We start from the raw sequence: 57,671 nt of genomic DNA, 5'->3' as shown, positions 1-57,671 counted from the left end.
GGTGGGTCTTGCCGATCTTCTCGCCAACGGTGACCACAATACGTCGCCAGCCAACCATGGTCCCCAGCCCCAGCGCGATGGCTACAGCCACCTTCACCCACAGCGGAATATAGCGGGTAGCGTCGTCCAGCTGGACTTTGAAAAGCTGGACATGGCTGCGGGTGTCGGCATCGAATGCCACCAAGTGGTTTTTCTCCATGAGGCGGATGGCTTCACTGGTCAGGTACATGTCGTTACGCACGTTGGCCATGGCCTCAGCCGGTACGCGCTTGAGCGAGCCATAGCCTTTGACCTCTTCGCCGATCATCCCGGTCAGCGCCGCCAGTGCTGGTACCAGGTGCGGGCTGGCCTTGGGTTCGGCAATGAACAGGGTCAGTACCTGGCGCGGGTCAGCCGGGGCCGCTTGCGGGGCGCTGCGTACCAGTGCCTGGCGGGTTACCTCGGCGACAGCGGAAAATTGCAGAGCCTGCTCGTTGGGCATGGTCTTGTTCAGCGCGTAAGCCATCGGCAGGGTGCCGACCAGAATCAGCATGATCAGCCCCATGCCTTTCTGGCCGTCGTTGGAGCCGTGGGCAAACGATACCCCGGTGCAGGTCAGAATCAGTATGCTGCGGATCCACCACGGTGGTGGTGTCTGGCCTTCCGGTGCCTGGTACAGGGCCTTGCGTTTGACCAGCGCGCGCAGGGCCAGCAGCAACAGGGCTGCGCAAGCAAAACCGATCAGCGGTGAGAACAGCAGGGCATAACCCACCTTGCTGGCCTGGGCCCAGTCCACGCCGCTGGTGCCGTCACGCCCATGCATCAGTGCATTGGCCACGCCCACGCCGATGATCGAGCCAATCAGGGTGTGCGAGGATGAAGCCGGCAGGCCCAGCCACCAGGTGCCAAGGTTCCAGATGATCGCCGCCAGCAGCAGGGCGAAGACCATGGCGAAGCCGGCCGAAGAGCCGACCTGCAGAATCAGTTCTACCGGTAGCAGGGCGATGATGCCGAATGCCACCGCTCCACTGGAGAAAAGCACGCCCAGGAAGTTGCACAGTCCAGACCACACCACAGCGACCGGCGCCGGCAACGAATGGGTGTATATCACCGTGGCTACCGCGTTGGCGGTGTCGTGAAAGCCGTTGACGAACTCGAAGCCCAGGGCAATCAGCAGCGCCAGGCCCAGCAGAAGGAACGGTGTGGCCGTGGTGATTACCGTACCGCTGGCGGTTACATCCTGCTGAAGGCTCCAGGCGGTGTAAGCGATACCAGCCAGCAGCAAGCTGAAGAACAGCACCAGGCTGGCACGCCCCGGCTTGTTGGCGAATTGCGGGCGCGCGTCGCGTTGGACCAGTTGTGGGGTGCTGGCCACTGACGGGGTTGCCATGGGGGCTCCGGTTGGCGTTGGGCGAAAATGCCGAAGGCCTTGAGCATAGAAACAATTCGTAACCCGGCCGTGACCTCGATCAATGAATTATCTAGGCTCAAGACGGACGGTAATGGCAGGAGACGCCCATGATCCGCTGCAAGCGTGTCTATGATGCGGTTGAGGATGAAGATGGCCAGCGTGTACTGGTCGACCGCCTGTGGCCGCGCAACAAACGCAAGGAAGACCTCCATGGGCAGTGGTTGCGCGAAGTGGCACCTTCGAATGAATTGCGTAAGGCATTCCACCAGGGTGAAGTGGATTTCGCCGTTTTTACCCAGCGTTACCAGCAGGAACTGGCGGCCCACCCCGAGCACTGGTATCCGCTGCTGGACATGGCCAGGAAGGGGACGCTGACATTGCTGTATGCCGGCAAGGACAGCGAGCACAACAATGCACGGGTGCTGGCCGACTGGTTGGAAAACGAACTGGACCGGTGTGGCCCTGGCAGTTCGCCGGTGTGTTATGCCCAATGAGTGCGATGCGATGCCCTTACAGTTGATTCCCGCCAAAGACATTCACTGTACCTTCGCCCGCGACCTCACGCGCCGCGCCATGTTGCCCTACTACCGCGAATACGACCTGCTGTGGATCGAAGAAGCCTTCGACGCAGCCTGGGGCTGGCGCGAGCAGTGGCTGGTGATCGAAGGTGACACCCTGTTGGGTTTTTGCAGCCTCAGCCAGGACCGCCAGGCACTATTCATCCGCGAGTTGCACCTGTTGCCTGAACACCGTGGGCGGGGCGTCGGTAGCTGGGTGCTGGAAGAACTGGCGCTGTGGGCCAGGCAGCGGCGCCTCCCACTGTTGCGGCTGATGGTGTTCCGCAGCAACCCGGCCCGCTTATTGTACCAGCGTCACGGCTTCGTCGAGATGGGTGAGGACGATTGCTTTGTGCGGATGCAGCGAGATATCAACGTAGTAGCTAAATGATGGCTTGTCGCAGCCACAGAGCATGGGCATAGTGGATCCACACATTTACGGCTGCCTGCAGGCGGGTAGACCGTGTTTGAGGATACAAGGGAAAAGGAGAAGCCCCTATGAACGGAATCGGTCCGCGACTGCGGGAAGAGCGTGAGCGGCTGGGTATGACCCAGCGTGTATTTGGCGATATCGGTGGGGTCGAGCCCAACGCTCAGGGCAAGTACGAAAGCGGTGAACGCACGCCGCGGGTCGATTACCTGGCGGCATTGGCGGCCAGGGGCGTGGATGCGCTGTACGTACTCAGCGGCCTGCGCACTCCGGCAGCGCTCGAAGGTTTGAGCGCGGATGAGTCCGGTTTGCTGGAGGCTTTTCGGGAGTTACCGTTGGACGATCAGGCGGCGCTCTTGCACCTTTTGGGGCGATTGGCCAACGACGCCAAGCCCCGGCAAATCGTGAGGCCTCTCACCGTCGAACGTCAGTCGTTTCTGAAGGAAGCAATGCGTTAGGCCCACCGTGAAAAATTTTGTTAAGGTGGCGGGATCCAATCGCCCTGCTGACGAGGTGTGTGCTTGATTAGGGTCTTAGTGGTCGATGATCACGATCTGGTACGAACCGGTATTACACGGATGTTGGCCGACATCGACGGCCTGCAGGTGGTGGGTGAGGGAGACTCGGGCGAGTCGGCACTGAAACTGGCCCGGGAGCTGAAGCCGGACGTTGTGCTGATGGATGTGAAAATGCCCGGCATCGGCGGCTTGGAGGCCACCCGCAAACTGCTGCGCAGCCATCCTGACATCAAGGTAGTGGCGGTGACTGTGTGCGAGGAAGACCCGTTCCCCACACGCTTGTTGCAGGCCGGCGCTGCCGGCTACCTGACCAAGGGTGCGGGCCTTGACGAAATGGTTCAGGCCATTCGTCTGGCCTTTGCCGGCCAGCGCTATATCAGCCCGCAGATCGCCCAGCAGCTGGCGCTGAAACCGTTCCAGCCGCAGGGCTCTCCGTTCGACGCGTTGTCCGAACGGGAAATCCAGATTGCCCTGATGATCGTCGGCTGCCAGAAAGTGCAGATCATCTCCGACAAGTTGTGCCTCTCGCCCAAGACCGTCAATACTTACCGTTATCGGATCTTTGAAAAACTCTCGGTCACCAGCGACGTCGAATTGACCTTGCTGGCCGTTCGCCACGGTATGGTTGACGCAAGCCTGTAAAACCTCATGTCCCAAGTCTTTGATGCCAGCGCATTCCTGGCGACCTGCAGCGGTCGCCCGGGCGTTTACCGGATGTTCGACGGCGAAGCCCGGCTGCTTTACGTGGGCAAGGCCAAGAACCTGAAGAAGCGCCTGGCCAGCTATTTCCGCAAGACTGGCCTTGCGCCCAAGACCGCCGCGCTGGTTGCGCGCATCGCCCAGGTTGAAACCACCATCACCGCCAACGAAACCGAGGCGTTGCTGCTGGAGCAGAACCTGATCAAGGAATGGCGGCCACCGTACAACATCCTGCTGCGCGACGATAAGTCCTACCCCTACGTGTTTCTGTCCGATGGCGAGTTTCCGCGCCTGGGCATTCACCGGGGGGCGAAAAAGGCCAAGGGCCGTTATTTTGGCCCGTACCCCAGCGCCGGGGCCATTCGCGAAAGCCTCAGCCTGCTGCAAAAGGCTTTTTCAGTGCGTCAGTGCGAAGATAGCTACTACGCCAACCGCACCCGACCCTGCCTGCAATACCAGATAAAACGTTGCAAAGGGCCCTGCACCGACCTGGTGACTGCCGAGGAATACGCAGAGGACGTGCGCCATTCGGTGATGTTTCTGGAAGGGCGTAGCCAGCAACTGGGCAATGAGTTGAACGCCGAGATGGAGAAGGCCGCCATGGCCCTCGATTTCGAAAAAGCCGCCGAGCTGCGCGACCAGATCGCCCTGTTGCGCCGTGTGCAGGACCAGCAGTACATCGAGGGCGGCAGCGGCGATGTCGACGTCATCGCCGCCTTCGTCAATCCGGGTGGCGCCTGTGTGCACCTGATCAGCGTGCGCGGCGGGCGAGTACTGGGCAGCAAGAACTTCTTCCCGCAAGTGGGCATCGAGGAGGAGGTGGCCGAGGTCATGGCCGCATTCCTTTCCCAGTACTACTTGGGCAACGCAGAGCGCGAGCTGCCCGGCGAGTTGATCGTCAATGTTGTGCACGAAGACTTCAACGCCATCACCGAAGCACTGCACACGCTGCGTGGCCGCGAACTGACCATCAGCCACCGGGTGCGTGGTACCCGCGCCCGCTGGCAACAACTGGCAGTGACCAATGCCGAGCAGGCGCTGAATGCCCGCCTGGCCAACCGCCAGCACATGGCTGCGCGCTTCGAGGCCCTGGCCGAAGTGCTGGGCCTGGATGAAGTGCCGCAACGCCTGGAATGCTACGACATCAGCCACTCCAGTGGTGAAGCTACCGTGGCCAGTTGCGTGGTGTTCGGTCCTGAAGGGCCGATCAAGTCCGACTACCGCCGCTTCAACATCGAAGGCGTCACCGCAGGTGACGATTACGCGGCCATGCATCAGGCCCTGACCCGCCGCTATGGGCGCATCAAGGACGGTGAGGGCAAGTTGCCCGACGTGCTGCTGGTGGACGGTGGCAAGGGCCAGCTGAACATGGCCCGCGATGTGATGCAGGAGCTGGGCTTCACCGACCTGACCCTGCTCGGTGTGGCCAAGGGCGTCACACGCAAGGCGGGTTTCGAAACCCTGTACCTGAACGATGTGCATCACGAATTCACCCTCAAGGGCGATTCATCGGCCTTGCACCTGATCCAGCAGATCCGCGACGAAGCCCACCGCTTCGCTATCACCGGCCACCGTGCCCGCCGTGGCAAGGCCCGTCGAGTCTCCAGCCTTGAAGATGTGGCTGGGGTAGGGCCCAAGCGCCGCCGCGATCTGCTGAAACATTTTGGCGGCTTACAGGAGCTCAATCGCGCCAGTATCGATGAAATCGCCAAAGCCCCCGGCATCAGTAAAAAGCTTGCCGAATCAATTTATGCCAGCCTGCATAGCGAGTAGAATGCCGGGCTCAACTTGCGGCCAGTCGTACCGATGAATATTCCAAACCTGCTCACCGTTCTACGCGTCCTGCTCATTCCGTGCTTCATTCTGCTCTTCTATATGCCCTATGAGTGGAGCTACATGGCCGCCAGCAGCGTATTCGCGGTTGCCGCCGCCACCGATTGGCTGGACGGCTACCTGGCGCGTCGACTGCAGCAGAGCACGCCGTTCGGGGCCTTCCTCGACCCGGTGGCTGACAAGCTGATGGTGGCAGTGGCCCTGGTGCTGCTGGTGCAGACCCACGCCAACTTCTGGCTGACCCTGCCGGCGGCGGTCATCATCGGTCGCGAGATCGTGGTGTCTGCGCTGCGCGAGTGGATGGCTGAGCTAGGGGCGCGAGCACATGTGGCGGTGTCCAACCTCGGTAAGTGGAAGACTGCGGCGCAGATGCTGGCGCTGGTGATCCTGCTGGGCAACCCGCCAGCGGTAACGTTCTGGGTGATCCTGGGCTACGGGCTGCTGCTGGTGGCAGCGGGGCTGACGCTGTGGTCAATGGTGCATTACCTGTTGGCCGCCTGGCCGCACCTGCGCGAAGGCTCGGAAAAAAAATAAAAGTTTTTTGAATCAAGGGGTTGACGCTGTTTTAGAAATCGCTAGAATGGCACCCATCACGACGCGGGAATAGCTCAGTTGGTAGAGCACGACCTTGCCAAGGTCGGGGTCGCGAGTTCGAGTCTCGTTTCCCGCTCCAAATTCGATTCTCAGTGCGTCGCTGGGATCAAAAAAAAGAGGCCTTCAAGGCCTCTTTTTTTTTATGCCTGAATTTTATATCTCGGCTATTTGCCCCGGTTTCGACCAAACGGTCGCTGGGGGCGTACCGAAATTGCAGGGTTTTCTGGGCAGGGTCGACGTAGCGCGTCAGTTGACCAGCGACATCAATTTCATAGCGGTCAATGCGACCGTCTGGACGTTCGCTTTCGACCAGATAACCACGTGCGTCGTAGCGGAAGTGGGTGTGTTCACCCCGGGCATTGATGCTTTCGCGCAAGCGGCCATGGGCGTCATAGTGATACAGCGTCTGGGCATTGCTGCAGTCGCGGTAGCTGAGCAACTGACCGCACGTGTTCCAGCTCAGGTACTTGCTCTTTTCGAGGGCATCGGTGACCTGGGTAACACGGCCTTCCGGGTCGTATTGGTGCTGTGTCTCGCGCCCCAGCGGGTTCTGCTGCCAGAGCAGATTGCCGTGGCTGTCGTAGCCGTATTGCCGAGTCCGTCCGGCTGTATCGGTGACCTGGACGGGCAGTGCCCAATGTCGCAAGTATTTGATGTGTTCGCTGCGGCCGAGGGGATCGCGGGTTTCGATCAAGCGGCCGATATCGTCGTAGCTGTAGCGCCATTCACCTCCTTGCGGGTCGATGCGCTTGATCAGCTGTCCCGCGATACATTACGCGGCTCTGGATAGTCCCTCTGATAAACCTCCTTGCTAATCCGCCTCCCCAGCGGATCATAGGCAAACACCACCCGCTCACGCTCGCCACTGCGGTACTGCTCCACGCAAACCAGCCGCTGTTCGGCGTCATACTCGAAATACTGCACCCAATTGCTACCGATCCGCTTCTCGCACAGCCGCCCAAAGGCTTTCAACCCAATTACTCAACAACCGTTCAAAGGTTTTCGGTTGCCCCGAGGGTTGTTGCAACAGCCAGCGAGGGTGGCGTTGGTCGAACAGGCGGATGTGCCTGTCATGTAAGCAGGAGGTGGTGCAAAACGAAGCGCGAGTCCAGGCGCGGCATTACTGTACCCAGGCTATCGAGCAACTGAAGTCGGGCATGCGCTCGGGCAGGGACTTACAGGCATGTTGAAGCGCTGATCAAGCCCAGAACCCAACCAGCACCAACGCCGCCACACCCAGCCCGACCGCAACAGAGCAGCCACCCAGCGACAGCGCCGCCCGGCCTTGCCGATACCAGCCGTCATGGCCCAATTGCCGTGCCGGCGCCAGCAGGCTGCGCCACCGTAGTTCCGTATCGTGAAACGCCTGCAAGTTCGCCGTATCGGCATCCAGCCAGCGGCGGAAGTCGATACGCTCGCACACCGTCACCTGTGGGCTCTGCAGGCGCACATACCATTGCCCGGCCACGCTCGCCAGCACATCCCGGCGCGAGCGGCCGGCTTGCAGCGCCTGGCCCATGTTGCGCTCGATACTCGCCAGTGGCAGGTCAAGGCGCACAGCAATGCTGGCGAAGTCCAGCTGATCGAGGCGGTTAAGCAGGAATACTTGCTGTACGCGCCGTGGTAGCCGCTTCAGTGCATGCAGCAGGGCATCGTCGGCATCATGCTCGGTAGCAGGAGTGGGGTGCTCAAGGGGCAGCAGCAGACGGGTCATGGACAGCTCCTTGCTCTATAAAGGGGAGGAGGGGGCATCTTCCGTGATGCGTGATCAGCGTAGATTAAACGAGATTGATTCTCAAGTGCTGATTCCGCAAAGTTTTGTAACGAGCGTTCACGCCCTGAAACACCTTTGCTATCATGCGCGCCATCACGATCTTCATTAGCCTGAAGAGCCAAAAAAAAGACCCGGCAAAAAGCCGGGTCAAAAACCGTGATTAGCCTGATGAGGAGATAATCTGAGAGCGACCTAAGCTTTCAGGTTATCCAGCGGATCTCGCGATCAGCTGAGTGCAATAATAATCGTTATCATTTGGCAGTCAAATGAATTTTCGCTAATCCGGTAAAAAAGTTTTACCGGCGCGCTTCCTTGTCCCGGCAATCGGGGCTTTTGCCGTTACCTGGCTATCACGTTCTCTCCCTTCTTTTTTGTCTATAAACCCGCTCACTCGGTGCGTTTGTGCTCCAGCAGTGCGCGAGCCATGTCCATCATGTGCATCAAAGCGAACGTCAGTTCGCGTTGGCTGCCGTGCTGGTGGGTGGCGGTTTCCTGGGCGGTGGCCGCAGCGCAGCGCAGCAGGGCGATGGCGTGTTCCTGGGCCTGGTCGCTGGTTACGCCCTCGTGCAGGGTCCAGATTTTGTTGTCCAGGGTAGGCCGTGGCGGGTTGGGGTTGAGGTAGTAGTCGAGCGCGCGGCGAGCGGCTTCGCTGTCGAGATCTGTTTCGTCGTTTTTCGATGGTTTCATCCTGATACCTGCTGGAGCCAGTAAGGAAGGGGTCAGGTCGATGGTAATACCTACAGTATTTTTATTCTTCCCGATAAATAATACTGAATGTTTATTGAGCGCTTGAAGGCAGTCCGTATCGTGCCAGCGATGAATATGGATAAATGGATTGCCCTCGTCCGTGACCGGATGGAGGAGCTAGGGCTCACTCAAGAGCAGCTTGCCGAGCGCGTTGGTGTGTCTCAAGGCAGTGTCGGTCATTGGGTGAACAAGCGGCGTCAGCCGAAAATCGAATCGATGAACCGCACGTTCGTCGAGATTGGCATGCCTCATTACAGCGTCAGCCTGCAGCTGCGTATCCAGGGGCAGGTTGGCGAGGAGCGCAGTGTTTACGAGATAGCAGACGATGATGAGCTCGACCTCATGCGATACATCGTTTGCTTCCGTTACCCGGTGCTGGGTTGGAGTGAGTTAGATGCTGCAACGGCTGTAGAGTCTCCTGTTTTCGAGCAGACTGACTACCTGGCACAGGGCAAGGCGTTCTGGTTAACCGTGGAAAACGACGCCATGAGCGCTGTCAGTGGCCGCAGTGTGCCGCAGGGCATGCGGATGCTGGTGGACCCAGGTGTAGAGGCTGAGGCGGGGCGCTTGGTTATCGCTCGTCAGCCGGGCAAACCGGCGATTTTCCGCGAGCTGGCCGAGGAAGGTGGGCAGCGTTATCTGAAGGCATTGAACAGTAACTACCCGGCGCTGTTGTGCGAAGAGGGTTGCGAATTTCTTGGGGTGGTCGTGCGGGTGCATGGGGCCTTTTGAAAGGGTTTGAGTAGCGGCGGCAACGGTGAACGGCGGGGGAAGTTGGCCAGCAGGGCCGGCCCTTTCGCGGGTGAACCCGATCCTACGGCGGCCTGTGCCCAATCACCAATGTGTGTCCACCCCCGATAGGAGCGGGTTTACCCGCGAATACGGTAGCGGCGGCAACGGTGAACGGCGGGTGGAAGTTGGCCAGCAGGGCCGGCCCTTTCGCGGGTGAACCCGCTCCTACACGCGGCCTGCGCCCAATCACCTATGTGTGTCCACCCCCGATCGGGCGTAGGAGCGGGTTTACCCGCGAATACGGTAGCGGCGGCAGCGTTGAACGGCGGGTGGAGATTGGCCAGCAGGCCCGGCCCTTTCTTGAGTAAACCCGCTCCTACGGGCTGTTCCAGGGGCGGCCTTGTGTCGCTTTAGAGCCGCAAGGCCGCCCTCGGGCACCGTTATTCCACCAGTTCGACCAGCACAGTCCCTTCGCTGACCATATCCCCCTCCAGGCAGAACAGCGCCTTCACCGTGCCGGCATGCGGCGCACGAATGCTGTGCTCCATCTTCATGGCCTCCAGTACCACCAGCGCAGTACCGGCTTCCACCACCTGGCCAGGTTCGACCAGCACCCGTACGATACTGCCGTTCATCGGCGCACCCAGCCCACCCTGGTGGCTGTGGCTGGCTTCAGCCTCGGCAATCGGATCGAAGGCTTCGATGGCATGCATTTCGCCATCCCAGTGCAGGTACAGCGTGCCACCCCGACGGATTGCCAGATGCTGGCGACGCACGCCGTTCTGGTCATGCACCAACTGCTCACCTTGTAGCTGCCAGGTGGAAGCAGCGCTGCGTTCCAGGGCCACTGCCTGGTCTTGGCCAGCGCTCACCAGATGCAAGCTGCTGCGTGCCGGCAAGCCCAAGCGCAGGCCGTTACGCCCGCCCCAAGGCGAATGGCGGTCGTCATCGCGCTGATGTGCCCCCTGGCCCTGAAGCCACGCCTCTGCCGCCGCTTCCCAGAAGGCTGCCGGCAATGCTTGCGGCGCAGGCAGCAGAACCGCCTGATGACGCGGAATGAATCCGGTATCCAGCTCCGCCGCAGCAAATGCCGGGTGGGCGAGAATGCGCCGCAGGAAGGCAATGTTGGTCTTCAGCCCGCCAATGGCGAACTCATCGAGCATGGCCAGCAAGCGCAAGCGCGCCTGTTCTCGGTCTTCGCCCCAGGCGATCAGCTTGCCCAGCATCGGGTCGTAGAACGGCGACACCACATCGCCTTCGCTAACCCCGCTGTCCACCCGGCGGCCCTCGCCGGGCGCCGATTCACGGTACAGCGCCAATTTGCCGGTCGCGGGTAAGAAATCGTTGGCCGGGTCTTCGGCATACAGGCGTACCTCGATGGCATGGCCGATCAGCGGCACCTGTTCCTGTGTGATCGGCAAGGCTTCGCCGCAGGCCACGCGAATTTGCCAGGCAACGAGGTCCAGGCCGGTAATGGCCTCGGTGACCGGGTGTTCCACCTGTAGACGAGTGTTCATCTCCATGAAGAAGAACTCGCCGCGGGCATCGAGCAGAAACTCTACTGTGCCGGCACCCACATAGCCGATGGCTTTCGCCGCGCGCACAGCGGCCTCGCCCATGGCCTGGCGCAGTGCTGACGAGAGGCCGGGGGCCGGGGCTTCTTCGACCACCTTCTGGTGGCGGCGCTGGATCGAGCAGTCGCGCTCGTTGAGGTACAGGCAGTTGCCGTGCTGGTCGGCGAACACCTGAATCTCCACGTGGCGTGGTTTGAGCACGTACTTTTCCACCAGCATGCGCGCATCGCCGAACGACGACTGTGCCTCACGCTGGGCCGAGGCCAGGGCGTCGGCCAGTTGGCTTTCTTCCTCGACCACTTTCATGCCCTTGCCACCGCCACCGGCGCTGGCCTTGAGCAGCACCGGGTAGCCGATGCGTTCGGCCGCGGCGCGGAAGGTGTCCAGGTCCTGGGCCTCGCCGTGGTAGCCCGGCACCAACGGCACGCCGGCCGCTTCCATCAGCGCCTTGGCTGCCGACTTGCTGCCCATGGCGTCGATGGCGCTGGCCGGTGGGCCGAGGAATATCAGCCCGGCCTGCTCGATGGCGCGGGCGAAACCTGCGTTCTCGGACAGAAAGCCATAACCTGGATGGATGGCCTGGGCGCCGCTGGCCTTGGCTGCGGCCAGCAGCTTGTCGACCAGCAGGTAGCTTTCGGCAGCCTTGGTGCCGCCCAGGTCGACGCGGATGTCGGCTTCGCGGCTATGACGGGCGTCACAGTCGGTGGCGCTGTGCACGGCAACGGTGGTCAGGCCCATGGCCTTGGCGGTGCGCATCACCCGGCAGGCGATTTCGCCGCGGTTGGCGACCAGCAGGGTGGTCAAAGCGGGGCGGCTCATGGGCGCGGCTCCTTCTTGTCAACGGTTTGCCAGGCAGGGCGGCGTTTTTCCAGGAAGGCGCGCAGGCCCTCCTGGCCTTCGGCGCTGACGCGGATGCGGGCGATGGCGTTTTCGCAGTAACGGCGCAGGGCCGGGCTGAGTTCGCCGTCATCCACTTCGCGCAGCAGGTCCTTGCTGGCGCGCAACGCTTGCGGGCTGTTCTGCAGCAGGTTGCTTACCCAGGCTTCGACCTGGTCGTCCAGTTCGCTGGCTGGGTACACCTCCGCCAACAGGCCCAGTTCGCGGGCGCGCACGCCAGTGAAGCGTTCGGCGGTGAGGGCGTAGCGGCGCGCGGCTCGCTCGCCAATGGCCTTGACCACGAACGGGCTGATCACCGCCGGGGCCAGGCCGATGCGCACTTCCGACAGACACAGCTGCGCGTCTTCGGCGCCAATGGCCATGTCGCAGCAGCTGATCAGGCCCAGCGCGCCGCCGAAGGCTGCGCCTTGCACCACGGCCAGGGTCGGGGCCTTGAGGCGGTGCAGGGCGTACATCAGCTCACCCAGTTCGTGGGCGTCATCCAGGTTGGTGTTGAAGTCCAGTTGCGCCGACTGCTGCATCCAGGCCAGGTCGGCACCGGCGCTGAAGTGCCGGCCACGGCCGCGCAGCAGCACAAAACGCAGGCTGATGTCTTCGGCCAACTGGTCGATGGCCACGATCAGCTCGCGGATCATCTGCGCGTTGAAGGCGTTGTTCTTGTCCTCGCGGCTTAGCCACAGGGTGGCGAAGCCGCGTGGGTCGCGGATCACTTCGAGGGTGCTGAAATCGCTCATGGGTCACATCCGGAAAATGCCGAAGCGGCTCTGTTCGATCGGCGCGTTCAGCGCGGCAGACAGCGCCAGGCCGAGGACGTCGCGGGTCTGTGCCGGGTCGATGACACCGTCGTCCCACAGCCGGGCGCTGGAATAATAGGGGTGGCCCTGATGCTCGTATTGGTCGAGGATCGGTTGTTTGAGCCTGGCCTCATCCTCGGCACTGAAGGGCTGGCCGCTGCGCTCGTTTTGCTCACGCTTGACCTGGGCCAGCACGCCGGCGGCCTGTTCGGCGCCCATTACGCCAATCCGCGCGTTGGGCCACATCCACAGGAAGCGCGGGTCGTAGGCGCGGCCGCACATGCCGTAGTTGCCGGCACCAAAGCTGCCGCCGATGATCACCGTGAACTTCGGCACCTGGGCGCAGGCCACGGCGGTGACCAGCTTGGCGCCGTGCTTGGCGATGCCGCCTTCTTCGTACTTCTTGCCGACCATGAAACCGGTGATGTTCTGCAGGAACAGCAGCGGGATGCCGCGCTGGCAGGCCAGTTCGATGAAATGCGCACCTTTTTGCGCGGCTTCGGCGAACAGGATGCCGTTGTTGGCCAGGATGGCCACCGGGTAGCCGTGCAAATGGGCGAAGCCGCACACCAGGGTGGTGCCGAACAGCGCCTTGAATTCATCGAACACCGAGCCATCGACCAGGCGGGCGATCACTTCGCGCACATCGAACGGCTGCTTGGCATCCGCCGGTACCACGCCGTACAGCTCGTCGGCGGCATACAGCGGCGCCACTGGGGCCAACCGCTGCAGCTTGCCGAGCTTGTGCCAGTTGAGGTTGGCCACACTGCGTCGCGCGATGGCCAGGGCGTGTTCGTCGTTGTCGGCATAATGGTCGGCGACGCCACTGGTGCGGCAGTGCACATCGGCGCCGCCGAGGTCTTCGGCGCTGACCACTTCACCGGTGGCGGCTTTTACCAGCGGCGGCCCGGCGAGGAAGATGGTCGCCTGCTGGCGGACCATGATCGCTTCGTCGGCCATGGCCGGCACGTACGCGCCGCCAGCGGTGCACGAGCCCATCACCACGGCGATCTGCGGGATGCCTTGTGCGCTCATGTTGGCCTGGTTGAAGAAGATGCGCCCGAAGTGCTCGCGGTCGGGGAACACTTCGTCCTGGCGTGGCAAGTTGGCGCCGCCGGAGTCCACCAGATAGATGCACGGCAGGCGGTTCTGCTGGGCGATGGTTTGTGCACGCAGGTGCTTCTTCACCGTCAGCGGGTAGTACGAACCGCCTTTTACCGTGGCGTCGTTGGCCACGATCATGCATTCGACGCCCTCGACTCGGCCGATGCCGGCAATCACGCCCGCAGCCGGCACGTCCTCGCCATACACCTCATGGGCGGCCAACTGGCCGATCTCGAGGAACGGCGAGCCTGGGTCCAGCAGGCGGTCGATACGCTCGCGTGGCAGCAGTTTGCCACGTGAGGTATGCCGTTCCTGGGCCTTGGGCCCGCCGCCCTGGGCAACCTGGGCGAGCAGGCCGCGCAGGGCCTGGACCTGTTCGAGCATGGCCGCGCTGTTGATGGCAAATTCTGCCGAACGCGGGTTGATCTGGGTGTGCAAGGTAGCCATGTGCGCCCGTCCCTTATGTTCAGCGGGTTTCGTTGAACAGTTCGCGGCCGATCAGCATCCGGCGGATTTCGCTGGTGCCGGCACCGATTTCGTACAGCTTGGCGTCGCGCAACAGGCGGCCAGCCGGGAATTCGTTGATATAGCCGTTGCCGCCAAGAATCTGGATCGCCTCCAGGGCCATTTGCGTGGCACGCTCGGCGGTGTACAGGATCACGCCGGCAGCGTCCTTGCGGGTGGTCTCGCCGCGGTCGCACGCCTGGGCCACGGCATACAGGTAGGCGCGGCTGGCATTGAGCTGGGTGTACATGTCGGCAATCTTGCCCTGGATCAGCTGGAACTCGCCGATGCTCTGGCCGAATTGCTTGCGGTCATGGATATACGGCACCACCAGGTCCATGCAGCTTTGCATGATGCCGGTCGGGCCGCCGGACAGCACCACACGTTCGTAGTCCAGGCCGCTCATAAGGACGCGCACGCCGCCGTTGAGCTGGCCCAGAATGTTCTCTGCCGGCACTTCCACGCCATCGAAGAACAGCTCGCAGGTGTTGGACCCGCGCATGCCCAGCTTGTCGAACTTGTTGCTGCGGCTGAAGCCTTTCCAGTCTCGCTCGACGATGAACGCGGTGATGCCGTGCGCACCCTTGTCCAGGTCGGTCTTGGCGTAAATCACGTAGGTGTTGGCGTCGGGACCGTTGGTGATCCAGGTCTTGCTGCCGTTGAGCACGTAGTGATCGCCGCGTTTTTCTGCGCGCAGCTTCATCGACACCACGTCGGAGCCGGCATTGGGCTCGCTCATGGCCAAGGCGCCGATGTGTTCGCCGCTGATCAGTTTGGGCAGGTACTTGAGCTTCTGCTCGTGGGTGCCGTTGCGGTTGATCTGGTTGACGCACAGGTTGGAGTGGGCGCCGTAGGACAGCGCCACCGACGCTGAGCCACGGCTGATTTCTTCCATCGACACCACGTGGGCCAGGTAGCCCAGGCCAGCGCCGCCGTACTCTTCTGGTACGGTGATGCCCAGCAGGCCCATGTCACCGAACTTGCGCCACATGTCGGCGGGGAACAGGTTGTCGTGATCGATCTGTGCGGCGCGCGGGGCCAGTTCGGCGGCGACGAAAGTGCGGACCTGGTCACGGAGCATGTCGATGGTTTCGCCCAGGGCGAAGTTCAGGGAGGGGTAATGCATGCTGGGGCACCTTCTTGTTCTTGAAATTGGGTTACACCATAGCTTGGGATCCAGCCCCGCCCCCTGTGGGAGCGGGCATGCCCGCGAATACGTCAGCAGGGTCACCGTCATTACCTGATCGGTCGCATTCGCGGGCAAGCCCGCTCCCACAGGGGGCGGCGTGGCGCCTCAAGTGGGTGTCGTTCATCACCTTTACGTTAACGTAAACCTGCAAGTAGGCACTGTCAATCCACTCGTCACCTTTACGTAAACGTAAATCTGCGCCAGAGTATTCCCGCTTGCTTCAGCCGTGCCCAAAACAACCACAAGAAGGGACACCCATGAGTCAACCAAGCTATACCCGCGGTCGCCAGGACCGACCCTTGCTGACCCAGACCATCGGCCAGGCCTTCGATGCCACCGTAGCCCGCTGTTCCGACAGCGAGGCCTTGGTGTCCCGCCACCAGGGCCTGCGTTACAGCTGGCGGCAGTTGGCCGAACAGGTCGAAATACACGCCCGCGCCCTGATTGCTCTGGGCGTGAACACCGGTGATCGTGTTGGCATCTGGTCGCCCAACTGCGCCCAGTGGTGCATCTTGCAGCTGGCCAGTGCCAAGGTCGGCGCCATCCTGGTCAACATCAACCCGGCCTACCGTGTGGGTGAGCTGGAATATGTGTTGCGCCAGTCTGGCTGCCGCTGGCTGGTCTGCGCTGAAGCCTTCAAGACGTCTGATTACCACGCCATGCTGCAGGAGCTGGTGCCTGAACTGGCCAGCACCCGGCCTGGTGAGCTGGCCAGTGAATGCCTGCCCGAGTTGCGTGGCGTCATCAGCCTGGCCGCCAACCCGCCTGCCGGCTTCCTGCCCTGGCACGCATTGGCCGAGCGGGCAGGGCAAACGTCTGTCGAGGCTTGCACAGCCCGTCAGCAAAGCCTGCAATTCGACCAGCCGGTAAACATCCAGTACACCTCCGGCACCACCGGTGCGCCCAAAGGTGCCACGCTCAGTCACTACAACATCCTCAACAACGGTTTCATGGTGGGTGAAAGCCTTGGCCTGACGGCCCGCGACCGTATGGTGATCCCGGTGCCGCTATACCATTGCTTCGGCATGGTCATGGCCAACCTCGGCTGCATCACCCACGGCAGTACTATGATCTACCCCAGCGACGCTTTTGACGCCGAACTGACCTTGCGCGCCGTGGCCGAAGAGCGCGCCACCATCCTCTATGGTGTGCCGACCATGTTCATCGCCATGCTCGACCACCCGTCGCGTGCTCACATGGACCTGTCGACCCTGCGCAGCGGCATCATGGCCGGCGCCACCTGCCCGATCGAGGTGATGCGCCGGGTCATCGACCAGATGCACATGGCAGAAGTGCAGATCGCCTACGGCATGACCGAAACCAGCCCGGTGTCGCTGCAGACCGGCCCGGACGACGATCTGGAACTGCGCGTGACCACCGTCGGCCGCACCCAGCCGCAGCTGGAGAACAAACTGCTGGACGCCGATGGCTGCATCGTCTCGCGCGGAGAGATTGGCGAACTGTGCACCCGCGGTTACAGCGTGATGCTTGGCTACTGGGACAACCCCCAGGCCACGGCGGATGCCATCGACCCGGCCGGCTGGATGCATTCGGGTGACCTGGCGGTGATGGACGAGCAGGGCTATGTGCGCATCGTCGGGCGCAACAAGGACATGATCATTCGCGGCGGCGAGAACATTTACCCGCGTGAGCTGGAAGAGTTTTTCTACACCCACCCGGCGGTGGCCGATGCGCAGGTGATTGGCATTCCGTGCAGCCGCTATGGCGAAGAGATCGTCGCCTGGATCAAGCTGCACCCTGGGCATAGCGCCACGGCCGAGGAGCTGCAGGGCTGGTGCAAGGCACGCATCGCACACTTCAAAGTGCCGCGGTATATCCGTTTTGTCGACGAGTACCCGATGACGGTGACAGGGAAGGTGCAAAAGTTCCGCATGCGTGAGATCAGTGTGGCGGAGATTGCGGCTGCATCTGCGGGTTGATGTGCGGGCGCGGCCGGCCTCTTCGCGGGTAAACCCGCTCCTACCAGGGACAGCGCCGCATTCAAGGCCGGCACGGTCGCTGGTAGGAGCGGGTTTACCCGCGAAGAGGCCGGCCCGATCAATGCAAGATCTTCACCTTGCCAAGCACCCGGTTATCCTCAACCTTTCAATGGAGCAGAGGAGATCAGCTGTTCATGCCGGTGCCGTGGTCTACCCTTAAGCCTTCACCGGTGGCTCCTGGCTCGGCGGGTCGCCCACTGTCGGCGGCACGGTCGGCTTGATCGGCAGCTCGTCCGGCTCTTCTTCCGGTACGGGTGGCGGCAAGCTCGGGTCGTCGATATTGGGATCGGGTGTCTCCGGTGGAATGGGAATGTTCATGGCCTGACCTCGCGTGGGTGGGTGAAGAGGTGCTGTAGGCTCTGACCGCTGGCAGCTGCCGTTCGCTCAATTATTTTGAACCCCCCGCCTGTGCCCGGCTCTGAACCCTTACCGCCACCAGCCTGAGGGAGCAAGGTCGATGTCACGAAACGAGCCCTTTGAAAGCGTGCCCATGGCGAACGATCACCCGGACCAGGCCATCAGCCTGTCCCAGGCGCTGCTGGCGCCGCGTATCGTGATCGAAGACACCCAACCCGTGCTCGACGCCGGCAGCTTCGCCGCCAAGGCCGTCAGCGGCCAGCCAGTGGCTGTCAGCACCAAGGCCTACAGCGACGGCCACGACCGCCTGGCGGTGATGCTCAACTGGCGCCAGGCGCACAGCAGGCGCTGGCATTGCGTGCCGATGCAGTCGGCGGGCAACGACCTGTGGCAGGCCGAATTCACCCCCACCGAGCTGGGCCCGCACCGGTTCAGTATCGAGGCCTGGATCGACCCGTTTGCCACCTATTGCCACGACCTGGAGAAGAAGTACCACGCCGGCGTCGAGGTAAAACTGGAATTGGAAGAAGGCCGTTTGATGCTCGGCACAGGCATCGAGCTGTGCAGCGGTGCCCTGCGCGAGGCGCTAGAGGCCTTGCAGCAGCGCCTGCCCACGCTCAGCACCGATGACCAGGTGGCCTTGTTTCTCGACCCGACCACCGCCCGCCTGATGGGCGAGGCCGAACACCGCAGCTACCTGACCCGCAGCCCTGATTTCCCCCTTGATGTCGACCGCCCGGCCGCATTGTTCGCCAGCTGGTACGAGCTGTTCCCGCGCTCGGTTACCGACGACCCGCAGCGTCACGGCACCTTCAACGACGTGCACGAACGGCTGCCGATGATCCGCGACATGGGCTTCGACGTACTGTACTTCCCGCCCATCCACCCCATCGGCATGCAACATCGCAAGGGCCGCAACAACGCCCTCAAGGCCGAGCCGGGCGACCCGGGCAGCCCTTATGCCATTGGCAGCCCGGAAGGCGGCCACGAGGCGATTCACCCGCAACTGGGCAGCCGCGATGACTTTCGCCGTCTGGTGGCGGCGGCGGCGGAACACGGCCTGGAAATCGCCCTCGATTTCGCCATCCAGTGCTCCCAGGACCACCCTTGGCTCAAGGAGCACCCGGGCTGGTTCAGCTGGCGTCCGGATGGCACCATCCGCTACGCCGAAAACCCGCCGAAAAAGTACCAGGACATCGTCAACGTCGATTTCTATGCGCCAGAGGCCGTGCCCTCGCTGTGGCTGGCCCTGCGCGATGTGGTGGTCGGCTGGGTCGAGGAGGGCGTGAAGACCTTCCGCGTCGACAACCCGCACACCAAGCCGCTGCCGTTCTGGCAATGGCTGATCGGCAATGTGCGCAGTCAGCACCCCGACGTCATCTTCCTCGCCGAAGCCTTTACCAAGCCGGCGATGATGGCGCGCCTGGGCAAGGTCGGCTACGCACAGAGCTATACCTATTTCACCTGGCGCAACCACAAGCAGGAGCTGCGCGAATATTTCGAGCAGCTCAACCAGCCGCCTTGGAGCCAGTGCTACCGGCCCAACTTCTTCGTCAATACACCGGATATCAACCCGTTTTTCCTGCACACCTCAGGCCGCGCAGGTTTCCTTATCCGTGCCGCGCTGGCGACCATGGGCTCAGGCTTGTGGGGCATGTATTCGGGCTTCGAACTGTGCGAGGGCACGCCGTTGCCGGGCAAGGAGGAATATCTGGATTCGGAGAAGTACGAAATCCGCCCACGTGATTTCACCCAGCCCGGCAACATCATTGCCGAGATCGCCCAGCTCAACCGCATCCGCCGGCAGAACCGTGCCTTGCAAACCCACCTGGGTGTGGCCTTCTTCAATTGCTGGAACGACAACATTCTGTATTTCGCCAAGCGTACGCCTGAGCGTGACAACTACATCCTGGTGGCCATCAGCCTCGACCCGCACAACGCCCAGGAGGCGCATTTCGAGTTGCCACTGTGGGAGCTGGGGCTGGACGACAACGCCGAAACCCAGGGTGAAGACCTGATGAACGGCCACCGCTGGTCGTGGTACGGCAAGACCCAATGGATGCGCATAGAGCCCTGGCACCTGCCGTTCGGCATCTGGCGCATCGAGAAAGCCGGGTAAAACCGGTCTGTAGCCTTTTCCCCTGTGGGAGCGGGCACGCCCGCGAACACCGGCAGAGCCGGTGCCAAGCACCGCGGTGGCTGATTCGCGGGCACGCCCGCTCCCACAGCGATGGTGCAAGAAGGGGCAAACATGCAATTGAAAGGAGTCGCACATGGCCAAGCGTTCCCGCCCGGCAGCCTTCATCGACGACCCGCTGTGGTACAAGGACGCCGTCATCTACCAGCTGCACATCAAGTCGTTCTTCGACTCGAACAACGACGGCATCGGCGACTTCGCCGGCCTGATCAGCAAGCTCGACTACATCGCCGAACTGGGCGTCAACACCCTGTGGCTGCTGCCGTTCTATCCCTCGCCACGCCGTGACGACGGCTACGACATCGCCGAATACAAGGGCGTGCACCCCGACTACGGCAGCATGGCCGACGCCCGCCGTTTCATCGCCGAGGCCCACAAGCGCGGCCTGCGGGTGATCACCGAGCTGGTCATCAACCACACCAGCGACCAGCACCCGTGGTTCCAGCGCGCCCGCCACGCCAAGCGCGGCAGCAAGGCGCGTGAGTTCTACGTGTGGTCGGACGATGACCAGAAGTATGACGGTACGCGCATCATCTTCCTCGACACCGAAAAGTCCAACTGGACCTGGGACCCGGTCGCCGGCCAGTACTTCTGGCACCGGTTCTATTCCCACCAGCCGGACCTCAATTTCGACAACCCGCAGGTGCTCAAGGCGGTGATCGGCGTCATGCGCTTCTGGCTCGACCTGGGTGTAGATGGCCTGCGGCTGGACGCGATCCCTTACCTGATCGAACGCGACGGCACCAACAACGAAAACCTCGCCGAAACCCACGACGTGCTCAAGGCGATCCGCGCCGAGATCGACGCCAACTACCCCGATCGCATGCTGCTGGCCGAAGCCAACCAGTGGCCTGAAGACACGCGTCCGTACTTCGGCGAAGGCGACGGCGACGAATGCCATATGGCCTTCCACTTTCCGTTGATGCCGCGCATGTACATGGCCCTGGCCATGGAAGACCGCTTCCCGATCACCGACATCCTGCGCCAGACCCCGGAAATTCCGGCCAACTGCCAGTGGGCGATCTTCCTGCGCAACCATGATGAACTGACCCTGGAAATGGTCACCGACCGCGAGCGCGACTACCTGTGGAACTACTATGCCGAAGACCGCCGCGCGCGCATCAACCTGGGCATTCGCCGGCGCCTGGCGCCCCTGCTGCAGCGTGACCGGCGGCGCATAGAGCTGCTGACCAGCCTGCTATTGTCGATGCCCGGCACGCCAACCCTGTATTACGGCGACGAACTGGGTATGGGCGACAATATCTATCTGGGGGACCGCGATGGCGTTCGCACACCCATGCAGTGGTCGCCAGACCGCAACGGCGGTTTTTCCCGCGCTGACCCGCAGCGCCTGGTGCTGCCGCCGATCATGGACCCGCTCTACGGTTACCAGACCGTCAACGTCGAGGCGCAAAGCCACGACCCGCATTCGCTGCTGAACTGGACCCGGCGCATGCTGGCGGTGCGCAAGCAGCAGAAGGCCTTTGGCCGCGGCAGCCTGCGCACCCTTACGCCCAGCAACCGGCGCATCCTTGCCTATATCCGCGAGTACACCGATGCCGACGGCAATACCGAGGTCATCCTCTGCGTGGCCAACGTGTCCCGCGCCGCTCAGGCTGCCGAACTCGAATTGTCACAATACGCCGACAAAGTACCGGTGGAGATGCTTGGCGGCAGCGCGTTCCCGCCAATCGGCCAACTGCCGTTTCTGCTGACATTGCCACCTTATGCCTTCTACTGGTTCCTGCTGGCCAGCCGCGATCGCATGCCCAGCTGGCACATCCAGCCCACCGAGGGGTTACCCGAATTGACCACATTGGTACTGCGCAAGCGCATGGAAGAGCTGCTGCAAGCCCCGGCAAGCGATACGCTGCAAAGCACCATCCTGCCGCAGTACCTGCCCAAACGCCGTTGGTTCGCCGGCAAGGAAGGGCCGATCGATGCCGTGCGCCTGTGTTACGGCGTGCGTTTCGGTACCGCCACCACGCCGGTGTTGCTCAGCGAAATCGAAGTCCTCAGCGACGGCACGGCCACCCGCTACCAGTTGCCGTTCGGCCTGCTGCGTGAGGAACAGATCCATACCGCGCTGCCGCAGCAGCTGGCGTTGTCGCGGGTGCGCCGTGCCCATCAGGTTGGCTTGATCACAGACGCCTTCGTCCTCGAACCGTTCATTCACGCGGTGATGCAAGCCTGCCAGGATGGCCTGCGCGTGCCGTGTGGCGACGGTGAGGGTGAATTGCGCTTCGAATGCACAGAGCCGCTGGCCGGCCTGGCGCTCGACGACGAGAGCGAAGTGCGCTACCTCAGTGCCGAGCAGTCCAACAGCTCGGTGGTCATCGGCGACCGCGTGGTGCTCAAGCTGATCCGCCGGGTCAACCCGGGTATCCATCCAGAGCTGGAAATGAGCGCTTACCTGACCGCCGCCGGCTTTGCCAATATCTCGCCGCTGCTGGCCTGGGTCAGCCGGGTGGACGAGCAACACGTGCCGCACCTGCTGATGATTGCCCAGGGTTACCTGAGTAATCAGGGCGATGCCTGGGGCTGGACCCAGAACACCCTGGAACGGGCCATCCGCGACCAGATGGAGCCCGTTCGCAACGACGGCGAAGCGCACACTGACGCATTGGCCGAACTCAGCGGCTTTGCGGCCTTGCTTGGCCAGCGCCTGGGAGAGATGCACCTGCTGCTGGCTGCACCCACCGAAGACCCGGCCTTCCAGCCGCGCCCCAGCGATGCACAGGACAGCGAGCGCTGGCGTGCACAGATCAGCACCGAACTGATCCACGCCCTCGACCTGCTGGCCCAGCACCGCGACACGCTGGACAGCGATAGCCAGGCCTTGGTCGACGACCTGCAGCAACAGCGTGACGGCCTGGCGCAGCACATCGACAAGCTGACCGAGCAGGCTCAGGGTGGCCTGCTGATGCGTGTGCACGGCGACCTGCACCTGGGTCAGGTGTTGGTGGTGCAGGGTGATGCCTACCTCATCGATTTTGAAGGCGAACCCGCCCGGCCACTTGAAGAGCGCCGGGCAAAACACAGCCCCTACAAGGATGTCAGCGGCGTGCTGCGATCCTTCGACTATGCTGCTGCGATGATCTTGCGCAGCGCGTCTGCGGTGGACCTTTCCGAGCCGGCGCGGCAAGCCCGGCAGCGGGTTGCCCGGCAGTACCTGCACCAGTCCCGGCATGCCTTTGTCGAAGCCTATGGCCTGGCCACCGCCGCCATGCCGCACGCCTGGCAGCACGCCGAGGGCGAGCGCGCGGCACTGGAGCTGTTCTGCCTGGAAAAAGCCGCCTACGAGATCACATACGAAGCCGAAAACCGTCCGAGCTGGCTGGCCGTGCCTTTGCATGGTCTGCATGGACTGATCAGTACCTGGGGAGAGTCAGAATGAACGTTACAACGCGTGAAAACGGTGGCCTTCGGCAACGGGACCTCGACGCCCTGGCCCGCGCCGAGCACGCCGATCCCTTTGCGGTACTCGGCCCCCACGGCGATGGCGCAGGTGGGCAGGTGGTCCGCGCCTTTTTGCCCAATGCCCTGAAAGTGCGCGTCCAGGCCCGGGATGACGGGCGGGTACTTGCCGAAATGGAGCAGGGCAGCCTGCCCGGGTTGTTCAGCGCGCACCTCGATGAGGCACAGCCCTACCAGCTTCATATCGTCTGGGCCGGTGGCGAACAGGTTACCGAAGACCCCTACAGCTTCGGCCCGCAATTGGGTGACATGGACCTTCACCTGTTCGCGGAAGGCAATCACCGCGATTTGTCCGGGCGCTTCGGTGCCCAGCCGACCCAGGTCGATGGCATCGACGGCGTGTGTTTCTCGGTCTGGGCGCCGAATGCCCGGCGGGTGTCGGTGGTGGGTGATTTCAACAACTGGGATGGCCGCCGTCACCCCATGCGCCTGCGCCACGGCGCCGGGGTCTGGGAGCTGTTCATTCCGCGTCTGGGCGTGGGCGAAACCTACAAGTTCGAAGTGCTCGGCAAGGACGGCATACTGCCGTTGAAGGCCGACCCGCTGGCCCGTGCCACCGAGCTGCCACCGAGCACGGCGTCCAAGGTTGCCGGTGAACTCAGCCACGCCTGGCAGGACCATGACTGGATGGCGCAGCGCGCCCAGCGCCATGCCTACAACGCACCATTGTCGATCTACGAGCTGCACCCAGGGTCATGGCGCTGCGAGCTGGACGAAGCGGGGGAAATCGGCCGTTTCTACAATTGGCGCGAACTGGCCGAGCGGCTGGTGCCCTACGTGCAGGAACTGGGCTTTACCCACATCGAACTGCTGCCGATCATGGAACACCCGTTCGGCGGCTCCTGGGGCTATCAGCCACTGTCGATGTTCGCGCCCACCTCGCGCTACGGCAGTGCCGAAGATTTCGCCGCGTTCATCGACGCCTGCCACCAGGGAGGCATTGGTGTGCTGCTGGACTGGGTGCCAGCGCATTTCCCCACCGACGAACACGGCCTGGCTCGCTTTGACGGCACGGCCCTGTACGAATACGACAACCCACTGGAAGGCTACCACCAGGACTGGAACACGCTGATCTACAACCTCGGCCGCAACGAAGTACGCGGCTTCATGATGGCCTCGGCGCTGCACTGGCTCAAGCACTTCCATATCGACGGCCTGCGCGTCGATGCGGTGGCCTCGATGCTGTACCGCGACTACTCGCGCAAGGCGGGCGAATGGGTACCCAACCGCCACGGCGGGCGCGAGAACCTGGAAGCCATCGACTTCATCCGCCACCTCAACGGCGTGGCTGCCCACGAAGCCCCGGGCGCGCTGATCATCGCCGAAGAGTCCACCGCCTGGCCCGGGGTCAGCCAGCCTACCCAACAGGGCGGCCTGGGTTTTGCCTACAAGTGGAACATGGGCTGGATGCACGACACCCTGCACTATATCCAGAACGACCCGGTGCACCGCACCTACCACCACAACGAGATGAGCTTCGGGCTGATCTATGCCTATTCCGAGCACTTCATCCTGCCCATCTCCCATGATGAAGTGGTACACGGCAAGCACTCGCTGATCGACAAGATGCCCGGCGACCGCTGGCAGAAGTTCGCCAACCTGCGCGCCTACCTCACCTTCATGTGGGCGCACCCGGGCAAGAAGCTGCTGTTCATGGGCTGCGAGTTCGGCCAGTGGCGTGAGTGGAACCACGACAGCGAACTGGACTGGTACCTGCTGCAGTATCCTGAGCACCAGGGTGTGCAGCGCCTGGTGGGCGACCTCAACCGCCTGTACCGCGAAGAGCCGGCGCTGCACGAGCAGGATTGCCAGCCGCAGGGCTTCCAGTGGCTGATCGGTGACGACGCGCAGAACAGCGTGTACGCCTGGCTGCGCTGGAGCAGCAGCGGCGAGCCGGTGCTGGTGGTGGCCAACTTCACCCCGGTACCCCGTGAGGGTTACCGCATTGGCGTGCCGTTCGGCGAGCGTTGGCAAGAGCTGCTGAACAGCGATGCCGAGCTGTATGCCGGGTCGAACGTGGGCAATTTGGGGGCAGTGGCCAGTGAGGCAGTGGCCAGCCATGGGCAGCCATTGTCGTTGGCCTTGAACCTGCCGCCGCTGGGGGTGTTGATCATGAAGCCCGCCTGACCGGTTGACCGCACTGGCCCTTTCGCCTGGAGCGGGTTTGCCCGCGAATCCGGTAGCGGCGGCAACCGTGAATGGGCTTTGGAAATTGGCCGGCAGGCCCGGCCCTTTCGCGGGTGAACCCGCTCCTACAACGGCCTGTGCCGAGCCACCGATGCGTGTGCACCCCCGATCAGTGTGTAGGAGCGGGTTACCCGCGAAGGGGCCGGCCTACCACCGCATCCGCACCCCAAGGCTGCCGATCAGCCCGTTCAGGTCATTGTCGTCCACATCATTGCTGTAATCGGCGCTGACGAACAAAGCCACCGAAGGCGTCACCCGCGCCACCAGGCCCAAGCCCAACTCCACCGTGGTCGAATAGCGCGAGCTGGAAATCTTGTCGACCTGGTCCAGCTTCACCTCATCGGCATTGCTGAAGTCATACCACACGTTGGTGCGCACATAGGGTTCGATGGGCATGCCGCGCACTTCGTAGCGCCCGGACAACTTGGCACCGACCCGGCCGCTCCAGCTCGGCTGGCTATCGAAGGCTTGCAAGGTCTCCTCCTGCACCTGGCTGCCAGGGAAGAATTGCTGGTTGATCAACTGTGCCTGGGGCTCGATAACCCAGTTGCCCCCCAGGCGGATCGGGTAACCGCCCTCAACCGAGAAGGTCATTGCGTGGCCACTGTCGTCCAGGCGCTGGCCGTTTTCGCCACGGCCCATCACGTCGATCCGCGATCCCATCGCCACGGCATCCAGGTGCCAACCCTGTTCATGGGTCATGCTCCAGTACACCCCCAGGCTTTCCCCGCTCAGGTTCACCGCTTTGCGCTGTTTGTCGCCCAGCAAAGGACGCGTGCCCTTGAAGCTGCTTTGCAGGTTGTTGTGCCCCACGAAAATCCCCGCGCGGTGCACATTGCCCGCTGCCGTTTCACGCACGAACAGGTCCGGGCCGATCATCAGTTGCTGGCTGGGCGCCTCCAGTTGTGCCGGGGGCAGCGCGCGGTTGCGGGCACTGGTGGGGAAGAACTGCGCCCACTGACTGGCAACCAGGTCGGGTGCCGCCTGCCGGTGGCGTTCGCTCATCTGCTGCGAAAACGTATTGAGGGTACCGAGGCTCAACCCACCGGCACTGAGCGGGTCGAGCGACAGTTGCGCCGCCACGGGCTGCTGCAGAAAGCCGGGGGAGGTGGGGTCACCCTGCAGTTCGTACGCGATCGTTTCCACCGGGGTTGCCAGAAGCAGCGACGTGGAAACCGCGTAGAAAATGCTGTCGAAGCGCAAGGGGTTCGAGGTGCTTTTCATGGCGGATCTCCTTTGTTTTTGTGGTGCAGCCCGAGAACCTGGCCTGTTGTCACGAGCTGTACGGCAAAAACAGTGGGCGACCCAAACCAGCACGCCGGTAATCGCAAGCGCGCACGAAGGCGCGAGCTAGAGGCCCGGCTCAAGATTTTTACAGCTTGGTATTGTTCAGCTAAGGAGAGGTCACCGCTTGCGTCAAGAAAGCGTGAATCATCTGTTCAATGTGCGTTGTGACGCTTAACTCATTGTTTTTTTGAGTAAAGTTTCCGGGTATAGCGGGGTTCGCTATTTGCCGTGCCGTGGCTATGAAGAATGATTGCTAAAGCCGCACTTCTACCGCCAGTGGCAGGTGATCTGACAGGTGCGACCAAGGTTTGTGCCCCAGAATCCGTGGCCCATGGCTTTCGGCGTTACGCAGGTAAATGCGGTCCAGGCGCAGCAATGGCAGGCGGGCAGGGTAGGTGCGGGCGAGGTGGCCATGGTGGCGCTCGAAGGCTTCGTGCAAGTCACGTTGCAGGCCAAGGGTGCGGTTGCCGTGGCTTTTCCAGTCGTTGAAGTCGCCGGCGATGATCACCGGGGCGTTGCCGGGCAGGGAGTCCAGCAGTTTACGCAGCAACTGCAGTTGCTTCTGCCGGTGGCTTTCCAGCAACGACAGGTGCACGCAGACCGCATGCACCTGGCCTTGCCCCGGCACCTCCAGCACACAGTGCAGCAGGCCGCGGCGTTCGGGGCCGGTGATCGACACGTCAAGGTTGCGGTGCTCGATGATCGGGTATTTGGACAGCAACGCATTGCCGTGGTGGCCGTCAGGGTAGACCGCGTTGCGACCATAGGCGAAGTCGCTCCACATGCTGTCGGCGAGGAATTCGTACTGCGAGGTCTGCGGCCAGCCGGGGTAGCGCGCCGCGTGGCGATCGTGGCTGCCGAGCACTTCCTGAAGGAAGACAATGTCGGCCTGTGTGCTGCGCACGGCCTCGCGCAGCTCCGGCAAGATAAAGCGCCGGTTGAAGGCGGTGAAGCCCTTGTGGGTGTTCACCGTCAGTACCCGCAGGCGTTTCACGGCCGGGGCCTGGCTGACGCTGGCGAAACCATTACTGCCGGCTTCGAGGTTCACAATTCCTCCTGAAGTTAACCCTGCCTCACTGTCGCCGCCAGACCCTGTGGAGGCCAATACACCGTTCCCACCGGGTTTGGCGTGGCGATTACAACGTAGGACCTGCCAGGGCTATCACTGTTCACTCCTCGTCGTACTGCAACACCATCAGCAGCATCGACCGACCCTTCACCTCGAAGGTACTGTCGAACTGCAAATGCTGCCCCTTGCGCAACTCTGGCCGGTCGGTATCGACCAGGCAGCTCCAGTAATCGCCTTCAGGCACGGCCGGCAGCTTGAATGGCACGATGTCATGGTGGGCATTGACGATCAGCAGCACGGTGGCCTCGGCACCTGGCCGGGCGATACCGCTGACCTGCGCTCGGCCATCTATCAACATGCCCAGGCAGCGCCCGTGCGGGTCTTCCCATTGCTCAACGCTCATCTCGCTGCCATCGGGTGCCAGCCAAGTCACGTCCTTGACCCCAATTGCCTCATTGTAGTCACCCACCAGAAAGCGTGAGCGGCGCAGCACCGGGTAGGCCAGGCGCAGACGCGTCAGGCGCTTGACGAAGGCCAGCAGCTCTTCGCCTTCCTGGTCCAGGTCCCAGTTCACCCAGCCGATCTCGCTGTCCTGGCAGTAGGCGTTGTTGTTGCCGTGCTGGGTGCGGCTGAACTCGTCGCCGGCAACGATCATTGGCGTGCCCTGCGCCAACAGCAGGGTGGCAAAGTAGTTGCGCATCTGGCGCATGCGCAGGGCATTGATCCCCGGGTCGTCGGTCGGCCCTTCGACGCCGCAGTTCCAGGACAGGTTGTTGTCGGTGCCGTCCTGGTTGTTTTCGTCGTTGTCTTCATTGTGCTTGTGGTTGTAGGACACCAGATCGCGCAGGGTGAAACCATCGTGGGCGGTGATGAAGTTGACCGAGGAATAGGGGCGGCGCCCGCGGTTGTTGAACATGTCGCCCGAGGCGGTCAAGCGCGCGGCAAAATCGGCCAGCTGGCCTTCGTCGCCTTTCCAGAAAGCGCGTGCGGTATCGCGGAAGCGGTCGTTCCATTCCGCCCAGCCCGGGGCAAAGTTGCCCACCTGGTAGCCGCCGGGGCCGCAATCCCACGGTTCGGCAATCAGCTTGACCTGGCTCAGCATCGGGTCCTGGCGGCAGGCGACCAGGAAGCCATGACGCTCGCTGTAGCCATCGTGGTAACGGCCAAGGATGGTCGCCAGGTCGAAGCGAAAGCCGTCCACGTGCATTTCGCCGGCCCAGTAGCGAAGCGAATCGGTGACCAACTGCAGCACGCAGGGGTGGCTCAGGTCCAGGGTGTTGCCGGTGCCCGAGTCGTTGATGTAGTAGCGCTTGTCGTCCGGCATCAGGCGATAATACGAGGCGTTGTCGATGCCGCGCATCGACAGGGTCGGGCCGCGTTCGTTGCCTTCGGCGGTGTGGTTGTAGACCACGTCCAGGATCACCTCCAGCCCGGCGTCGTGCAGGTGCGCGACCATCTCCTTGAACTCGGCGATCTTGCCGCTGGCCAGGTAGCGCGGGTGCGGGGCGAAAAAGGCGATGCTGTTGTAGCCCCAGTAGTTGTTCAGGCCCTTGTCCAGCAGGTGCTGGTCGTTGACGAAGGCGTGAATCGGCAGCAGCTCGATGCTCGACACGCCAAGGTCCTTGATGTGCTTGAGCAGCTCGTCGTTGGCCAAGCCGGCGAAGGTGCCACGCAGTTCTTCAGGCACTGCCGGGTGGCGCATGCTGATGCCGCGGGCATGCGCTTCATAGATGATCGTGCGCTCCCATGGGATCTGCACGCGCTGGTCGCGGCCCCAGGTGAACGCCGGGTCGATGACCTTGCATTTGGGCACGAAAGGCGCGCTGTCGCGCTCGTCGAACGACAGGTCGTCGTCGGGGTGCCCGATGGTGTAGCCGAACAGTGCCTCGGACCATTTCAGGCTGCCGACCAGTTGTTTGGCATACGGGTCGATCAGCAGTTTGTTGGGGTTGAAGCGGTGGCCGTTTTCCGGCTCGTAGGGGCCGTATACCCGGTAGCCATAGACCAGGCCGGGGTGAGCGTCGGGGAGGTAGCCGTGGTAGATCTCATCAGTGTACTCGGGGAGTTCGATGCGCTCGATTTCCTGCTCGCCTGTGGAGTCGAACAGGCACAGCTCGACCTTGGTGGCGTTGGCCGAGAACAGGGCGAAGTTGACCCCTAGGCCATCCCAGGTGGCGCCGAGGGGGAAGGGCAGGCCTTCGCGGATGCGCGATGGTGCGACCGAGCGGGTTTTCTTCGGGGTGCGGGGGCTCATGACGATCCTCGAGTGGCCGTGATGGAAGGGGAATTGTGCTGGCCTGCATTGGCCTCCTCGCGGGTAAACCCGCTCCTACATGCACCTGTGATGAACCTGTAGGAGCGGGTTTACCCGCGAAGAGGCCAGGATAGGCTTAACCGGCAGCAGGCTTTTTCGCCGCCCGGGGCTTTTTCGCCGCAGCAGGTTTGACCCCCGGCAGGGCCGCCGCCTTGGGTTCTGCAGGCGCCTTTGGCTTGGCTGCTGCTTTCTTGCGCGGGGCTGCCTTGGGCGCCAGCGCTTCGGCCTCGGCCAGCTTGCGGGCCATTTCCCAGTGGCGTTCTTCCTCCCCTACAGGCTTACCTTCGGATTCCCAGATCTGGTAGGCAAATTCGCGAATACGCTTTTCATCGACACTCATCATGACGCTCCTGATGCTCAAGATTGTTGTATCAACACGTTGACCGGAAACTCCGCCAGCACGGCGCTCAACAGCAACTCCTTTGAAGAGCTGACCGCCGCACTGGAGAAAAGTCCCGTCGAGTTGGCAGGTGACAAGGCAAACGGCAGTACCAGCCGGGTGTCGTCCCAGTTCTGCGCTGGAATCAACGGTGTAGTGGCCCCTCCGAGCAGGCTGCTGGCCAGGCGCGGGGCGACGACGATGGCGTGCTCGCCTTCCCCTTGGCGAGCAAAGGCAATGACCTTGTCAGCATGGCGGCCCTGTGCGGTCAGTGGCAGGTAGGCACCGCGGCGGAACAGCTCGGCGTGGGCCTGGCGGCAGTCCAGCAGCCGCGCGATCAAGGCCTGTTTGACGCGGCCGTCGCGCCAGTGGGCCAACAGTTCGGCGGCCGGCGTGGCGTCGTCCAGCGTGCGACGCCTCAAAGCGTAGTCCACGGCGCGGCGGTTGTCCGGGTCGACCAGGCTGAAGTCCCAGTATTCGTTACCCTGGTACAGGTCGGGCACACCGGGTGTGGTCATGCGCAACAGGGCCTGGACCAAGCCGTTGAGAGCGCCGGGGCAGGCCAGCAGCTGCGCCGCGTCGGCCAGCGACTTGCGCAGTTGCTGGTTCTCGCTGTCCAGCAGCAGGCCGTGGAGGTAATGAGCGCAGGCGCCTTCATAGGCCTCGTTCGGCGCGCTCCAGCTACTGCGCAGCTTGGCCTCGCGCAGGGCCTTCTGCTGCCACTGGCGAACACGCTCGGCGTAGTGACGCAGGGCATTGTCGTCGTGCAGGTCGAGGTCCAAGGGCCAACTGCCGAGCAGGGTTTGTAGCAGCATCAACTCGTCGCCGGGGCTGGGTGCCAGCCCGTCGTCCAACTGCGCGCGCAGGGGGGCGGCCAGCTCCCGCCAATGCTCCACCCGGCTGGCCAGCCACGTGCCGCGCTCGCTGAGTACGGCCAGGCGTGCACGCGTGTCCTCGCCACGCTTGTGGTCGTGGGTGGCGGTGGTCAGCAGGTTGTCGGGGAAATCGCGCAGGCGCCGCTGGGCCTCGTTGTGGAAATGCATGGGCGGGGCACTGAAGCGCTCTGCCTCGAAGCCCACGTCGTTACGCGACAGCAGCCTGGCGCTGCGGTAGAAGGCGGTGTCTTCCACGGCTTTGGCGGCGCTGGGCGCAGTCAACTGCTGGAAGCGCACGCAGGCGTGGCGCAGTTGCTTGCGGGCACGCCCCGGTGGCAGGTGCCGCCAGGCTTGCCCGCCCAGCCACCGCTCAAGTTGGTCCAGTAGCGGCCAGTCAGCTTCGGCAAGGTCTTGGCGGGCGTTGGTCAGCGCCTGCTGGAAGAACCCTTCGTCCTGCGCCGGGCGCCCGCAGGCATTGAAGTAGGTGCGGTACACCGGGTAATGCGCTACCAATGCCTGCAAGGCCCGGCGAATCGCGCCCAGGGTCAGGTCACGGGTCATCAGGTCGTTGCGCGCCACCTGCAACAGTGCCTGGGCCACCGATTCGCAGTCACCGGCCAGGCTGGCGTTAAGCACCAGGTGGCGGGCCTGGCGCACTTCTTCGGGGAAGTCCGGGCGCTCGCTGACGTTGCTCCACAGCTCGCTCAGCGGCGCTTGGCCGGCCGGATCATGCTGCAGCAGCGACACCTGGTTCATGAACTCGTAGCCGGTGGTGCCGTCGGTAAGCCAGTCGCGGTGCAGGTGCTCGTCGGCACCCAGGATCTTTTCCACGTACAGGGGGAAGTGCTCCAGCCCTGCATTCAGCGGCCGCCGCGCCAGCAGGCCATCAACCCGCCGGCGCAGTTTGCGGCAGTAGCCACGCGGGTCGGCAAGGCCGTCGATATGGTCGATGCGCAGGCCGTCCACCAAGCCGCGTTCGATCAGTTCGAACAGCTTGGCATGGGTGGCTTCGAACACCACGGCGCGCTCCACGCGCAGGCCGCCCAGCTCGTTGATGTCGAAGAAGCGTCGCCAGTTGATGTCGTCGGCAGCGGTGCGCCAGCTGGCCAGGCGGTAGGTCTGGCGCTCCAGCAGCAGGTGCAGGCGCCTGAAACCGGCCTCGCTGCGGCTGTCGAAGGCCACCAGGGCCGATTCGAGGTCGGCACCTTCGCGCACCAGGCGTGCCAGTTCGGCTTGGAGCGGCAGGCTATCGGCCAGCGGGGTGGACGAGTCGCCCAATGCCGTGAAGCGCTCGGCCAGCAAATTGAGCGCAGGCTCTGGGCTGAGCGCGAGAATCCAGCCGTAATCGACCGGGCAGATCGGGAAACGATGCGCGTAATGGGCCACTTGCAGCAGCCCCTGCTGTTTGTCGAACTGCAGCGGTATCTCGCCATTTTTGAGCGCCACGCCGTAGTCGCTGCCGAGGAACGGCAACAGCAGTTGCCCGGCCAGCAGTGGGTCGCTGGAGTGCCACTGGATGTCGAAGAACTCTGCATACGGGCTGCGCCGCCCCCAGGCCAGCAGGCTTTGCCACCAGGGGTTGTCGGCACCGCCCACGGCCATGTGGTTGGACACCGTGTCGAGGATCAGCCCCATGCCATGCTGGCGCAGGGCGGCGACCAGGCGCTCCAGCGCGGCCTCGCCACCCAGTTCCGGGTTGACGCAGGTAGGGTCGACCACGTCGTAGCCATGGCGCGAGCCAGCGCGGGCTTTGAGGATGGGCGAGGCATACAGGTGGCTGATGCCCAGTTGGGCGAAATACGGCACCAGCGGCACGGCGTGATCGAGGGTGAAGTCGCTGTGAAATTGCAGGCGCAGGGTCGCGGTCAGTGGCTTCATCGGTCACGCTCCCACGCCTGTTCGCGGGCCTGGGCCAGCAGCTCCAGGCGCCGTGCGGCGTCCTCGTCGTCGAGCAGTTCGCGAACCGGGCGGGCAAAGCGCCGCCGCCAGTTGGGATGGCCGTTGGTGGTGCCCGGCAGGTTGGGTTGCTCGTCGCAGCCCAGCAGGTCTTCCAACGGCACCAGCACCAGCGGTGCACGGGTATGGCCAACGAAGCGGATGGCCGCATCGATCAGCGCGTCGTTGTCCTTCAGTTCGCCGTAGTTGGCCTCCAGCATGCGGCGCAGGCCGTCGCGTTCTTTCTGACGCTCGTGTCGCCAGTGCAACTCGGTAGCGGCGTCGATCAGTTGCAAACGGTGTCTCCAGTCGATGTCGCGGTTTGCCAGCCAGCCGGCCAGTGGCGCCAGGTCGTGGGTGCCGGTCGTGGCTAGGGCATTGTCGGGCCAGTCGAGAATCGGCTTGAACTGGCCCGGCTGGGTCTGCTCGAACGGCAGCACGCGCATGCCCAGCACTGCCTTCTCGGCCAGCTTTTCGCGCAGGCTGTCGGGCACGGTGCCCAGGTCTTCGCCGAGGATGATCGCCTGGTGACGCACCGACTCCAGCGCCAGCAGGCGCAACAGGTCGTCTAGCGGGTAGTCGAGGTAGGCGCCTTCGCTGGGGTTGGCCCCCTGCGGGATCAGCCATAGCCGGCGCAGGCCCATCACATGGTCGATGCGCAGGCCGCCAGCGTGGGCAAGGTTGGCCCGCAGCATCTCGATGAAGGCGCGATAGCCATTGCGCTTGAGGCCCTCGGGCGAGAAGGCGCAAATGCCCCAGTCCTGCCCGGTGTGGTTGAGGATGTCGGGCGGCGCACCCACGCTCAGGCCGGCCAGCAGTTCGTCCTGGCGGCTCCACGCCTGGCTGCCGGCACCGTCGGCGCCTACCGCCAGGTCGGCGATCAAACCCACGGCCATGCCGTTGCTGCGGGCCGCTTCCTGGGCACGTTGCAGGCCACGTTCGGTCAACCACTGGCAGAAGGCGTGGAACTCGACCTTGGCCGGGTAGGCGTTGGCCAAAGCCTCCACTTCCGGGTGGTAGGGGTCGTGCCAGGCTTTGGGCCAGTTGCGCCAGTCGGCACCGAGGCCGTGCTCCACCGCCTGGGCCTGCAGCACCTCGAAGCGGCAGTGGTGCTCCAGCGTCTGGCCGCCGGCTTCGCGGAAGCTGTCAAAATCCGTGCGTAGCGGGTGGTCGCCTTGGCTGAAACCCTGGTAAAGCGCTTCAAGCAAACGCAGCCGGGCGCTGGCGGCGCGTGGCCAGTCGACCAGAGGGCGTTGTTCCAGCTCTTCGAGTTGTTGCTCCAGCCCGCACGCTTCGATGGCCATACGCACCTCCCGTTCACCCAGTAGCGCCGCGGGGCTGGTGTACAGGGTGTTGAGCAGCAGGCGACTGGAAGGTGAGTAGGGGCTGTAGTGTTCCTGGTCCATGGCCGAGAGGGCGTGAATCGGGCTGATAGCCAAGGCATCGGCGCCGCGCTCGGCGGCCGAGCGGGCCAACTGCTCCAGCGCCAGGCAGTCGCCGAAGCCACCGTCGCCGGGGCGGCGCAGGCTGTACAGCTGCACTGCCAGGCCCCAGCAGCGTGGTGGCGGCTGTTGCACCGTGTCTTCCAGGCTGTGGCAACGTGTTGGCGCCACCGCTACGGTGAAGCGGCGGCTGTCGATTTCCACCTGGTGATAGCCGATAGGCAGCTCGCCGGGCAGGCGCGCCTGGTCATCGAGGCTGAGGGTGACCGAGGTGTGATCTTCCAGGGTGCAGTGGGCCACGCTGGCGGCACTGAAGTAGCGCGCCAGCGCTAGCGGCTGGCCTAGGTCGGCGGTCAGCAAGGGCGGCAGGTGTTCGCTGTCTTCGGCGGTTTCCACCGCACGCAGGCTGGCGGCAACGGCCGCGTCATCGCCGGCCGGATGGCCAAGGCCTTCGAGGATGTTGCGCAGCACTTCGTCGCTGACACGCTGGGGCCTGGCATTGGCGTCAATCCAGTCGCGGTTCAGCCCGACGCTGGTTGCCAGACGATGCAGGGCAGTTTCGCTCATGGGCGCTCCTGGGCAGGGGGAAGCAGGCTGACCACGCAGCTGTACGCAGCCAGGTGGGTATCCGGGTGGCGGGTGTCGCTGCTGTCGAACAGCCGTGTGGATGGCGCGGGCAGTTCGACCGCCTGCGGGGTGTCGGCCAGGTTCAGGTCGATGCGCAGCGTGTTGCCATTGCCTAGCCGCCAGCGCGCGGTCAGCGCTTTGTCAGCGTGCACCTCGGCGCCGAGGGCACGGCTGCCGGGCAAGTGCGGGATGACATGGCGGCGGCGCAGGTCGAGCAGTTGCTGGTAAAGGCCATGCCAGCCGGCGATCACCGCCTTGTTCTGCGGGCGTGAAGAGGCGAACGTCTGTTCGGCGTTGGGGTCGGGAATGTGCTCACGCTGCTTGGGGTCGGCGAACGCGCTGAAGTGGGCGAATTCGCCACGACGGCCTTCGCGTACCGCGTCGGCCAGCGCGTCATGGAAGTCGGTAAAAAACAGGAACGGCTGGCAACTGCCGGCTTCGTCGCCCATGAACAGCAGCGGGATCATCGGTGCCAGCAGCAACAGGCCGGTGGCTGCACGCAAGGCTGGCGCGGGGCACAGGCGGGTCAGGCGCTCACCCAGCGCACGGTTGCCGATCTGGTCGTGGTTCTGCAGGAACAACACGAAGGCGCTGGGCGGTAAATGCCCGCTGGGTTCACCGCGTGGTTTGCCATGCCGGTTGGCCTGGCCCTGGAACACGAAACCTTCGCCAAGGCACCGTGCCAGTTGGTCGATGGGGCGATGCTGGTAGTCGGCATAGTAGCCTTCGGTTTCACCGGTCAGCAGCACATGCAGGGCATTGTGGCCGTCATCGTTCCACTGGGCGTCGTAACCCTGTTCCAGCAGCTCCGCCTGGTTGTGCTCGTTCTCCAGCACCAACCACACGTGCCGGCCTGGTTCTATGGCGGCGCGCACCCGTTGGGCCAGCTCGATCAGAAAATCGGGCTGGTCGATGGCATGCACGGCATCCAGGCGCAGGCCGTCGCAGCGGTAGTCGCACAGCCACATCAGGGCGTTCTGGATAAAGTACTCGCGCACCTGCGGGCGGCGAAAGTCGATGGCCGCGCCCCAGGGGGTCTGCCGGTCTTCACGGAAGAACGGGCTGGCGTACTGGTGCAGGTAATTGCCGTCGGGGCCGAAGTGGTTGTACACCACATCGACCAGCACCATCAGCCTGTAGCCGTGGGCCTGGTCGACCAGTGCGCACAGCTGCTCGGGGCTGCCGTAGGTATTCTGTGGGGCGTATGGCAGCACACCGTCGTAGCCCCAGTTGCGTTCGCCAGGGAACTGCCCCAGCGGCATCAATTCGACCGCGCTGATGCCCAGTTCGGCCAGGCGCGGCAATTGCCTGGCAACCCCGGCGTAACCCTCGAGCAGGCCGACATGTACCTCCTGGATCACGGCCTCATGCCAAGGCCGGCCTTGCCACGGGTGTTGCCAGGCGTAACCGGCCACATCCACGACCTGGCTCGGCCCGTGTACGCCGTCGGGTTGGTAGCGCGAGGCCGGGTCGGCCACCTGCAGCTCACCGTCGATACGGTAGTGGTAACGGTCACCGGCCTGGCATGGCGCCACGCCGCTGTACCAGCCCTCGTCATCCGGCAGCAGTTCGATGGCCGGCTGCCGCTCCAGTTCCACGCTCACGCTGCGCGCATCCGGCGCCCAGAGGGCGAAGCGCGCCGACGTGGCGTCCAGCAAGTGTGCGCCATGTCTGTGCATCTTCCGACCCCCGCTCAGTAGTGGCTCAGCTGTGCCTGCTTGACCAGGTCCTCGTACAGGCGGGCGTAGGGTTCAACCGCCTGGCACCAGTTGAACGGTTGGGTCATCGACAGGCAGCGCATGGCGTTCAGCAGGTCCTTCTTGCCGTATACATAGAAGGCGCGGCTGAGTGCCTCGCGGTAGCTCTCGACGGTAGATTCGTTGAACAGGAAGCCTGTCACGCCGCACTCGATGGTGTCGGCCAGGCCACCGGTATTGCGTGCCACCGGCAGCGAGCCGAAGCGCTGCGCGTACATCTGGCTGAGGCCGCACGGCTCATAGCGCGATGGCATCAGCAGGAAATCGCTGCCGGCGAACATGCGCCGGGCATCGGTTTCATTGAAGCCGATACGCACACCGATGCGGCCCGGGTGACGCAGTGCCAGCTCGCGCATGGCCTGTTCCTCTTCCGGTTCGCCGCGGCCGATGATCGCGATCTGCCCGCCTTGCTCGACGATGTAGTCGGCCACGCCCAAGGTCAGGTCCAGGCCCTTTTGATAGACCAGCCGCGACACAACGGCGAATAGCGGGCCTTCGGAATCTTCCAGGCCGAACAGTTCGCGCACCTCCTGGGCGTTACGCGCTTTGCCCTCCCAGTCGTTGATGCTGAAGTTGTGCTGCAGGTGCTTGTCGGTGGCCGAGTCCCAGCTTTCGTCGATGCCGTTGGGGATGCCACCAAGCAGGCCTTGCTGGGCCTTGCTGGCGAGGAACCCGTCCAGGCCGCAGCCGAATTCCGGGGTGGTGATTTCCCGGGCATAGGTGGCGCTGACTGTGGTGATGTGGCTGGAGTAGGCCAGGCCGGCCTTGAGGAACGACAGCTTGCCGTAGAACTCCATGCCTTCCTGCTGCATGGCATGTTCGGGTATCGCCAGCTCCGGGCTGCAACCGCGGCTGTACACACCTTGGTAAGCCAGGTTGTGGATGGTGAACAGCGTGGGCGTATTCAGGCCGCGCCAGTGCATGTAGGCGGGGGCAAGGCCGGCGGGCCAGTCATGTGCGTGCACCACTTCCGGCGTCCAGTGGATCTTGCCTTCGCCGGCAGCGATTTCGGCGGCAGCCAGGCCCAGGCGGGCAAAGCGGATGTGGTTGTCGGGCCAGTCGCGGCCATTGTTGGCACCATAGGGTGTGCCGTCGCGCTGGTACAGTTCGGGGCAGATCAACACATAGATGACCAGGCCATCGGCCATGTCCATGCGGCCGATCTTGCATGGCGGCAGGGCCGCATGGCCGCCCAGCTCACCCACGATATGTATCGGGTTGTCGCTTTCCATTACCTGGCGGTAGCCGGGGATAAGTACCCGCACATCGTGCAGGTGCGCCAGGGCACGGGGCAGGGCAGCGGACACGTCACCCAGGCCGCCGGTTTTCACCAGGTCGGCGATTTCCGAAGTCACGAACAGAATCTTGCGCATGTTCGGGTTGTGCTGGCGCTGGGCGCCCGGTGCCTTGCCTGTCGTGGCGAAATCCGGGGTGAGCGGCTCGCGGTTATCCGGTTTGAAAGCGTCTACGTGAGGCTCGACAGCGGCACTGATCATACTTCTCTCCGTCCCTATGCTTGGTCGGGTGCTGGCACCCGTGGCGATGTTTCGTGCTGGTTCTCTCTAGTTTGAATCTGCTTAGTGCGTTCCATGCCCCAGGGTCGTGCGCGCAGGCACTACGCGATCAGCATTCCGGCCGAAGGCGCTTGGACTGGTTGGGGGGTGTGGGCCGGGGATCGGGAATAGCCCAATGCGCCTGGCCTACTTATATTCATGACCTGCCGGGTTTCCTGAAAGTTCGACTTTTTTGGGGTCACTCTTCCGTTGAGCAAATGGCGGGCCGAAAACCGAGTGTAGGAGAGAAAGTGATAAAAAGGTGACCCACTGGTCACTATTGTTATGTGCGGAATAGACGCAAACGTTGGCGTTTGTGGCGGGGTGGGAAAAGGGGTGGGCGAGCGTGGGGCAAAGGGCTTTCGAGCTGCGCCAAATTGTGGCTCGCTACGTACAACGCACCTTTTTGGGGCGTAAGGGTGAGGGCAGCTTTATGCTGCGAAGCGGTTGGATGGGCGGAAAATGCTGCTTTCAATACAGGCGCTTTCTGGGCACTAGCCTGCTCCGGTTGCCCGGCAGGGTTCCAAGAGGGCGACTGGATTGAGGAGCAGACGGGTGGGAGCCATGCAGCTCCCACAGGCGGCAAGGGGATCGATCAGAGGCTGACAGCTTTATCGCCAGCGCGCTGTTGCGCCAGCAGCAGGTTCAACTGGGCGACCTGCTCGCGGAGCTGGTCACGTTCGTCCTTCAGTTTACGCAACTCATCACGGCGCACGGAGACATAGAGGGTCTGGGGTGGAGTTGCTGGCATCAATGTACCCATGAGCACACCTCGCGGTTTTGGCTGGTGACAAGTCAAAGCGTAGACGCTTCACGCGGGGCGCATTTTGAATTCTTTCGCAGGCCTTGGGAACTTTTTTGTATATCGTGGTCTTGCCGTTCGTCGCTGAACCCTCGGGCGGCATGCTGGACTAATCTGAAAAGCTGGACTACGTCGTCATCCATTTCGAAAGGGAGTATTGGCTCATGCAACTGGGAATCGTCGGGCTGGGCCGTATGGGCGGCAATATCGCAAGGCGCCTGATGCGCGCCGGCCATCGCACCGTGGTGCACGACCGCAACCGTGAAGCCATCACCGGCCTGGAGGGCGAGGGCGCCCAGGGCGCGCACGACCTCGGTGCACTGGTGCAAAAGCTGAAAGCACCGCGCGCGGTATGGGTGATGCTGCCGGCTGGCGACCCCACCGAGCAGACCATCGCCCAACTGGCCGAATTGCTGGAGCCGGGCGATGCGATCATCGACGGCGGCAACACCTTCTACAAGGACGACATGCGCCGCGCTGCAGAGCTGGCCAAGCGCGGCCTGCATTATCTGGACGTCGGAACTTCCGGCGGTGTATGGGGCCTCGACCGCGGCTACTGCATGATGATCGGCGGCGAAAAGGACGTGTTCGAGCGCCTGGAGCCGCTGTTCAAGGCGCTGGCGCCGGGCGTGGGCGATATCCCGCGTACCCATGGCCGCAGCGGCGAGCACCAGCGTGCCGAACACGGCTACATCCACGCTGGCCCACCCGGCGCCGGGCACTACGTGAAAATGGTGCATAACGGCATCGAGTACGGCCTGATGCAGGCCTATGCCGAAGGCTTCGACCTGCTGCGCAGCAAAGGTGGCAACGAGCTGCCGGAAGACCAGCGCTTCGACCTGAACGTGGCCGAAATTGCCGAGGTGTGGCGTCGCGGCAGCGTGGTGACCTCGTGGCTGCTCGACCTCACTGCCGATGCGCTGGTGGCCGACCCGCAGCTGTCGCAATTCAGTGGCTCGGTGTCCGACAGTGGCGAAGGCCGCTGGACCATCGACGCCGCCGTCGAGCAGGCGGTGCCGGTGCCGGTGTTGTCCAGCGCACTGTTCGCGCGCTTCCGTTCGCGCCAGCAACAGGGCACCTACGGTGACAAGATCCTCTCGGCCATGCGCCTGGGCTTCGGTGGCCACATCGAGAAGAAAGGCGAATGACTACACAGACCACCGCGTCCGCCCCCCCTTGTACGCTGTTCCTGTTCGGCGCCAATGGCGACCTGGTCAAGCGCCTGCTGATGCCCGCGCTGTACAACCTCAGCCGTGACGGTTTGCTGGACCGTAACCTGCGCATCGTCGGTGTTGACCATAACCCGGCCAGCGCCGAAGAATTCGCCGCGCGCCTGCACGCGTTCATGGTCGAGCGCGACAAAGGAAGCGAGGGCAGCGCCAAGTGCCTGGACGAGAAGCTATGGGCCCGCCTGGCCAAGCGCCTGGATTATCAGACGGGCGACTTTCTCGATCCGGCCACCTACCAGGCCCTGGCCAGGCGCATCGACAAGACCAGCCACGGCAATGCCATTTTCTATCTGGCCACGTCGCCGCGCTTCTTCCCCGAGGTGGCGCAGCGCCTGGGGCAGGCCGGCCTGCTGGACGAGTCTGCCGGCGGTTTTCGCCGGGTGGTGGTTGAAAAACCGTTCGGCACTGACCTGGCCAGCGCCGAGGCGCTCAACGCCTGCCTGCTGAAGGTGATGGGCGAGCGGCAGATCTACCGCATCGACCATTACCTGGGCAAAGAGACGGTGCAGAATATTCTGGTCAGCCGCTTTTCCAACGGCCTGTTCGAATCGTTCTGGAACAATCACTACATCGATCACGTGCAGATCACCGCAGCGGAAACCGTCGGTGTCGAGACCCGTGGTGCCTTCTATGACAGCACCGGCGCCCTGCGCGACATGGTGCCCAACCACCTGTTCCAGCTGCTGGCGATGGTGGCCATGGAGCCGCCGGCCGCGTTCGGCGCCGATGCGGTGCGCGGTGAAAAGGCCAAGGTGGTCGGCGCTATCCGCCCATGGTCGGCAAAAATGGCCCTGAAAAACTCCGTGCGAGGCCAGTACAGTGCCGGCAAGCAGGGGCGCAAGCCGTTGCCAGGCTACCGCCAGGAGGCCAACGTCGCGCCGGATAGCCAGACCGAGACCTACGTGGCGCTGAAGGTGATGATCGACAACTGGCGCTGGGCCGGCGTGCCGTTCTACCTGCGCACCGGCAAGCGCATGAGTGTGCGTGACACCGAGATTGCCATCTGCTTCAAGCCCGCGCCGTATGCGCAGTTTCGCGAGTCGGAGCTGGAGCGGCCCAAGCCCAACTACCTGAAAATCCAGATCCAGCCCAATGAAGGCATGTGGTTCGACCTGCAAGCCAAACGGCCCGGGCCGGAACTGGTGATGGAGAATGTCGAGTTGGGTTTTGCCTACAAGGACTTCTTCAAGATGACCCCGGCCACTGGCTACGAGACGCTGATCTATGACTGCCTGACCGGTGACCAGACCCTGTTCCAGCGGGCAGACAACATCGAGAACGGCTGGCGGGCGGTGCAGCCGTTTCTCGATGCCTGGGCCCAGGGCGGCGAAGTGCATGAGTACTCGGCTGGCGAGGACGGGCCGGAGGCCGGCAATGAATTGCTGGCCCGCGACAAGCGCGAGTGGCACCGGTTGGGGTGAGAGGTTTGCAAGCCTGTGCCGGCCGTTTCGCGGGCAAGCCCGCTCCTACAGGGAATTCCATTTCCCTCAGGCACCTGCGAAGAGGCCAGCACAGGCAACCACACAAAGGAGACCCAATGCCTGCCCATATCGAAGACTACGCCCTGCTGGGCAACTGCCGTAGTGCGGCGCTGGTCAGCCGCGATGGCTCGCTGGACTGGCTGTGCCTGCCACGTTTCGACGCCCCCGCCGTGTTCGCGGCCCTGTTGGGCAATGAAGAAAACGGCCGCTGGCGCCTGGCCCCTTGCGACCCGGTAGCGCACAGCAGCCGCCAGTACCTGGGCGACACCCTGGTGCTGGAAACCACCTGGGTGACCGCAAGCGGTCGTGCCCGGGTGCTCGACTTCATGCCTTTGGGCGAGGTCAATTCGGTGGTGCGCATCGTCGAAGGCTTGTCTGGCGAAACCAGTTTCGAAATGGACCTGGTCATGCGCTTCGACTACGGCCGCAGCGTGCCCTGGGTGGAACGGCTCGACCCACTGACCCTCAGCGCAGTCGCCGGCCCTGACCGGCTGATCCTGTGCAGCACCGTGCCCCCGCAAGCCCGCGACCACCATACCGGCTGCCGCTTTCGCGTCAGCACGGGCCAGCGCCAGGTCTTCAGCCTGCGCCACCAGCCCTCGCACTTGCCGGTGCAGCCCGACTGCGACATCGACCAAGCCTTGGCGAACACCTGCGAGCAATGGCAGGCCTTCGCCGACCGCTGCCCGCAGGTAGGGCCATATACCGCCCTGGTGCGCCGTTCGCTGCTCACCCTCAAGGCCATGACCTACGCCCCCACCGGCGGTATTGTCGCAGCCGTCACCACGTCGCTGCCCGAGCGTGTGGGTGGCGAGCGCAACTGGGACTACCGCTTCTGTTGGCTGCGCGACGCGACCATGACCCTGCTGGCCTTCATGAACCTTGGCTATTTCGACGAAGCCCAGGCTTGGCGCGAGTGGCTGCTGCGCTCGGTGGCCGGCAACCCCGAGCAGATGCAGATCATGTATGGCCTGGCCGGCGAGCGCGACCTGCAGGAGTACACCTTGCCGTGGCTGGTCGGTTATGAGCATTCACAGCCGGTGCGGGTGGGCAACGCCGCCTCGGCGCAGACGCAGCTGGACATCTATGGCGAACTGGCCGATGCGATGACCCAGGCGATCAAGGGCGGGTTGCCCCGCCACCCGCGCAGCGCCGCCATTTCGCGCTTGATACTGCCTTATGTCGAACGTATCTGGCGCGAGCCGGACGAAGGCATCTGGGAAATGCGCGGCGGCCGACAGCAGTTCGTGCACTCCAAAGTGATGGCCTGGGTCGCCTTCGACCGCGCCGCAGGGCTGGCCGACACCACAGAAGAAGGCCGCGAGCGCGGGCAGCATTATCGCCAGGTGGCTGACGAGATTCACCGCGAAGTGTGCGAGCGCGGCCTGGACGCCAGCGGCCGGTTCTTCGTCCAGGCCTATGGTTCGACCGAAATGGACGCCAGCCTGTTGCAGATCGCCCTGACCGGCTTCCTGCCGGCGGATGACCCACGCTTCGTGCGCACCCTCGAACAGATCGAACAACGTCTGATGAAGAACGGCCTGCTGCTGCGCTATGACAGTGACAGCTGCAGCGACGGCCTGACGCCGGGAGAGGGCACCTTCCTGGTGTGTTCGTTCTGGCTGGCGGACGTTTATGTATTGCTGGGGCGCCAGGCCAAAGCCGAAGCGCTGTACCAACACCTGGCCGGCCTGTGCAACGACCTTGGCCTGCTGGCCGAACAGTACGACCCGGCCGGCCAGCGCATGCTCGGCAACTTCCCCCAGGCCTTCAGCCAGATAGGCATCATCAACACCGCGCTGAATCTGCACCGCGCACAGTGCCCGGCGCGCGACCGGGCGCGTTGTGGGTAGCGAATGAGTGGGGCGACTGCCTTGACCGGAGTAGACTAGGCCAAACACCCTTCGGCACGGAGCACACATGGGCATTCGCGGTACTGACCGGCAAATCGACAACATCGAGTTCAATGTCAGCGACATTTCACGGAGCAAGGCCTTCTATGGCAGCGTGTTTGGTTGGGCATTCACCGACTACGGGCCGACCTACACCGAGTTCAGTGACGGCCGGTTGACGGGTGGCTTCACCACGGGTGAGCCGGTGCGTCCGGGTGGGCCGCTGGTCATCTTGTACGCCGACGACCTGGAGGCCACGCAGCAGCGGATCGAAGCCGCCGGGGCGAAAATCAGCCGGGCGACCTTTGCCTTTCCCGGCGGGCGGCGTTTTCATTTCATTGACCCGGACGGTTATGAACTGGCGGTGTGGACGGCCCAAGCCTGATGGCCAATCACAAGATCGAAATCCGCCGACGCAATATCGAAAAAATCCTGCAAGCGGCGGAAAAGGTGTTTGCCGAGAAGGGCTATGGCGCCACCTCGATGGGGGATATCGCAGAGCAGGCTGAGTTGCCACGCTCCAACCTGCATTATTACTTCAGCACCAAGGACGAGCTGTTCCGCGCGGTGCTGCAGGACCTGCTGGATGTGTGGAAGCAGGACGCCCTGTGCTTCGAGAACTTCGACGATCCGCGTGTGGTGCTGACCAGCTACATCCGGGCGAAGATGGGCCATTCGCGCTCGCGGCCGCTGGGCTCGAAAATCTGGGCCGAAGAGATGCTGCACGGCGCGCCGGTGCTGGGGGTTAACCTCGACGAAAGCCTGGTGCCTTGGGCGAAGATGAAAGAAGCCAAGATCCGCAGCTGGGTGGAAGAGGGGCGCATCCTGCCGGTGGAGCCGTCGGCGCTGCTGTACATGATCTGGGCCTCGACCCAGCATTACGCCGACTTCGGTTACCAGGTGCAGTTGCTGAACGGCGGCGAGATGCTGTCGGACATGGCGTTCGAGAGTGCCGTGCAGACGGTGACCAGCGTGATCTTGCGGGGGATAGGGCTGGCGCCGTGAACCGGCGATGGAGGCCGCTGCGCGGCATTCGCGGGCTTGCCCGCTCCCACAGGTTCTGCGCTGTCCTCAGAAATGGCGCAGTCCTGTGGGAGCGGGCAAGCCCGCGAAGGGCTGCATGGCAGCCCCCATTGCTTCAACTGGCCTCGCGGTACGGGTTACGCGGATCCTGCGTCCAGTTCAGGTACGGCTTGCCGGTATCCTGTGCCTCCATTTCGATGCAGTTTTCCACCGGGCAGGTGATCTGGCACAGGTTGCAGCCCACGCATTCCTCTTCGATCACACTGTAGGCATGCGTGCCGTCAGCCTTCAGCGTGCTGGCAATCGCCTGGTGCGAGGTGTCCTCACACGCAATGTGGCAGCGCCCGCAGCCGATGCACGCCTCCTGGTCAATGTGCGCCACCGACTTGTAGTTGATGTCCAGGTATTTCCAGTCGGTGGTATGGCCCACCGCCTGCCCGCGGAACGCCTCGATGTTGGGGTGCCCATGCTGGTCCATCCAGCGTGCCAGGCCGTCCTGCATGTCCTCGACGATACGGAAGCCATGCAGCATCGCTGCCGTGCACACCTGCACGGCGCCACTGCCCAGGGCCATGAACTCGGCGGCGTCACGCCAGTTGCCGATGCCGCCAATGCCACAAATCGGCAAGCCACGCGTTTCCGGGTCGCGGGCGATTTCCGCCACCATGTTCAAGGCAATCGGCTTCACTGCCGAACCGCAGTAACCACCATGGGTGCTCTGGTCTCCGACAATCGGGTGGGCCACCATGCGGTCCAGGTCGACGCTGGTGATGGAGTTGATGGTATTGATCAACGACACGGCATCGGCCCCGCCCCGGTGCGCGGCGCGGGCCGACTGGCGGATATCGGTGATGTTCGGCGTAAGCTTCACGATCACCGGCAGCGCGCAGTACGTCTTGCACCAGCGGGTGACCATTTCCACATATTCCGGTACCTGGCCAACGGCCGCCCCCATGCCCCGTTCCGGCATACCGTGCGGGCAACCGAAGTTCAACTCGATGCCATCGGCCCCGGTGGCTTCCACCAGCGGCAGGATGAACTTCCACGACTCCTCTATGCACGGCACCATCAGCGACACGATCAATGCGCGGTCGGGCCAGTCTTTCTTCACCTGGGTGATTTCGCGCAGGTTGATGTCCAGGGAGCGGTCGGTGATCAACTCGATATTGTTGATCCCCTGTACCTGACGGTTGGCACCATAGTGCGCCGAGTAGCGCGACGACACGTTGACCGCCGCAGGGTCTTCGCCCAGGGTCTTCCAGACCACGCCACCCCAGCCGGCCTCGAAGGCGCGGACCACGTTGTAGGCCTTGTCGGTTGGCGGTGCGGAGGCCAGCCAGAAGGGGTTGGGTGCCTTGATGCCGGCAAATACGATAGACAAGTCGGCCATTTACGCTGCCTCCACGTTGAGCATGAGTTGGGCATGGATGGCTTCGGCGGCCAGCTTGCCGTGTTGCACGGCCTGCACGGTAAGGTCCTGGCCCAGCGCGGTGCAGTCGCCGCCTGCGTATACGCCCGGTAGGCTGGTCTGCAGGTTTTCGTCAACGCGGATGCGCTCACCCTCGCGGGCCAGTTGCGCAGCCACCGGGTCGTGGAGGCTGGTGTCGTCGAAGCGCTGGCCAATGGCCTTGAAGATGGCGTCCGCAGCCAGCTCGAAGGTTTCGCCGGTATCGCGCAGGCGGCCTTCCGCCAACTCGGTGCGGGCAAAGCGCATGCCGCGGACCTTGCCGGCGTCATCCAGCAGCACGGTATCAGGGCGGGCCCAGGTGTGCAGGCGCACCTGATTGGCCTTGGCGATGTCCTGCTCGTGGCCGGTAGCGCCCATGTCTGCCTGACCACGGCGGTAAACCAGGTTGACGTCACGGGCACCCAGACGGCTCATTTGCACGGCCATGTCGATGGCCGTGTTGCCAGCACCGATCACCAGGCAGCGGTCGGCCAGCGGTAGCTGGCTCAGGTCATCGGCCTGGCGTAGCTCACGGATGTATTCGGTGGCGGCGAGCACGCCGGGGGCTTCCTCGTCGGGCAGGCCTAGCTGGCGCACGGCATTCAGGCCGAGGCCCAGGAACACCGCGTCGTACTGATCGCGCAGCTCGCCCAGGCTGAGGTTGTCACCCAAGCGCTGGCCATGGCGGACTTCGATACCGCCAATGCCCAACAAGAAATCCACCTCCCGCTGGGCATAGTCGTCTACCAGCTTGTAGCGGGCGATACCGTACTCGTTGAGGCCGCCGGCTTTGTCGCAGGCCTCGAACACCACCACGTCATGCCCGTGCATGGCCAGGCGGTGCGCGCAGGACAGCCCTGCCGGGCCGGCGCCGACCACGGCGATACGCTTGCCGGTGGCTGCCGAGCGCTTGAACGGGTGTGCGCTGAACTGGGCGTTGTCCAGGGCGTAACGCTGCAGCTGGCCGATCAGCACCGGCGCGCATTCCTGGGCGTTGTTGCGCACGCAGGCTTGCTGGCAGAGGATTTCGGTGGGGCACACGCGGGCGCAACTACCGCCAAGGATGTTGGCCGAAAGAATGCGTTCGGCGGCGCCTTGCAGGTTTTCGTCACTGATGCGGTGTATGAACGAGGGGATGTCAATCTCGCTAGGGCAAGCGTTGACGCAGGGGGCGTCGTAGCAGTACAGGCAGCGTGCACTTTCCAGGGCAGCCTGGCGCGCGGTGAGGGGTGGGGCCAGATCGCTGAAGCGCTCGGCCAACTGGTCGGCGCCGGCCCGGGGGCGCGGCAAATGGTTCAGGGCGTCGATCACGGTTGTAGCCTCTCTATTTTTATGGTGCAGGCGACAGGTATTGCGGTGGATTCTGGGGGCGCTGCGCGGCCCATTGCGACGCAAGGCCGCTCCCACAGGCGATCGCGCTCCTTGTGGGAGCGGCCTTGCGTCGCGATGGGCTGCACTGCAGCCCCAATGGTTTCAGCGCTGAACTGGCATCGGCCGCTGATGCTCGGCCCGGCGCCCCAGCACTTCATACACCGACGGGTACGCCGGCCGTTCCACATACCGCCCCGCGCCCGGTTCGGCGCGCAGGTCGCCATCGGCCCAGAGCACCTTGCCCTGGCTGATGGTGTGGCTTGGGATGCCGCGCACGGTGCGGCCTTCGAAAATGTTGAAGTCCACCTGCTGGTGGTGGGTTTGGGCAGAGATGGTGCGGGTGCCCTGCGGGTCCCACAGCACCAGGTCGGCATCGGCACCCACGCGTATAGCGCCCTTGCGCGGGAACAGGTTGAAGATTTTCGCCGTGTTGGTGGAGGTCAGCGCGACGAATTCGTGCATCGACAGTCGCCCGCTGTTGACCCCGGCATCCCACAGTACCGCCATGCGGTCTTCGATGCCGGCGGTGCCATTGGGGATGCGGCTGAAGTCGTCGCGGCCCATGGCTTTCTGCTCGGCGCAGAAGCAGCAGTGGTCGGTGGCGGTGGTGTGCAGGTTGCCCGACTGCAAGCCGCGCCACAGCGCCTCCTGGTGCTCGCGTGGGCGGAACGGCGGGCTCATCACATAACCGGCGGCGGTGGCCCAGTCCGGGTCACGGTAGACGCTGTCATCCAGCAGCAGGTGGCCGGGCAGCACCTCCCCATACACCGGCTGGCCCTTGCCTCGGGCATAGGCAATTTCATCCAGTGCCTCGCGGCTGGAAATGTGCACCAGGTACAACGGCGTGCCGAGGGTTTCGGCAATGCGGATGGCGCGGCTGGCCGCTTCGCCTTCAACCTGCGAGGGGCGCGACAGCGGGTGGGCTTCCGGCCCGGTCATGCCCTGGGCGAGCAGTTTTTTCTGCAGGTGGTACACCAGCTCGCCGTTCTCGGCATGCACGGTGGGCACCGCGCCCAGTTGCAGGCAACGCTCGAAGCTGGCCACCAGGGTATCGTCGGCGGCCATGATCGCATTCTTGTAGGCCATGAAATGCTTGAAGCTGTTCACCCCGTGCTTGGCCACCAGCTCGCCCATCTCTTCGGCCACCTGCTCGCTCCACCAGGTGATGGCGACGTGGAAGCCATAGTCGCTGGCGCTTTTCTGCGCCCAGCCACGCCAGGTGTGGAAGGCCTCCAGCAACGATTGCTGCGGGTTGGGTATGACGAAGTCGATGATAGAGGTGGTGCCGCCTGCCAGGCCCGCAGCGGTGCCACTGAAGAAGTCCTCGCTGGCCACGGTGCCCATGAACGGCAACTGCATGTGGGTGTGTGGGTCGATGCCGCCGGGCATCAGGTACTGGCCGCTGCCGTCGAGGATCTTGCAGTCGGTGGGTGGTTCGAGGTTTTGCCCGATGGCTCGGATCAGGCCATCGGCACACAGGACATCGGCGGGGTAACTCTCTTCGTGGGTAACCACGGTGGCGCCACGGATCAACAGGGACATGCCGTTTTCCTCGCAGGCTGACCGGTCTTGGCCGGTTCTTTGCATTGTCATGGATGCAGGGCGGGCAGGGCGGTCAATCCTGTCAGGCCTGACAAGATTCGAGGCTAGATGCTGATTCTTGATTCAGCAAGAAAATTTTCCCATTAATTTTGTGGTTTTTAAGTAGCTGATATTCAAGGGTTAAATTCAGTGAGCGTACGCAGGGCGGGGCTTTCAGGCTATTTGACTGGCTTGACAAGATGAAAATCTGGTCGAGATTTCTAAGCACATTCCGCGTGCGAACTCCGGTCATCGAATCAGCCTGATGAGCGAAAAATAGAAGAAAAACTGGAGAAGGGCCTATGCAACAGAGCAGATCGGAAGTGGTCGAGCAAGATGGCCTGTTCGAGCTGTCCGAGGGCAGCGATGTTCTCGACAGCCCGCGCTACAACCCTGACATTGCACCGACCAAGGTGCACCAGCGTACCTGGAACAAATGGCACATCACCGCCCTGTGGGTGGGCATGTCCATCTGCGTACCCACCTACACCCTCGGCGGCGTGCTCACCGCCTACTTCGGCCTCAGCGTTGGCGAAGCGCTGCTGGCGATCTTGCTGGCCAACGTTATCGTGTTGATACCGCTTACCCTCAATGCCTTTCCCGGTACCAAGTACGGCATCCCGTTTCCGGTGTTGCTGCGTTCGTCGTTCGGCATTCTCGGCTCCAACGTACCGTGCCTGATCCGCGCGGTGGTGGCCTGTGGTTGGTTCGGTATCCAGACCATGTTCGGCGGGCTGGCCATTCACCTGTTCCTGGGTTCAGTGTTCGACGGCTGGAAGGCGCTGGGTGGGACAGGCGAGGTGATTGGCTTCATGATCTTCTGGTGCCTGAACCTGTGGGTGGTGCTGCGCGGCGCCGAGTCGATCAAGTGGCTGGAAACGCTGTCGGCACCGCTGCTGGTCGCAGTGGGCGTCGGTCTGTTGTTCTGGGCCTTGCCCCATATGTCGATGTCCGAACTGCTGGCACAGCCGCCCAAGCGCCCGGAAGGGGCGAGCGTGGTCAGTTACTTCTGCGCGGGGCTCACGGCCATGGTCGGCTTCTGGGCCACATTGTCGCTGAACATTCCCGACTTCAGCCGCTACGCCCGCAGCCAGAAGGACCAGATTCTCGGGCAGATCTTCGGCCTGCCGCTGACCATGTTCCTGTTCGCGGCGCTGGGTGTGGTACTGACCGCCGCGTCGGCGTCGCTGGTGGGCGAGACGGTGTCCGACCCGGTCAGCCTGATCGGCAAGATTCAAAGCCCGTTCTGGGTGGCCCTGGCCATGGCGCTGATCGTGATCGCCACGCTGTCGACCAACACTGCGGCGAACATCGTGTCGCCGACCAATGACTTCCAGAACATTGCCCCACGCCTGATTGGGCGAAGCCGCGCGATATGGCTGACCGGCTTCATCGGCCTGGCACTGATGGGCCATGAGCTGCTGAAGAAGCTGGGCCTGATTGTCTCCGACCTTAGCCTGGAGAGCGTGTATTCCAACTGGCTGCTGGGCTATTCCAGCTTGTTGGGGCCCATTGCCGGCATCATGGCGGTGGACTACTTCCTGATCCGCCGGCAGAAGCTGGACCTGGCCGGGCTATACCGCGACGACGTGTATCCCGCGTGGAACTGGGCCGGTTTTGCCGCCTTCGCCTTGCCGGTAGGGCTGACGGTAATGGCGATTGGCAACAGCAGTTTCAGCTGGTTCTACGACTACGGCTGGTTCACCGGCTCGTTGCTGGGCGGTGCACTGTACTACGTGCTTGGCGGTATGGCGGTACGCAGTCCTGTGGTAGCGGGTATGCCCGCGAAGCGTCCTGAACAGACAACAAAAAAAGCCTGAAGGAGAAACCCGTGACCCCCGTCAAAGAGATCCTGAAGACCAACGCCCATCACGTCGACAGTACCCGCCTGTGGCAATCGCTGATGGACCTGGCCCGGCTCGGCGCCACCGCCAAGGGCGGCGTCTGCCGCCTGGCCTTGACCGACCTCGACCGCCAGGCCCGCGATCTGTTCGTGCAGTGGTGCGAGGCGGCCGGTTGCTCGGTCAGCATCGACGCCGTCGGCAACATATTCGCCCGCCGCCCGGGCCGTAACCCCAAGCTGCCGCCGGTGATGACCGGCAGTCATATCGACACCCAGCCCACCGGCGGCAAGTTCGATGGCTGCTTCGGGGTGATGGCCGGGCTGGAGGTGATCCGCACCCTCAACGACCTGGGCGTGGAAACCGAAGCGCCGCTCGAAGTGGTGGTGTGGACCAACGAAGAAGGTTCGCGTTTTGCGCCGTGCATGATGGGTTCAGGGGTGTTCGCCAGCAAGTTCACCCTGGAAGAAACCCTGGCCAAGCGCGATGCCCAGGGTGTCAGCGTTGGCGAAGCGTTGAACGCCATTGGTTACGCCGGTCCGCGTGCAGTGTCGGGGCACCCTGTGGGGGCGTATTTCGAGGCGCATATCGAGCAGGGGCCTATCCTTGAGGACCAGACCAAGACCATCGGCGTGGTCCTCGGCGCCCTGGGCCAGAAGTGGTTCGACCTGACCCTGCGGGGTGTTGAAGCCCATGCCGGCCCTACGCCCATGCACCTGCGCAAGGACGCCCTGGTAGGGGCAGCCGCTGTGGTGGAGGCGGTCAACCGCACGGCGCTTGCCCACCAGCCGCACGCGTGTGGCACGGTGGGCTGCCTTCAGGCGTACCCGGGCTCGCGTAACGTGATCCCGGGCGAAGTGCGCATGACCCTGGACTTCCGCCACCTCGAGGGCGAGCGGTTGAATGCGATGATTGCTGATGTGCGCGGGGTGATCGAGGCGACCTGTACCAAGCATGGCCTTAGCCATGAGCTGGTGCCCACGGCCGATTTCCCGGCGCTTTACTTCGACAAAGGCTGTGTCGACGCCGTGCGCGAATCGGCCAAGGCATTGGGCCTGCCGCACATGGACATCGTCAGTGGCGCGGGGCATGACGCGATCTTCTTGGCCGAGCTGGGGCCGGCGGGGATGATTTTCGTGCCGTGCGAAAACGGCATCAGCCATAACGAGATCGAGAACGCCACGCCTGATGACCTGGCGGCGGGCTGCGCGGTGTTGCTGCGGGCGATGCTGGCGGCGTCGGAGGCAATTGCCAGCGGGCGACTGGCGGCCTAACCACTGGCCTCAAGACGGCCGTTACGGCCAAGGTGATAGCGCTGCAGGTCCTGCGCCAGGGTCAACTGCCCGCTGTAATGGGCGAGGGCCTCGTCGCGCAGGTTGTCGATGTGCGGGCTGCGCCGTGGGTCGTTCTGGTAGCGGGCGCTGAAATGCGTCAGTACCAGGTTGCGCACGCCAGCGGCCTCGGCAAAGCGTGCCACTTCAGCGGCGGTGCTGTGGCCGAACGTGCCCCCGGTGCGTTCGACCACCGCCTGGGTGAAGGTGGCTTCGTGCACCAGTACATCCGCACCCCTGGCGACGGCTGCCAGCAGTTCTGGTTTGTCGTTGTCCCCGCACACGATCACCCGCTGTGGCGGACGCGAAGGCCGCAGGTAGTCGTTGCCGTTCAGTAGTTGCCGGTTGTACTTCACGGTCAACCCCTTGGCCAGCTCACCCCACAGCGGACCACGCGGTATGCCCTCGGCGTCCAGGCGCTGGATGTCCAGGCGTGGCTCAGGGTTGGTTTCGGTGAATACGAAACCCACGCTGGGCACCCGGTGCGACAGTTGCACGGTGGTTACCTGCAGGGTCTCGCTGCGCCATGTGCTCAACGTTTCCACGGGCAGCAGGCGCAGCTCGAACGGCAGGAAGGTATCGCTGGCAAGCAGGCCCTGGCGTACCCAGTCGTGCAGTGCGGCGGGCAGGATCACTTCCAGCGGCTGGGTGCGCCCGCTCATGCCCGCGCTGGCCAACAGGCCGGGCAGGCCGAAGCAATGGTCACCATGCACGTGGGTGATGAAGATCGCGCGCAGGTCGCGGATCGAAAGCGGGGTGTGTAGCAGCCGGTGCTGGGTGCCTTCGCCACAATCGACCAGATACCAGTGGCTGCCACTGGCTTCGATCACGGCAGTGGCGCTGACATTGCGTGCCTTGGTGGGCACCCCGGCGGAGGTGCCGAGGAACAGCAGGTCCATGCTCAGGCTCCTGTTTCAGGCCAGAAGCGGCCAAGGTGATACGGGGCGCACACCTTAGCCGGATTGCCGCCCGCCGTCGACGGCCTGCTAGTTACCCTGTCGCCAGATGAGCTTGCTGGTGTCATAACCTTGCTCCCGGGCGATTGTCAGCAGTTGCTCGCGCTGCTGGTCGGTGACTGCTGGCGTGCGCGAAAGCAGCCACAGGTACTCCCGGTTGGGGTGGCCGACCAGTGCCACGCGGTAGTCCTTGTCGTGGTACAGCACCCAGTACTCGCCCTTGGTCAGGCCCGGTGCCAGGCGGCTGAACCAGTTGTCGAAGCGCACCCACAGCTTGTCGGTGCTGCCTGGCTGCTGGAGCTCGGCAATACCCTTGGCTTCATTCCACTGGCCGTCCTTTTCCTGGCAGCGGTTGGTTACATCGATACGGCCGTCCTCGCGCAAGCCGTAGCGCGCCTCGGACTTCACACAGTTGCGCTGGAAGAACATCGGCAGCCGCGCCAGTTCGTACCAGGTACCCTGATAGCGTTGCAGGTCCACTTGCTGGGTACGCGGCGGTGCCGGGTGATCGTTGCCGGCGCAGCCGAGCAGGGCCAGGGTCATGCAGGAAAACAGCAGTGTAGTGCGCAGCACCATGGGTGACCTCCTTGGAGCGGATGGGGCGTACCTGAGTTTCGACGCCTGTGTGGGGAAAAAGTTGTAGGTGGTTTTGCCTGCGGTGAAACCCGTGCAGGAGCGGGTTTACCCGCGAAAGGGCCCGCACGGGTCCGCACAGGCCTGCCTCACAGCCAGTACGTCACCGCCCACCAACCCAACCCGCCCATCACCACGGTATAGGGCAGCGCCATCCACACCATCCGCCCATACGACAGCCGGATCAGCGGCGCAATGGCCGAGGTCAGCAGGAACAGGAACGCCGCCTGCCCGTTCGGCGTCGCCACGCTTGGCAGGTTGGTGCCGGTGTTGATGGCCACTGCCAGTGTTTCGAAATGCTCGCGGCTCATGCTGCCATCGAGAAATGCCTGCTTCACTTCGGTGATGTAGATGGTGGCAACGAACACATTGTCGCTGATCGCCGACAGCAAGCCGTTGGCCAGATACAGCATGCCCGGTTGCTGTTCGGCCGGCAGCGTCAGCACCCAGTTGATCAATGGGTTGAACAGTTGCTGCTGATGAATCATCGCGACCACGGCGAAGAACACCACCAACAGCGACGTGAATGGCAGGGCCTCCTGGAAGGCACGGCCCAGGCGGTGCTCGTCGGTGATGCCAGTGAAGGCCGTGATCAGTACGATCACCATCAGACCGATCAGGCCGACCTCGGCCACATGCAGCCCCAGGCAGATGATCAGGATCAATGCAGCGAGCCCTTGTACCCACAGCGCGATGCGCTGGGCCTGGGTACGCGCGGCATCGTCTTCGACCGCATAGGCGGTCAGCACCTGGCGCACCGGTTCGGGCATCAACGTGCCGTAGCCGAAAAGGCGCACCTTTTCCAGCAGTACGCAGGTCACCAGACCGGCACCCAGCACTGGCAGCGATACGGGCGCCACCTTGAAGAAGAAATCGACGAAGTGCCAACTCATCTCGTGGCCGATCAGCAGGTTCTGCGGTTCGCCCACCAACGTGCAAACGCCGCCCAGGGCGGTACCCACAGCGCCATGCATCAGCAGGCTGCGCAGGAAGGCGCGGAACTGGTCGAGGTCTTCACGGTGCAGGTGAGCGACTTGCTGGTCGCTCTCCAGTGCGCTCTCCTCGCGCGGATTGGCCCCGGACGCGACGCGGTGGTACACCGCGTAGAAGCCGACCGCAGCGCTGATGATCACCGCCGTGACGGTGAGTGCATCGAGAAACGCGGAAAGGAACGCCGACAGCACGCAAAACAGCAACGACAGAATGGCTTTTGAGCGCACCCCAAGCAAAATGCGTGAGAACAGGAACAGCAGCAGTTCCTTCATGAAGTGGATGCCGGCGACCATGAACATCAGCAGCAGGATGACCGGGAAGTTGTGCTGCAGTTCCTCGTACAGCGCCTGGGGCGTGGTCATCTGCAACAGCATGGCTTCGATCAGCAACAAGCCACCGGGCATCAACGGGTAGCACTTCAGGGCCATAGCCAAGGTGAAGATGAATTCGAGCACCAGTGCCCAGCCGGTCGCAACCGGGCCAATGGTTACCAACAACAGCGGGTTGAGCACCAGAAACAGGCAGATGACCACCTTGTACCAAATCGGCGACTTGCCCAGAAAACCGTGGGCGATTGCGCCGGTCAGGGGGCGTGACATAAATATGTATCCTTATAATTCAGCGATGGCGCACGGTGCCGGATCTGCGCGTCTTAGGCAAGGCGCACAGTCCCGTTTTTGGCACAAGTACGGTCATTGGGCTGGGTTACCATCGCTGCCATGAGCCTTTCACCCACAGGAGTGCAGCCCGTGACCGAGTACAGTGCATTCAAGGTCGAACTGACCGACAGCATCGCCCACGTTCAGATCAATCGCCCGGAGAAGGTCAACGCGATGAACGCGGCTTTCTGGGAAGAGATCATCGACATCTTCCAGTGGATCGATGACACCGATGCCGTGCGTGCTGTGGTGATCAGCGGTGCCGGCAAGCATTTCTCCGCCGGTATCGACCTGATGATGCTGGCTTCGCTGGCCGGCCAGATGGGCAAGGACGTGGGCCGCAATGCACGCTTCCTGCGCAAGACCATCCAGCGGCTGCAGGCCTCGTTCACCGCTGTAGACACGTGCCGCAAGCCGGTACTGGCGGCGGTTCAGGGCTATTGCATCGGCGGCGCCATCGACCTCATCTCGGCGTGCGACATGCGCTACTGCAGCAGTGACGCGCAGTTCTCGATCAAGGAGATCGACATGGGCATGGCTGCCGATGTCGGCACATTGCAACGTTTGCCACGCATCATCGGCGACGGCATCATGCGTGAGCTGGCATTTACCGGCCGCAATGTCGAGGCGGACGAGGCGCTGCGTATCGGCCTGGTCAACCGAGTCTATGATGATCAGGCCGCACTGATGGACGGCGTCTTTGCCATCGCCCGCGAAATTGCCGCAAAATCGCCGATCGCTGTGGCCGGCACCAAGGAAATGCTCAGCTACATGCGTGACCATCGTATCGACGATGGCCTGGACTACATTGCCACCTGGAACGCCGCAATGCTGCAGTCCGAAGACCTGCGCGTGGCTGTGGCGGCGCACATGAGCAAACAGAAACCGACGTTCGCCGACTGATCGGGCCGGGGGACGCGCAGTAAAGGAACCCCCGAGATGTCAGCACGCTGGACTACCGCAGTACTCGACCCACAGATGATCGGGGGGCTGGCCGTGGCCCGCAGCCCTGAAGGGTTTCTGGTGGACGCCAACGGCGCGCTGTTCCCCCGCGACTGGCTCAAGCGCCAGGACCTCGACGTGCTGTGCGAACACGGCATCGGCCACTTTGACGGCCAGCCGGTATTTTTGCTGGAACTGCGCAGCGCCACCGATGTGCCCGGCTGCAGCTGGCGCGGCCTGCGTGCGTTCATGCTCGAAGGCGACTTCGACACCTACAAGGTGCTGGGCTATGCCGCACAAATCGGCACCTGGGCCCGCGAGCATCGCTTCTGCGGCAGTTGCGGCCAGGCGATGACGCAAATTCGCTGGGAGCGGGCGATGTACTGCCAGCCCTGCGACCTGCGCAGCTATCCGCGCATTTCACCCAGCATGATCGTGCTGGTGACCCGCGGCGATGAAATCCTGCTGGCGCGTTCGCCGCGCTTCGTCACCGGGGTGTACAGCACCTTGGCAGGTTTTGCCGAACCGGGTGAATCGGCCGAAGACTGCCTGGTGCGCGAAGTGCGCGAAGAAGTGGCGGTGGAGGTGCAGAACATCCAGTACGTCGGCAGCCAGTGCTGGCCGTTTCCGCATTCGATGATGCTCGGTTTTCATGCCGAGTACGCCGGTGGCGAGATTGTCATGCAGCCGGACGAGAT

Annotated in this window: 44 protein-coding genes and 1 tRNA gene (2 of these 45 only partly in view); 21 read left to right on the top strand and 24 right to left on the bottom strand. The window is 63.4% G+C overall.

Annotated elements, in window-relative coordinates; all coding sequences use genetic code 11:
* Nucleotides 1-1,369 carry the 5' portion of an inorganic phosphate transporter gene (locus tag ACF8RA_RS02425; RefSeq protein ID WP_392461758.1) on the bottom strand. The gene continues 248 nt to the left of window position 1, outside the view, so 1,369 of the gene's 1,617 nt are visible here — the first part of the coding sequence; it begins with the start codon at nucleotides 1,367-1,369; the stop codon falls past the left edge of the window.
* 128 nt (nucleotides 1,370-1,497) lie between these two features.
* Between ACF8RA_RS02425 and ACF8RA_RS02420 the strand changes: the two genes are divergently transcribed.
* The 7 genes from ACF8RA_RS02420 to ACF8RA_RS02390 all read left to right on the top strand — a co-directional run bounded on the left by ACF8RA_RS02420 (nucleotide 1,498) and on the right by ACF8RA_RS02390 (nucleotide 6,100).
* Nucleotides 1,498-1,884 (top strand): DUF488 domain-containing protein, encoded by a 387-nt coding sequence (locus tag ACF8RA_RS02420; protein WP_209967141.1) that lies wholly within the window; start codon nucleotides 1,498-1,500, stop codon nucleotides 1,882-1,884.
* Between the two features lie 10 nt (nucleotides 1,885-1,894).
* A complete protein-coding gene (locus tag ACF8RA_RS02415) occupies nucleotides 1,895-2,338 on the top strand; it encodes a GNAT family N-acetyltransferase (RefSeq protein WP_176682230.1) in 444 nt (147 codons plus the stop codon).
* Between the two features lie 107 nt (nucleotides 2,339-2,445).
* Nucleotides 2,446-2,835, top strand: a complete 390-nt coding sequence (locus tag ACF8RA_RS02410; protein ID WP_209967139.1) for a helix-turn-helix domain-containing protein — start codon at nucleotides 2,446-2,448, stop codon at nucleotides 2,833-2,835.
* A 63-nt stretch (nucleotides 2,836-2,898) separates the two neighbouring features.
* Entirely contained in the window at nucleotides 2,899-3,537 is a 639-nt protein-coding gene (gene uvrY, locus ACF8RA_RS02405) for a UvrY/SirA/GacA family response regulator transcription factor (protein WP_003251380.1), read from the top strand.
* Between the two features lie 6 nt (nucleotides 3,538-3,543).
* Nucleotides 3,544-5,367 carry an excinuclease ABC subunit UvrC gene (uvrC, locus tag ACF8RA_RS02400; protein WP_064493178.1) on the top strand — a complete coding sequence of 608 codons (1,824 nt, stop codon included), beginning with the start codon at nucleotides 3,544-3,546 and terminating at the stop codon, nucleotides 5,365-5,367.
* Between the two features lie 33 nt (nucleotides 5,368-5,400).
* Nucleotides 5,401-5,961: a CDP-diacylglycerol--glycerol-3-phosphate 3-phosphatidyltransferase gene (gene pgsA / locus ACF8RA_RS02395; RefSeq protein ID WP_021783204.1), complete on the top strand. Its 561-nt coding sequence runs from the start codon at nucleotides 5,401-5,403 to the stop codon at nucleotides 5,959-5,961.
* Between the two features lie 63 nt (nucleotides 5,962-6,024).
* A tRNA-Gly gene (locus tag ACF8RA_RS02390) sits at nucleotides 6,025-6,100 on the top strand.
* A 27-nt stretch (nucleotides 6,101-6,127) separates the two neighbouring features.
* On the opposite strand, the gene ACF8RA_RS02385 is transcribed toward ACF8RA_RS02390, so the two are convergent.
* From ACF8RA_RS02385 to ACF8RA_RS02375, 3 genes are all read right to left on the bottom strand, one after another.
* Entirely contained in the window at nucleotides 6,128-6,775 is a 648-nt protein-coding gene (locus ACF8RA_RS02385) for a hypothetical protein (protein WP_392488521.1), read from the bottom strand.
* Nucleotides 6,776-7,219: 444 nt separating this feature from the next.
* Nucleotides 7,220-7,735, bottom strand: a complete 516-nt coding sequence (locus tag ACF8RA_RS02380; protein WP_176682232.1) for a DUF4880 domain-containing protein — start codon at nucleotides 7,733-7,735, stop codon at nucleotides 7,220-7,222.
* A gap of 447 nt (nucleotides 7,736-8,182) precedes the next feature.
* Nucleotides 8,183-8,482, bottom strand: coding sequence for a DUF6124 family protein (locus ACF8RA_RS02375; protein WP_176682233.1), 300 nt, complete (start codon nucleotides 8,480-8,482; stop codon nucleotides 8,183-8,185).
* 87 nt (nucleotides 8,483-8,569) lie between these two features.
* On the opposite strand from ACF8RA_RS02375, the gene ACF8RA_RS02370 reads away from it, so the two are divergent.
* Complete coding sequence (locus ACF8RA_RS02370; protein ID WP_176682234.1) at nucleotides 8,570-9,274, top strand: LexA family transcriptional regulator; 705 nt, start codon at nucleotides 8,570-8,572, stop codon at nucleotides 9,272-9,274.
* A gap of 440 nt (nucleotides 9,275-9,714) precedes the next feature.
* On the opposite strand, the gene ACF8RA_RS02365 is transcribed toward ACF8RA_RS02370, so the two are convergent.
* The 4 genes from ACF8RA_RS02365 to ACF8RA_RS02350 are packed head-to-tail and all read right to left on the bottom strand — an operon-like array spanning nucleotide 9,715 to nucleotide 15,273.
* Nucleotides 9,715-11,667, bottom strand: a complete 1,953-nt coding sequence (locus tag ACF8RA_RS02365; RefSeq protein ID WP_392518747.1) for an acetyl/propionyl/methylcrotonyl-CoA carboxylase subunit alpha — start codon at nucleotides 11,665-11,667, stop codon at nucleotides 9,715-9,717.
* Nucleotides 11,664-12,479 carry a gamma-carboxygeranoyl-CoA hydratase gene (locus ACF8RA_RS02360; protein WP_176682236.1) on the bottom strand — a complete coding sequence of 272 codons (816 nt, stop codon included), beginning with the start codon at nucleotides 12,477-12,479 and terminating at the stop codon, nucleotides 11,664-11,666. Before ACF8RA_RS02360 ends, ACF8RA_RS02365 begins: the two co-directional genes overlap by 4 nt.
* Before the next feature lie 3 nt (nucleotides 12,480-12,482).
* On the bottom strand, nucleotides 12,483-14,090 hold the full coding sequence (locus ACF8RA_RS02355) for a carboxyl transferase domain-containing protein (protein ID WP_176682237.1): 1,608 nt from the start codon (nucleotides 14,088-14,090) through the stop codon (nucleotides 12,483-12,485).
* A gap of 19 nt (nucleotides 14,091-14,109) precedes the next feature.
* Nucleotides 14,110-15,273: an isovaleryl-CoA dehydrogenase gene (locus ACF8RA_RS02350; protein WP_003251317.1), complete on the bottom strand. Its 1,164-nt coding sequence runs from the start codon at nucleotides 15,271-15,273 to the stop codon at nucleotides 14,110-14,112.
* Between the two features lie 320 nt (nucleotides 15,274-15,593).
* On the opposite strand from ACF8RA_RS02350, the gene ACF8RA_RS02345 reads away from it, so the two are divergent.
* The gene (locus ACF8RA_RS02345; protein ID WP_392518746.1) at nucleotides 15,594-17,276 is read left to right on the top strand and encodes an AMP-binding protein; all 1,683 of its coding nucleotides are present in this window, start codon (nucleotides 15,594-15,596) and stop codon (nucleotides 17,274-17,276) included.
* A 216-nt stretch (nucleotides 17,277-17,492) separates the two neighbouring features.
* On the opposite strand, the gene ACF8RA_RS02340 is transcribed toward ACF8RA_RS02345, so the two are convergent.
* Nucleotides 17,493-17,654, bottom strand: coding sequence for a hypothetical protein (locus ACF8RA_RS02340; protein WP_015271006.1), 162 nt, complete (start codon nucleotides 17,652-17,654; stop codon nucleotides 17,493-17,495).
* 139 nt (nucleotides 17,655-17,793) lie between these two features.
* Between ACF8RA_RS02340 and ACF8RA_RS02335 the strand changes: the two genes are divergently transcribed.
* The 3 genes from ACF8RA_RS02335 to glgB all read left to right on the top strand — a co-directional run bounded on the left by ACF8RA_RS02335 (nucleotide 17,794) and on the right by glgB (nucleotide 25,494).
* Entirely contained in the window at nucleotides 17,794-19,812 is a 2,019-nt protein-coding gene (locus ACF8RA_RS02335) for an alpha-1,4-glucan--maltose-1-phosphate maltosyltransferase (RefSeq protein ID WP_176682239.1), read from the top strand.
* A 154-nt stretch (nucleotides 19,813-19,966) separates the two neighbouring features.
* Nucleotides 19,967-23,287, top strand: coding sequence for a maltose alpha-D-glucosyltransferase (gene treS / locus ACF8RA_RS02330; RefSeq protein ID WP_392518745.1), 3,321 nt, complete (start codon nucleotides 19,967-19,969; stop codon nucleotides 23,285-23,287).
* On the top strand, nucleotides 23,284-25,494 hold the full coding sequence (gene glgB / locus ACF8RA_RS02325) for a 1,4-alpha-glucan branching protein GlgB (RefSeq protein WP_176682241.1): 2,211 nt from the start codon (nucleotides 23,284-23,286) through the stop codon (nucleotides 25,492-25,494). Before treS ends, glgB begins: the two co-directional genes overlap by 4 nt.
* A 207-nt stretch (nucleotides 25,495-25,701) precedes the next feature.
* Here glgB and ACF8RA_RS02320 read toward each other — a convergent pair whose 3' ends face one another.
* The 9 genes from ACF8RA_RS02320 to ACF8RA_RS02280 form a co-directional block, all read right to left on the bottom strand.
* Nucleotides 25,702-26,778 (bottom strand): autotransporter outer membrane beta-barrel domain-containing protein, encoded by a 1,077-nt coding sequence (locus tag ACF8RA_RS02320; protein WP_176682242.1) that lies wholly within the window; start codon nucleotides 26,776-26,778, stop codon nucleotides 25,702-25,704.
* Nucleotides 26,779-27,094: 316 nt separating this feature from the next.
* Nucleotides 27,095-27,889 carry an endonuclease/exonuclease/phosphatase family protein gene (locus tag ACF8RA_RS02315; protein WP_176682243.1) on the bottom strand — a complete coding sequence of 265 codons (795 nt, stop codon included), beginning with the start codon at nucleotides 27,887-27,889 and terminating at the stop codon, nucleotides 27,095-27,097.
* Nucleotides 27,890-28,010: 121 nt separating this feature from the next.
* Nucleotides 28,011-30,164, bottom strand: a complete 2,154-nt coding sequence (glgX, locus tag ACF8RA_RS02310) for a glycogen debranching protein GlgX (RefSeq protein ID WP_176682244.1) — start codon at nucleotides 30,162-30,164, stop codon at nucleotides 28,011-28,013.
* A gap of 136 nt (nucleotides 30,165-30,300) precedes the next feature.
* Nucleotides 30,301-30,567, bottom strand: a complete 267-nt coding sequence (locus tag ACF8RA_RS02305; protein WP_176682245.1) for a DUF2934 domain-containing protein — start codon at nucleotides 30,565-30,567, stop codon at nucleotides 30,301-30,303.
* A 14-nt stretch (nucleotides 30,568-30,581) separates the two neighbouring features.
* Nucleotides 30,582-33,356, bottom strand: a complete 2,775-nt coding sequence (locus tag ACF8RA_RS02300; protein WP_392518744.1) for a malto-oligosyltrehalose synthase — start codon at nucleotides 33,354-33,356, stop codon at nucleotides 30,582-30,584.
* Entirely contained in the window at nucleotides 33,353-35,422 is a 2,070-nt protein-coding gene (malQ, locus tag ACF8RA_RS02295) for a 4-alpha-glucanotransferase (protein ID WP_392518743.1), read from the bottom strand. Before malQ ends, ACF8RA_RS02300 begins: the two co-directional genes overlap by 4 nt.
* Nucleotides 35,419-37,161, bottom strand: coding sequence for a malto-oligosyltrehalose trehalohydrolase (gene treZ / locus ACF8RA_RS02290; protein ID WP_392518741.1), 1,743 nt, complete (start codon nucleotides 37,159-37,161; stop codon nucleotides 35,419-35,421). The genes malQ and treZ overlap by 4 nt, the downstream gene beginning before the upstream one ends.
* Before the next feature lie 14 nt (nucleotides 37,162-37,175).
* Nucleotides 37,176-38,735, bottom strand: coding sequence for a glycogen synthase GlgA (glgA, locus tag ACF8RA_RS02285; protein ID WP_176682249.1), 1,560 nt, complete (start codon nucleotides 38,733-38,735; stop codon nucleotides 37,176-37,178).
* A gap of 652 nt (nucleotides 38,736-39,387) precedes the next feature.
* A complete protein-coding gene (locus tag ACF8RA_RS02280; protein WP_176682250.1) occupies nucleotides 39,388-39,555 on the bottom strand; it encodes a DUF6026 family protein in 168 nt (55 codons plus the stop codon).
* A gap of 203 nt (nucleotides 39,556-39,758) precedes the next feature.
* On the opposite strand from ACF8RA_RS02280, the gene gnd reads away from it, so the two are divergent.
* From gnd to ACF8RA_RS02255, 5 genes are all read left to right on the top strand, one after another.
* Nucleotides 39,759-40,742 carry a phosphogluconate dehydrogenase (NAD(+)-dependent, decarboxylating) gene (gene gnd / locus ACF8RA_RS02275; protein WP_176682251.1) on the top strand — a complete coding sequence of 328 codons (984 nt, stop codon included), beginning with the start codon at nucleotides 39,759-39,761 and terminating at the stop codon, nucleotides 40,740-40,742.
* Complete coding sequence (gene zwf / locus ACF8RA_RS02270) at nucleotides 40,739-42,244, top strand: glucose-6-phosphate dehydrogenase (protein ID WP_176682252.1); 1,506 nt, start codon at nucleotides 40,739-40,741, stop codon at nucleotides 42,242-42,244. The genes gnd and zwf overlap by 4 nt, the downstream gene beginning before the upstream one ends.
* Nucleotides 42,245-42,360: 116 nt before the next feature.
* The gene (locus ACF8RA_RS02265; protein WP_392518740.1) at nucleotides 42,361-44,157 is read left to right on the top strand and encodes a glycoside hydrolase family 15 protein; all 1,797 of its coding nucleotides are present in this window, start codon (nucleotides 42,361-42,363) and stop codon (nucleotides 44,155-44,157) included.
* Between the two features lie 67 nt (nucleotides 44,158-44,224).
* Complete coding sequence (locus ACF8RA_RS02260) at nucleotides 44,225-44,581, top strand: VOC family protein (protein ID WP_003251273.1); 357 nt, start codon at nucleotides 44,225-44,227, stop codon at nucleotides 44,579-44,581.
* Nucleotides 44,581-45,201, top strand: coding sequence for a TetR/AcrR family transcriptional regulator (locus ACF8RA_RS02255; RefSeq protein ID WP_176682254.1), 621 nt, complete (start codon nucleotides 44,581-44,583; stop codon nucleotides 45,199-45,201). Before ACF8RA_RS02260 ends, ACF8RA_RS02255 begins: the two co-directional genes overlap by 1 nt.
* A gap of 133 nt (nucleotides 45,202-45,334) precedes the next feature.
* On the opposite strand, the gene preA is transcribed toward ACF8RA_RS02255, so the two are convergent.
* The 3 genes from preA to hydA all read right to left on the bottom strand — a co-directional run bounded on the left by preA (nucleotide 45,335) and on the right by hydA (nucleotide 49,579).
* The gene (preA, locus tag ACF8RA_RS02250) at nucleotides 45,335-46,609 is read right to left on the bottom strand and encodes an NAD-dependent dihydropyrimidine dehydrogenase subunit PreA (RefSeq protein ID WP_176682255.1); all 1,275 of its coding nucleotides are present in this window, start codon (nucleotides 46,607-46,609) and stop codon (nucleotides 45,335-45,337) included.
* Complete coding sequence (locus ACF8RA_RS02245; protein WP_176682256.1) at nucleotides 46,610-47,977, bottom strand: NAD(P)-dependent oxidoreductase; 1,368 nt, start codon at nucleotides 47,975-47,977, stop codon at nucleotides 46,610-46,612.
* Between the two features lie 162 nt (nucleotides 47,978-48,139).
* Nucleotides 48,140-49,579 carry a dihydropyrimidinase gene (gene hydA / locus ACF8RA_RS02240; protein WP_176682257.1) on the bottom strand — a complete coding sequence of 480 codons (1,440 nt, stop codon included), beginning with the start codon at nucleotides 49,577-49,579 and terminating at the stop codon, nucleotides 48,140-48,142.
* Between the two features lie 341 nt (nucleotides 49,580-49,920).
* Between hydA and ACF8RA_RS02235 the strand changes: the two genes are divergently transcribed.
* Both ACF8RA_RS02235 and ACF8RA_RS02230 read left to right on the top strand, forming a co-directional pair.
* Entirely contained in the window at nucleotides 49,921-51,438 is a 1,518-nt protein-coding gene (locus ACF8RA_RS02235; protein WP_392514344.1) for an NCS1 family nucleobase:cation symporter-1, read from the top strand.
* An 11-nt stretch (nucleotides 51,439-51,449) separates the two neighbouring features.
* On the top strand, nucleotides 51,450-52,733 hold the full coding sequence (locus tag ACF8RA_RS02230) for a Zn-dependent hydrolase (RefSeq protein ID WP_392514343.1): 1,284 nt from the start codon (nucleotides 51,450-51,452) through the stop codon (nucleotides 52,731-52,733).
* Here the strand turns inward: ACF8RA_RS02230 and ACF8RA_RS02225 are convergent.
* The 3 genes from ACF8RA_RS02225 to nhaB all read right to left on the bottom strand — a co-directional run bounded on the left by ACF8RA_RS02225 (nucleotide 52,730) and on the right by nhaB (nucleotide 55,971).
* A complete protein-coding gene (locus tag ACF8RA_RS02225; RefSeq protein ID WP_176682260.1) occupies nucleotides 52,730-53,689 on the bottom strand; it encodes a ribonuclease Z in 960 nt (319 codons plus the stop codon). The genes ACF8RA_RS02230 and ACF8RA_RS02225 overlap by 4 nt on opposite strands.
* An 87-nt stretch (nucleotides 53,690-53,776) precedes the next feature.
* On the bottom strand, nucleotides 53,777-54,322 hold the full coding sequence (locus tag ACF8RA_RS02220) for a lipocalin family protein (RefSeq protein ID WP_176682261.1): 546 nt from the start codon (nucleotides 54,320-54,322) through the stop codon (nucleotides 53,777-53,779).
* A 146-nt stretch (nucleotides 54,323-54,468) separates the two neighbouring features.
* The gene (gene nhaB, locus ACF8RA_RS02215; RefSeq protein WP_176682262.1) at nucleotides 54,469-55,971 is read right to left on the bottom strand and encodes a sodium/proton antiporter NhaB; all 1,503 of its coding nucleotides are present in this window, start codon (nucleotides 55,969-55,971) and stop codon (nucleotides 54,469-54,471) included.
* 150 nt (nucleotides 55,972-56,121) lie between these two features.
* Between nhaB and ACF8RA_RS02210 the strand changes: the two genes are divergently transcribed.
* Both ACF8RA_RS02210 and nudC read left to right on the top strand, forming a co-directional pair.
* Nucleotides 56,122-56,934, top strand: coding sequence for a crotonase/enoyl-CoA hydratase family protein (locus ACF8RA_RS02210; RefSeq protein ID WP_339535134.1), 813 nt, complete (start codon nucleotides 56,122-56,124; stop codon nucleotides 56,932-56,934).
* A gap of 36 nt (nucleotides 56,935-56,970) precedes the next feature.
* Nucleotides 56,971-57,671, top strand: the 5' portion of a protein-coding gene (nudC, locus tag ACF8RA_RS02205) for an NAD(+) diphosphatase (protein WP_176682264.1). The gene runs 130 nt beyond the window's last position; 701 of the gene's 831 nt are visible here — the first part of the coding sequence; it begins with the start codon at nucleotides 56,971-56,973; the stop codon falls past the right edge of the window.

The sequence above is a fragment of the Pseudomonas sp. FYR_5 genome (assembly GCF_043106315.1).
Classification (GTDB): domain Bacteria; phylum Pseudomonadota; class Gammaproteobacteria; order Pseudomonadales; family Pseudomonadaceae; genus Aquipseudomonas; species Aquipseudomonas putida_Y.
This window is presented reverse-complemented; position numbering and strand designations above follow the sequence as displayed.

Coding starts and splice junctions, on each gene's coding strand:
- ACF8RA_RS02420 (WP_209967141.1), top strand. CDS start 1,498: ATGATCCGCTGCAAGCGTGTCTATGATGCGGTTGAGGATGAAGATGGC.
- ACF8RA_RS02415 (WP_176682230.1), top strand. CDS start 1,895: ATGCCCTTACAGTTGATTCCCGCCAAAGACATTCACTGTACCTTCGCC.
- ACF8RA_RS02410 (WP_209967139.1), top strand. CDS start 2,446: ATGAACGGAATCGGTCCGCGACTGCGGGAAGAGCGTGAGCGGCTGGGT.
- uvrC (WP_064493178.1), top strand. CDS start 3,544: ATGTCCCAAGTCTTTGATGCCAGCGCATTCCTGGCGACCTGCAGCGGT.
- pgsA (WP_021783204.1), top strand. CDS start 5,401: ATGAATATTCCAAACCTGCTCACCGTTCTACGCGTCCTGCTCATTCCG.
- ACF8RA_RS02380 (WP_176682232.1), bottom strand. CDS start 7,735: ATGACCCGTCTGCTGCTGCCCCTTGAGCACCCCACTCCTGCTACCGAG.
- ACF8RA_RS02375 (WP_176682233.1), bottom strand. CDS start 8,482: ATGAAACCATCGAAAAACGACGAAACAGATCTCGACAGCGAAGCCGCT.
- ACF8RA_RS02370 (WP_176682234.1), top strand. CDS start 8,570: ATGTTTATTGAGCGCTTGAAGGCAGTCCGTATCGTGCCAGCGATGAAT.
- ACF8RA_RS02365 (WP_392518747.1), bottom strand. CDS start 11,667: ATGAGCCGCCCCGCTTTGACCACCCTGCTGGTCGCCAACCGCGGCGAA.
- ACF8RA_RS02360 (WP_176682236.1), bottom strand. CDS start 12,479: ATGAGCGATTTCAGCACCCTCGAAGTGATCCGCGACCCACGCGGCTTC.
- ACF8RA_RS02355 (WP_176682237.1), bottom strand. CDS start 14,090: ATGGCTACCTTGCACACCCAGATCAACCCGCGTTCGGCAGAATTTGCC.
- ACF8RA_RS02350 (WP_003251317.1), bottom strand. CDS start 15,273: ATGCATTACCCCTCCCTGAACTTCGCCCTGGGCGAAACCATCGACATG.
- ACF8RA_RS02345 (WP_392518746.1), top strand. CDS start 15,594: ATGAGTCAACCAAGCTATACCCGCGGTCGCCAGGACCGACCCTTGCTG.
- ACF8RA_RS02340 (WP_015271006.1), bottom strand. CDS start 17,654: ATGAACATTCCCATTCCACCGGAGACACCCGATCCCAATATCGACGAC.
- ACF8RA_RS02335 (WP_176682239.1), top strand. CDS start 17,794: ATGTCACGAAACGAGCCCTTTGAAAGCGTGCCCATGGCGAACGATCAC.
- treS (WP_392518745.1), top strand. CDS start 19,967: ATGGCCAAGCGTTCCCGCCCGGCAGCCTTCATCGACGACCCGCTGTGG.
- glgB (WP_176682241.1), top strand. CDS start 23,284: ATGAACGTTACAACGCGTGAAAACGGTGGCCTTCGGCAACGGGACCTC.
- ACF8RA_RS02320 (WP_176682242.1), bottom strand. CDS start 26,778: ATGAAAAGCACCTCGAACCCCTTGCGCTTCGACAGCATTTTCTACGCG.
- glgX (WP_176682244.1), bottom strand. CDS start 30,164: ATGAGCCCCCGCACCCCGAAGAAAACCCGCTCGGTCGCACCATCGCGC.
- ACF8RA_RS02305 (WP_176682245.1), bottom strand. CDS start 30,567: ATGATGAGTGTCGATGAAAAGCGTATTCGCGAATTTGCCTACCAGATC.
- ACF8RA_RS02300 (WP_392518744.1), bottom strand. CDS start 33,356: ATGAAGCCACTGACCGCGACCCTGCGCCTGCAATTTCACAGCGACTTC.
- malQ (WP_392518743.1), bottom strand. CDS start 35,422: ATGAGCGAAACTGCCCTGCATCGTCTGGCAACCAGCGTCGGGCTGAAC.
- treZ (WP_392518741.1), bottom strand. CDS start 37,161: ATGCACAGACATGGCGCACACTTGCTGGACGCCACGTCGGCGCGCTTC.
- glgA (WP_176682249.1), bottom strand. CDS start 38,735: ATGATCAGTGCCGCTGTCGAGCCTCACGTAGACGCTTTCAAACCGGAT.
- ACF8RA_RS02280 (WP_176682250.1), bottom strand. CDS start 39,555: ATGGGTACATTGATGCCAGCAACTCCACCCCAGACCCTCTATGTCTCC.
- gnd (WP_176682251.1), top strand. CDS start 39,759: ATGCAACTGGGAATCGTCGGGCTGGGCCGTATGGGCGGCAATATCGCA.
- zwf (WP_176682252.1), top strand. CDS start 40,739: ATGACTACACAGACCACCGCGTCCGCCCCCCCTTGTACGCTGTTCCTG.
- ACF8RA_RS02265 (WP_392518740.1), top strand. CDS start 42,361: ATGCCTGCCCATATCGAAGACTACGCCCTGCTGGGCAACTGCCGTAGT.
- ACF8RA_RS02260 (WP_003251273.1), top strand. CDS start 44,225: ATGGGCATTCGCGGTACTGACCGGCAAATCGACAACATCGAGTTCAAT.
- ACF8RA_RS02255 (WP_176682254.1), top strand. CDS start 44,581: ATGGCCAATCACAAGATCGAAATCCGCCGACGCAATATCGAAAAAATC.
- preA (WP_176682255.1), bottom strand. CDS start 46,609: ATGGCCGACTTGTCTATCGTATTTGCCGGCATCAAGGCACCCAACCCC.
- hydA (WP_176682257.1), bottom strand. CDS start 49,579: ATGTCCCTGTTGATCCGTGGCGCCACCGTGGTTACCCACGAAGAGAGT.
- ACF8RA_RS02235 (WP_392514344.1), top strand. CDS start 49,921: ATGCAACAGAGCAGATCGGAAGTGGTCGAGCAAGATGGCCTGTTCGAG.
- ACF8RA_RS02225 (WP_176682260.1), bottom strand. CDS start 53,689: ATGGACCTGCTGTTCCTCGGCACCTCCGCCGGGGTGCCCACCAAGGCA.
- ACF8RA_RS02220 (WP_176682261.1), bottom strand. CDS start 54,322: ATGGTGCTGCGCACTACACTGCTGTTTTCCTGCATGACCCTGGCCCTG.
- nhaB (WP_176682262.1), bottom strand. CDS start 55,971: ATGTCACGCCCCCTGACCGGCGCAATCGCCCACGGTTTTCTGGGCAAG.